The sequence below is a fragment of the Paenibacillus sp. FSL M7-0802 genome (assembly GCF_038004945.1).
Classification (GTDB): domain Bacteria; phylum Bacillota; class Bacilli; order Paenibacillales; family Paenibacillaceae; genus Paenibacillus; species Paenibacillus polymyxa_B.
In genome coordinates this window covers 1,038,087-1,095,757 of record NZ_JBBOSD010000001.1, presented here as the reverse complement: position 1 = coordinate 1,095,757, position 57,671 = coordinate 1,038,087, and the positions used below count along the sequence as shown (strand labels likewise).

At 45.0% G+C, this 57,671-nt stretch carries 53 protein-coding genes and 2 tRNA genes (2 of these 55 cut by a window edge); 40 read left to right on the top strand and 15 right to left on the bottom strand.

Annotated elements, in window-relative coordinates; translation table 11 throughout:
- Together MHB54_RS05550 and MHB54_RS05545 are read right to left on the bottom strand one after the other, a co-directional pair.
- Positions 1–284, bottom strand: partial view of a GIY-YIG nuclease family protein gene (locus MHB54_RS05550; RefSeq protein WP_023987736.1) — the 5' portion only. It extends 58 nt beyond the left edge of the window; only the first 284 of its 342 coding nucleotides appear in the window; its start codon is at positions 282–284; the stop codon falls past the left edge of the window.
- Positions 285–439: 155 nt separating this feature from the next.
- Positions 440–1,198 (bottom strand): DUF2087 domain-containing protein, encoded by a 759-nt coding sequence (locus tag MHB54_RS05545; protein WP_264454029.1) that lies wholly within the window; start codon positions 1,196–1,198, stop codon positions 440–442.
- Positions 1,199–1,406: 208 nt separating this feature from the next.
- On the opposite strand from MHB54_RS05545, the gene MHB54_RS05540 reads away from it, so the two are divergent.
- The 5 genes from MHB54_RS05540 (at position 1,407) to MHB54_RS05520 (ending at position 4,013) form a co-directional block, all read left to right on the top strand.
- Positions 1,407–1,895, top strand: coding sequence for a HEAT repeat domain-containing protein (locus MHB54_RS05540; RefSeq protein WP_264454028.1), 489 nt, complete (start codon positions 1,407–1,409; stop codon positions 1,893–1,895).
- Positions 1,896–1,921: 26 nt separating this feature from the next.
- The gene (locus MHB54_RS05535; RefSeq protein WP_264454027.1) at positions 1,922–2,569 is read left to right on the top strand and encodes a hypothetical protein; all 648 of its coding nucleotides are present in this window, start codon (positions 1,922–1,924) and stop codon (positions 2,567–2,569) included.
- 56 nt (positions 2,570–2,625) lie between these two features.
- Positions 2,626–3,426 (top strand): barstar family protein, encoded by an 801-nt coding sequence (locus MHB54_RS05530; protein WP_340981459.1) that lies wholly within the window; start codon positions 2,626–2,628, stop codon positions 3,424–3,426.
- Between the two features lie 29 nt (positions 3,427–3,455).
- Positions 3,456–3,614, top strand: a complete 159-nt coding sequence (locus MHB54_RS05525; protein WP_340981458.1) for a hypothetical protein — start codon at positions 3,456–3,458, stop codon at positions 3,612–3,614.
- Positions 3,615–3,716: 102 nt separating this feature from the next.
- Positions 3,717–4,013 (top strand): hypothetical protein, encoded by a 297-nt coding sequence (locus tag MHB54_RS05520; protein ID WP_264454024.1) that lies wholly within the window; start codon positions 3,717–3,719, stop codon positions 4,011–4,013.
- A gap of 100 nt (positions 4,014–4,113) precedes the next feature.
- Here the strand turns inward: MHB54_RS05520 and MHB54_RS05515 are convergent, their stop codons facing one another.
- Both MHB54_RS05515 and MHB54_RS05510 read right to left on the bottom strand, forming a co-directional pair.
- Positions 4,114–4,335: a helix-turn-helix domain-containing protein gene (locus MHB54_RS05515; protein ID WP_010349271.1), complete on the bottom strand. Its 222-nt coding sequence runs from the start codon at positions 4,333–4,335 to the stop codon at positions 4,114–4,116.
- A 210-nt stretch (positions 4,336–4,545) separates the two neighbouring features.
- Positions 4,546–4,758 carry a helix-turn-helix domain-containing protein gene (locus MHB54_RS05510; protein WP_023987741.1) on the bottom strand — a complete coding sequence of 71 codons (213 nt, stop codon included), beginning with the start codon at positions 4,756–4,758 and terminating at the stop codon, positions 4,546–4,548.
- A 284-nt stretch (positions 4,759–5,042) separates the two neighbouring features.
- On the opposite strand from MHB54_RS05510, the gene MHB54_RS05505 reads away from it, so the two are divergent.
- Positions 5,043–5,447, top strand: coding sequence for a hypothetical protein (locus MHB54_RS05505; protein ID WP_076158064.1), 405 nt, complete (start codon positions 5,043–5,045; stop codon positions 5,445–5,447).
- Positions 5,448–5,488: 41 nt separating this feature from the next.
- Here MHB54_RS05505 and MHB54_RS05500 read toward each other — a convergent pair whose 3' ends face one another.
- A complete protein-coding gene (locus MHB54_RS05500; RefSeq protein ID WP_023987743.1) occupies positions 5,489–5,794 on the bottom strand; it encodes a hypothetical protein in 306 nt (101 codons plus the stop codon).
- Between the two features lie 165 nt (positions 5,795–5,959).
- Here MHB54_RS05500 and MHB54_RS05495 point away from each other — a divergent pair.
- Positions 5,960–6,033, top strand: a tRNA-Pro gene (locus tag MHB54_RS05495).
- A 216-nt stretch (positions 6,034–6,249) separates the two neighbouring features.
- Here the strand turns inward: MHB54_RS05495 and MHB54_RS05490 are convergent.
- On the bottom strand, positions 6,250–7,521 hold the full coding sequence (locus MHB54_RS05490; RefSeq protein ID WP_264454023.1) for an MFS transporter: 1,272 nt from the start codon (positions 7,519–7,521) through the stop codon (positions 6,250–6,252).
- Positions 7,522–8,224: 703 nt separating this feature from the next.
- On the opposite strand from MHB54_RS05490, the gene MHB54_RS05485 reads away from it, so the two are divergent.
- From MHB54_RS05485 to MHB54_RS05475, 3 genes are all read left to right on the top strand, one after another.
- Positions 8,225–11,116, top strand: a complete 2,892-nt coding sequence (locus MHB54_RS05485; RefSeq protein WP_264454022.1) for a 2-oxoglutarate dehydrogenase E1 component — start codon at positions 8,225–8,227, stop codon at positions 11,114–11,116.
- Between the two features lie 5 nt (positions 11,117–11,121).
- Positions 11,122–12,420, top strand: a complete 1,299-nt coding sequence (gene odhB / locus MHB54_RS05480) for a 2-oxoglutarate dehydrogenase complex dihydrolipoyllysine-residue succinyltransferase (protein ID WP_028542972.1) — start codon at positions 11,122–11,124, stop codon at positions 12,418–12,420.
- A 136-nt stretch (positions 12,421–12,556) separates the two neighbouring features.
- The gene (locus tag MHB54_RS05475) at positions 12,557–13,087 is read left to right on the top strand and encodes a YfiT family bacillithiol transferase (RefSeq protein ID WP_053324956.1); all 531 of its coding nucleotides are present in this window, start codon (positions 12,557–12,559) and stop codon (positions 13,085–13,087) included.
- Between the two features lie 95 nt (positions 13,088–13,182).
- Here MHB54_RS05475 and MHB54_RS05470 read toward each other — a convergent pair whose 3' ends face one another.
- From MHB54_RS05470 to MHB54_RS05455, 4 genes are all read right to left on the bottom strand, one after another.
- Positions 13,183–14,190 carry an alpha/beta fold hydrolase gene (locus tag MHB54_RS05470; protein ID WP_053324957.1) on the bottom strand — a complete coding sequence of 336 codons (1,008 nt, stop codon included), beginning with the start codon at positions 14,188–14,190 and terminating at the stop codon, positions 13,183–13,185.
- 25 nt (positions 14,191–14,215) lie between these two features.
- Positions 14,216–15,190, bottom strand: a complete 975-nt coding sequence (locus tag MHB54_RS05465) for a type I phosphomannose isomerase catalytic subunit (RefSeq protein ID WP_264454021.1) — start codon at positions 15,188–15,190, stop codon at positions 14,216–14,218.
- Positions 15,191–15,359: 169 nt separating this feature from the next.
- A complete protein-coding gene (locus MHB54_RS05460; RefSeq protein WP_264454020.1) occupies positions 15,360–15,941 on the bottom strand; it encodes a class I SAM-dependent methyltransferase in 582 nt (193 codons plus the stop codon).
- Positions 15,942–16,895: a TIGR01212 family radical SAM protein gene (locus MHB54_RS05455; protein WP_340981456.1), complete on the bottom strand. Its 954-nt coding sequence runs from the start codon at positions 16,893–16,895 to the stop codon at positions 15,942–15,944.
- A gap of 306 nt (positions 16,896–17,201) precedes the next feature.
- Between MHB54_RS05455 and MHB54_RS05450 the strand changes: the two genes are divergently transcribed.
- Both MHB54_RS05450 and trmB read left to right on the top strand, forming a co-directional pair.
- On the top strand, positions 17,202–17,399 hold the full coding sequence (locus tag MHB54_RS05450) for a hypothetical protein (protein ID WP_013309373.1): 198 nt from the start codon (positions 17,202–17,204) through the stop codon (positions 17,397–17,399).
- A 104-nt stretch (positions 17,400–17,503) separates the two neighbouring features.
- Positions 17,504–18,217: a tRNA (guanosine(46)-N7)-methyltransferase TrmB gene (gene trmB / locus MHB54_RS05445; protein WP_023987752.1), complete on the top strand. Its 714-nt coding sequence runs from the start codon at positions 17,504–17,506 to the stop codon at positions 18,215–18,217.
- Between the two features lie 40 nt (positions 18,218–18,257).
- Here trmB and MHB54_RS05440 read toward each other — a convergent pair whose 3' ends face one another.
- Positions 18,258–19,391 carry an MGDG synthase family glycosyltransferase gene (locus MHB54_RS05440; RefSeq protein ID WP_023987753.1) on the bottom strand — a complete coding sequence of 378 codons (1,134 nt, stop codon included), beginning with the start codon at positions 19,389–19,391 and terminating at the stop codon, positions 18,258–18,260.
- Between the two features lie 51 nt (positions 19,392–19,442).
- Complete coding sequence (locus MHB54_RS05435; protein WP_013309376.1) at positions 19,443–19,970, bottom strand: phosphatase PAP2 family protein; 528 nt, start codon at positions 19,968–19,970, stop codon at positions 19,443–19,445.
- 610 nt (positions 19,971–20,580) lie between these two features.
- Here MHB54_RS05435 and MHB54_RS05430 point away from each other — a divergent pair.
- The 9 genes from MHB54_RS05430 (at position 20,581) to MHB54_RS05390 (ending at position 29,117) form a co-directional block, all read left to right on the top strand.
- Complete coding sequence (locus MHB54_RS05430) at positions 20,581–21,819, top strand: glycosyltransferase family 2 protein (protein WP_023987754.1); 1,239 nt, start codon at positions 20,581–20,583, stop codon at positions 21,817–21,819.
- A gap of 309 nt (positions 21,820–22,128) precedes the next feature.
- Positions 22,129–22,626 carry a translation initiation factor IF-3 gene (gene infC, locus MHB54_RS05425; protein WP_013309378.1) on the top strand — a complete coding sequence of 166 codons (498 nt, stop codon included), beginning with the start codon at positions 22,129–22,131 and terminating at the stop codon, positions 22,624–22,626.
- A 20-nt stretch (positions 22,627–22,646) separates the two neighbouring features.
- On the top strand, positions 22,647–22,847 hold the full coding sequence (rpmI, locus tag MHB54_RS05420) for a 50S ribosomal protein L35 (RefSeq protein WP_013309379.1): 201 nt from the start codon (positions 22,647–22,649) through the stop codon (positions 22,845–22,847).
- Between the two features lie 52 nt (positions 22,848–22,899).
- Positions 22,900–23,259: a 50S ribosomal protein L20 gene (rplT, locus tag MHB54_RS05415; RefSeq protein ID WP_007429517.1), complete on the top strand. Its 360-nt coding sequence runs from the start codon at positions 22,900–22,902 to the stop codon at positions 23,257–23,259.
- Positions 23,260–23,637: 378 nt separating this feature from the next.
- Entirely contained in the window at positions 23,638–24,675 is a 1,038-nt protein-coding gene (locus tag MHB54_RS05410; RefSeq protein ID WP_023987755.1) for a BMP family lipoprotein, read from the top strand.
- Between the two features lie 140 nt (positions 24,676–24,815).
- On the top strand, positions 24,816–26,354 hold the full coding sequence (locus MHB54_RS05405; protein WP_023987756.1) for an ABC transporter ATP-binding protein: 1,539 nt from the start codon (positions 24,816–24,818) through the stop codon (positions 26,352–26,354).
- On the top strand, positions 26,347–27,426 hold the full coding sequence (locus MHB54_RS05400; RefSeq protein WP_013309382.1) for an ABC transporter permease: 1,080 nt from the start codon (positions 26,347–26,349) through the stop codon (positions 27,424–27,426). Before MHB54_RS05405 ends, MHB54_RS05400 begins: the two co-directional genes overlap by 8 nt.
- Position 27,427: 1 nt before the next feature.
- The gene (locus tag MHB54_RS05395; protein WP_010349245.1) at positions 27,428–28,387 is read left to right on the top strand and encodes an ABC transporter permease; all 960 of its coding nucleotides are present in this window, start codon (positions 27,428–27,430) and stop codon (positions 28,385–28,387) included.
- A 382-nt stretch (positions 28,388–28,769) separates the two neighbouring features.
- Entirely contained in the window at positions 28,770–29,117 is a 348-nt protein-coding gene (locus MHB54_RS05390) for a hypothetical protein (RefSeq protein WP_023987757.1), read from the top strand.
- A 34-nt stretch (positions 29,118–29,151) separates the two neighbouring features.
- Here the strand turns inward: MHB54_RS05390 and MHB54_RS05385 are convergent, their stop codons facing one another.
- Positions 29,152–29,592, bottom strand: coding sequence for a GNAT family N-acetyltransferase (locus tag MHB54_RS05385; protein WP_068940002.1), 441 nt, complete (start codon positions 29,590–29,592; stop codon positions 29,152–29,154).
- 613 nt (positions 29,593–30,205) lie between these two features.
- Between MHB54_RS05385 and ilvB the strand changes: the two genes are divergently transcribed.
- From ilvB to zapA, 15 genes are all read left to right on the top strand, one after another.
- Positions 30,206–31,951 (top strand): biosynthetic-type acetolactate synthase large subunit, encoded by a 1,746-nt coding sequence (gene ilvB / locus MHB54_RS05380; RefSeq protein WP_023987759.1) that lies wholly within the window; start codon positions 30,206–30,208, stop codon positions 31,949–31,951.
- A gap of 1 nt (position 31,952) precedes the next feature.
- Positions 31,953–32,438: an acetolactate synthase small subunit gene (gene ilvN / locus MHB54_RS05375; RefSeq protein WP_023987760.1), complete on the top strand. Its 486-nt coding sequence runs from the start codon at positions 31,953–31,955 to the stop codon at positions 32,436–32,438.
- Between the two features lie 161 nt (positions 32,439–32,599).
- Positions 32,600–33,592 (top strand): ketol-acid reductoisomerase, encoded by a 993-nt coding sequence (gene ilvC, locus MHB54_RS05370; RefSeq protein ID WP_013309387.1) that lies wholly within the window; start codon positions 32,600–32,602, stop codon positions 33,590–33,592.
- A 123-nt stretch (positions 33,593–33,715) separates the two neighbouring features.
- Positions 33,716–35,257 (top strand): 2-isopropylmalate synthase, encoded by a 1,542-nt coding sequence (locus MHB54_RS05365; RefSeq protein ID WP_025724101.1) that lies wholly within the window; start codon positions 33,716–33,718, stop codon positions 35,255–35,257.
- 204 nt (positions 35,258–35,461) lie between these two features.
- A complete protein-coding gene (gene leuB / locus MHB54_RS05360; RefSeq protein WP_023987762.1) occupies positions 35,462–36,538 on the top strand; it encodes a 3-isopropylmalate dehydrogenase in 1,077 nt (358 codons plus the stop codon).
- Between the two features lie 322 nt (positions 36,539–36,860).
- Positions 36,861–37,400 (top strand): peroxiredoxin, encoded by a 540-nt coding sequence (locus tag MHB54_RS05355; RefSeq protein WP_023987763.1) that lies wholly within the window; start codon positions 36,861–36,863, stop codon positions 37,398–37,400.
- A gap of 260 nt (positions 37,401–37,660) precedes the next feature.
- Positions 37,661–38,077, top strand: coding sequence for a hypothetical protein (locus MHB54_RS05350; protein ID WP_013309391.1), 417 nt, complete (start codon positions 37,661–37,663; stop codon positions 38,075–38,077).
- 337 nt (positions 38,078–38,414) lie between these two features.
- Positions 38,415–39,518, top strand: coding sequence for an ATP-binding protein (locus MHB54_RS05345; protein ID WP_023987764.1), 1,104 nt, complete (start codon positions 38,415–38,417; stop codon positions 39,516–39,518).
- A gap of 341 nt (positions 39,519–39,859) precedes the next feature.
- Positions 39,860–42,001: a bifunctional diguanylate cyclase/phosphodiesterase gene (locus MHB54_RS05340; RefSeq protein ID WP_264454019.1), complete on the top strand. Its 2,142-nt coding sequence runs from the start codon at positions 39,860–39,862 to the stop codon at positions 41,999–42,001.
- A 107-nt stretch (positions 42,002–42,108) separates the two neighbouring features.
- Positions 42,109–42,179, top strand: a tRNA-Gly gene (locus tag MHB54_RS05335).
- Positions 42,180–42,489: 310 nt separating this feature from the next.
- Positions 42,490–43,491, top strand: a complete 1,002-nt coding sequence (locus MHB54_RS05330) for a polysaccharide lyase family 1 protein (protein WP_413630619.1) — start codon at positions 42,490–42,492, stop codon at positions 43,489–43,491.
- 367 nt (positions 43,492–43,858) lie between these two features.
- Complete coding sequence (gene abc-f, locus MHB54_RS05325) at positions 43,859–45,709, top strand: ribosomal protection-like ABC-F family protein (protein WP_264454017.1); 1,851 nt, start codon at positions 43,859–43,861, stop codon at positions 45,707–45,709.
- Between the two features lie 450 nt (positions 45,710–46,159).
- Positions 46,160–47,191, top strand: coding sequence for a phenylalanine--tRNA ligase subunit alpha (gene pheS, locus MHB54_RS05320; protein ID WP_319640886.1), 1,032 nt, complete (start codon positions 46,160–46,162; stop codon positions 47,189–47,191).
- Between the two features lie 28 nt (positions 47,192–47,219).
- Entirely contained in the window at positions 47,220–49,667 is a 2,448-nt protein-coding gene (gene pheT, locus MHB54_RS05315) for a phenylalanine--tRNA ligase subunit beta (protein WP_264454016.1), read from the top strand.
- Positions 49,668–49,876: 209 nt separating this feature from the next.
- Positions 49,877–51,901: a cell division protein ZapA gene (gene zapA / locus MHB54_RS05310; RefSeq protein WP_264454015.1), complete on the top strand. Its 2,025-nt coding sequence runs from the start codon at positions 49,877–49,879 to the stop codon at positions 51,899–51,901.
- A gap of 151 nt (positions 51,902–52,052) precedes the next feature.
- On the opposite strand, the gene MHB54_RS05305 is transcribed toward zapA, so the two are convergent.
- The gene (locus tag MHB54_RS05305) at positions 52,053–52,412 is read right to left on the bottom strand and encodes a phage holin family protein (protein WP_023987773.1); all 360 of its coding nucleotides are present in this window, start codon (positions 52,410–52,412) and stop codon (positions 52,053–52,055) included.
- Between the two features lie 152 nt (positions 52,413–52,564).
- Here MHB54_RS05305 and MHB54_RS05300 point away from each other — a divergent pair, with 152 nt between their 5' ends.
- The 4 genes from MHB54_RS05300 (at position 52,565) to MHB54_RS05285 (ending at position 57,538) form a co-directional block, all read left to right on the top strand.
- Entirely contained in the window at positions 52,565–54,934 is a 2,370-nt protein-coding gene (locus tag MHB54_RS05300) for an endonuclease MutS2 (RefSeq protein ID WP_023987774.1), read from the top strand.
- A 58-nt stretch (positions 54,935–54,992) separates the two neighbouring features.
- Positions 54,993–55,406: a DUF350 domain-containing protein gene (locus tag MHB54_RS05295; protein ID WP_013309402.1), complete on the top strand. Its 414-nt coding sequence runs from the start codon at positions 54,993–54,995 to the stop codon at positions 55,404–55,406.
- Between the two features lie 54 nt (positions 55,407–55,460).
- The gene (locus tag MHB54_RS05290; protein WP_264454014.1) at positions 55,461–56,168 is read left to right on the top strand and encodes a hypothetical protein; all 708 of its coding nucleotides are present in this window, start codon (positions 55,461–55,463) and stop codon (positions 56,166–56,168) included.
- Positions 56,169–56,284: 116 nt separating this feature from the next.
- Positions 56,285–57,538 (top strand): MFS transporter, encoded by a 1,254-nt coding sequence (locus tag MHB54_RS05285; RefSeq protein WP_023987777.1) that lies wholly within the window; start codon positions 56,285–56,287, stop codon positions 57,536–57,538.
- Between the two features lie 71 nt (positions 57,539–57,609).
- Here the strand turns inward: MHB54_RS05285 and MHB54_RS05280 are convergent, their stop codons facing one another.
- Positions 57,610–57,671, bottom strand: the 3' portion of a protein-coding gene (locus tag MHB54_RS05280; protein ID WP_264454013.1) for an NAD(P)/FAD-dependent oxidoreductase. The gene runs 1,177 nt beyond the window's last position; the window shows 62 of its 1,239 coding nt (coding positions 1,178–1,239); its start codon lies beyond the right edge, outside the window; the stop codon is at positions 57,610–57,612.

Sequence of the window (57,671 nt, the reverse complement as noted above, 5' to 3'; positions counted from 1 at the left end):
TTTGCTAGTGCATCTTTGACATCAAAGAACTCTGAGTCCTTTTTCTTCAAAACGTCCAGCACTTCAAATTCAAACGAAACTTCGCCATACTCATTCCATTCCTGTTGTAGTTGTTTATTCTTAAATCCACCCATGTTCAACTCAAAACGCCGTCCATTCAGCGACTTTAAATTCGGCGTGGAAGAGACGAAAATTTTCCCATTACGTGTATTGCGAATGCAATAGATTCCTGCCTCTGTCTTCATCTCCATGTACTGCTGCACCAATTCTTTTCTTCGATTCATTGTCGAATCCTCCTATTTGAGCATTTTGCATAAATCCCAAGAGCATTTTCAAATCAGCAATGTATAGATCGAAACGATTTAGTTCGTCTATATATTGTACCTACGAGCGTTGGGAATCGAATTATGCAAATTGCTGATTTCATAAACGTTGAGATTCAAGATTCCTTCAACCAATATTCACTGCCATCCGGCTTACGATCCAATAGATTGTATTCAATCATATATCTTCGCACCGTGACATAATCGTCATATACTTCCTGTAAAATCGCATTGATATCCTTCTCATGATATATTTGTCCCTTTACAAAACGGTCCGCAATTTCACGCAGCACAATCAGCTTGTGCTTTTCTTGCATTTTAAAGGTCTTTAGGCGTCCGTCTGTCCCATTCGGAAAATACTTCGTGAGTACCTTTTGCCGCTCGTTTTCCGTAATGTTGTAGCGTTCGTCCACCATCCGTGCTCCTATGGGTACTTCTACAATGGCGGGAGCGTGGCGGTCCTTCTCCTTTAGCAGCTCCATTAATGTGAGAAATACCTTGGCCTGCCGTTCTTTTTCTTTGAGACCAAAGCGATGATTACGTATGGTGGATGCGCTACCGATTCCAGTTTCCTTTTGAATATCCGCATCGCCCATGCCTTGATAGAATAACTGAAGCAACCGATTCTGATGATCTGTCAGTCCGGTTAACTTTTTGTCTAGGCCGATCAAATAGTCAAAGACTGAACCATACGTCCGCTCAATATGAAGGCGCATGTACCTCTCGGCATCATAAAATACCCCTTGATCCTGATATATAATGCCTTGCTCATATGGCTGTCCGTCCAACAGGCAAATTACCTGCTCTCCTTGACGAATATATCCACGCTTCAGTTCTTCGATACCAGCATTCCAGAATAGTTCGGAATGATCCATTTTAGCAAACACCTCAATTAAATGATGATTATTTTATAGACAATATAACATTTTGTTTATTTTAAATCAATGAGTGGATATCTCTTTAGGGTCTCGACAATGTTCGCTATATACAAAAGAGACATAGGATTGTTATCATATGTAAATTGTTGAATTGCATTAAGACTGGATAGTTGCTATATATTGTAATAAGGTGGGGTGGTAAACTATGAACAAAATGCGTTTAGAAGAAGTCATAGAAAGTGGAGATTTAAAGGAAGCGGTAAGGATTATAGAGGAGATAGGTGAAAAGCTTGATCATACATTCACTCCAATATTATTGAGATATTTAGCAACGACGGATAGTGTATTGCTAAGAAATGTAATCGCCATTACGTTATCTGATCTAGGAGACAGTGAAGCGGTGTTACCTCTTATCGACTTGTTAAGAAATCCAAAGACCAAGGGGAATAGGGGAACACTGTTATATGCTTTAGAATTTTTTGATGTATCTACTCATGTTGTGGAGCTGGTAGATTTACTGGATGATACCTTTGAAGCGAGTAGACAATCCTATCAATTGATAAGTAACGTGCAAGATAAAATCTCCGAGGCTCAAAAGGACATATGTAGACAAATCATAAGAAGAAAGCTAGCCGATTATAAAAACAAATATAAGCGTGAATTTTTGCTGGAATCTTTAGAACTTTTTACATGATTCTTTATTAGAGAGGTTTGGTTGGAGTGCTGAAAAAAGCTGTTTTATTCGTGATCATTATTGTAATTGCATATACAGTTGTATCAATTACAACAGGAAGTCCGATAGAAAGAGTCCAATTTCGGAGTAACGTCACTGACTACCTACATAAAACGTACACTATGAACTGGAAAATCGATTCAATAGATTATGATTTTAAGAATGATAAATTTATAGCTAATGTGATCTCTGACTCAGGGATTTCTTTTTTGGTGGATGAAGACTATTATGGGAAAATGATGGATAACTACGCCTCTTCTGTGTGGAGGGATGAGCTAAAAACAGCCGTGATCAAAACAGTAAAGGAAGTTACAGGATCAGATGCAGAAGTGATAGTAGATATATATAGTCTTGGAAGTCATACTATAATATACCGCAATGAAATTCCAAGCTATTCTACTGTTAGCCGAGCTTTCTCATCAAACGCTACAATTCTTATTAAAGGTAACTTTTCAGCCACTCATTATCTTCAAGAGATGTTGGAAATAAAGCAGTGGATTGTTGAAAAGAAGTATGATGCTTCGTTAACATTTAAGTCCGAGAAGGGAAAAATTTATTTTGCAATACCTGCAGAAGATCTAAAAAAGATAAGAAGTGTAGATGACTTTAAACCTTATTGGCTTCAAATTAATTGATTATTGCTCTATTCCGAAATGCTACATTCCTTAAATTTATTGTGAGGAGATATGATATGAAATATAGATTTGCTTTCATTGACGATGAAAGTGGGCTCACAGTTGGATATTGTAGAGATGTGGTTGGTTTAACGGGTGATATCATTGTCGAAACATATGAAAAGGTCATTTTTGAGCAATTTGTATTTAACGAAGAATTCATAGAAAGCATAACAAAGACAAAACAATCTGTATACAACTTGTACATTGCTATTTTAAATGATGAAAAAACAGTGATTGGAAGCTATCATTATCACCTACCTGAATCCTACATAATCCATAAACTAAACCACAATAAAGGAAACTTCAATCTGGAGTTAACAGGTATACTTGAAACGAAGCCCTCCCCTGTGGAATTAAGATTATGGGAGCTTTTAAAGGGAGCTCAGTCGCTTGAAAATAATATATGGCAAGGCTTTTCTAAAGAAGAACGGTCTGGGTGGCTAAACGTGACTAGAATACATTCTGCATCTAATCATTTTGCTAGACTGGATAAACGAGGAGAAGTCTACACTTTGGACGGCGAATACATATCTGATTTTACAACATTTTTCATAGCACTTGGTGAAGCGATTAATGGGCCCGGAGGGTACTATGGATTTAGCTTGGACAGTATATCGGACTGTCTCTGTGGAGGTTTTGGGACAGTAGGACCGTTCACGATCCATTGGAAAAACGTACATTATTTCTTGGAAAGATTCGAGGAAGAATGGGATCAAGAAGGGAGATGTTATAGATTTTCACCACAGCAATATTTTACGGATCTTCTAACGATCTTAGTATCAGGTGGTGTTACCGTGAATTTTTCTTCGAATTAAGATAGCAAAGCAAGAAGGGAATTTTTGAAATGAAATATAAATTAATGCAACCACCTTTTGTCATGAAAGAATACTCTGAAATGAGTAAAAACGAAGCTAAAGAACATTTTAATTGGTTTAAACAACAAATACCTTCGCGTTTAGAGCAACTTGGCGCATTTTCACTGATACATCTGGATTACAGTTAGCGTTCGCTAATAGATATTTGGGAATGGTATCTAGGGAGTGTACAGATTCAAAGTAAAAGTGCTTCAGAATTAGAAGAGGAGCATTCAGAGACTGAAAAATGGTTGAAGAGCTATATATATGAGAATAAACTCGACACAAAATCCCAAGCTTTTACACTGGATATTGCCATTTATCTAGGTGAGGTTGTAAAAAGTAGTCACAGTGGGTTGGATTGGGGAGTTGTTTTTAAACCCAAGTCGTATGTTAGCCTTAATCGCCCTGTTATCACTGGTTTGACTAAGCAAAAAGATATGGATGTGATCATGATTTTATCGAATAAAATGTTTGCAGTATTAAAGGGACAACGTAACCCTAATGCTTTATTTGACATTTATCATACATGGGAAGAGTTTATTTGAAATCGTCGATAGGAAGGGATTACGATGATCGAAATCAATTGAATGGGAAGATCGGTAAAAAATTTGAATATTGTATAAAAAACAGAGGGCCGTAAGCATGTTAACGGCTCTCTTCGTCGTCTTCTGGCAAGTATTCGATCAGTTCACCAGGGAGTACGCCAAGGGTTCTACAAAGTGTATTCAAGGTTGGAAAGTCAATTCGGGCGTTTGCATTGGAGGCCAAAGCTTTAACCGTATTCCTATTAATTCCCGTAATAGAAACAATATCTTTCTGTTCGAGTCCACGGTCCTTCATAATTTTATCAAGAGAAAATCTAATCACAACAATTCCTCCAAAAGTAATCAAGTAAACTAGTTGACAAGTGTAGGTTAGAGATATATATTTGTAAATAAGTAATCTAGTTAACAAGATTATAAGTAAACTAATTTAATGTCTTCATAGTATCAAAATGATTTAAAATTAGCAACAGTTACTATTTTGATAATTCTAAACAAATAAATGCGTGAGGAGGGGGAAATAAACGGAAGGGATCTAGTCTGTATCATCCTCTACATACTCGATAACATCTTGAACATGGCAGTCTAGAGCTTTACAGATTTTATCTAGCGTATCAAATTTCACACCGTCTGTTTCTTCGTTGTAAAGTTTGGTGATTCCGTTTCTATGTAATCCAGTCATGCGGGAAAGCTCAGCAATATTTATTCGTTTTTCGCCCATAATACGGGAAAGATGAATCTTTATCATATTTTCCTCCAGCTAAATGCATTCTATAGTGTTAAAAAGCAACATCAAAGTATTGACAATAAACACTGTTCGATGTATTCTGAAAACAACAAAAATAACACTGTAATGTGCATTTGGTTTATTGAAATGTTATTTGTGAACGTCGTAGTAATATGCTTATCGTACCAAAACGTTTTACAATTAGCAATTAATTATCGTTCAACCACCTAGTTTGAAAAACTACCTGTAGAAGAAAGTATATTGGCAAATAAGAAACTTTGAACAAAGGAATGGAGCGAGGATATATGACAGAATGGGTAATGGGATTGGAACGGGTATCCATGGTTCAGGGGCCATATGATTTACCTCATATGTATGAAATATGCGAAGGAATTCTGTATGACCATCAATACTTCTTTTACCTCGAAAATGGCATACTGTGTTTGCGTCATGTGAAGAAGGTGGAGCAATCATATCATACGCATCTTTACCTAGATGGAGAGAGCGGAGGATTGCAACTGGCAGAGGGTGTACAAGGGGAAGTTATGCAAGTTGTCACGGAGATCATCGAACGCTTACGCGCTAAGGATGGACTGACATTTTTATTCGATGAACTGCTGTGGCTACATGGTAGGGGACCCATTGAATTAAACCTTTTCAATAAGAAGGATGAAGTGACCCCAAGTGGCAGACAACTTGCTACGAAATAAATGATTTTTATGCTCTATATCATGGAACTTGTAGAAAAAAATTATGATTTCAGTGAATGTACCAGTTGTTGACTGATAAAAATGAGCGGATACCGAATCAATATGGTCAATTCCACCACAACAGCATCACCAGAGGGAGTAAATCCAAAATCACCTCCCAATAATATGTTTTGCTGCTGCTTTGATGAAGGAAATTCCGGTTCATCCAAGCCATAATGTTCTTTGAATCTCTCTTTCGTTTCATGATCTATGACAAGGTTATCCTGTGCAAAGGTATAGCACATAGGAACACTTAACTGTATTAAAAGAAGTAATGCAACGGGTATAAGCACTTTTTTGCTTTGCATGGTTAGCTCCTAAGATCTCTGTCTTTGACCTCTTAACTTTTGTATCTACCATAATGAAAACAACTTAAAAATGCAACGGAAGAACGAGAAAATAATCCCTTTACAGGATTTTATGACCAGAATATAATAGTAAATAACAGCATCGATCTACATACACTGGGTTATCGGGGTATAGCGCAGCTAGGTAGCGCGCACCCTTGGGGTGGGTGAGGTCGTGGGTTCGAATCCCGCTACTCCGATTTTTATCAAAATGTCCTGCTGATGCAGCTAATGCGTCTGCCGGGCGTTTTTTTTTGAATATTACATATCCTATCGGTCTATGTCTCTACTGGGTTGTGACGAGCTAGTCGTATGCAACGAATGTATGAAGCCACCTCTGCACTGGATTCGGAGGCAGAAGTGGCAACTCAACAATCCCTGGCGGAATGGTCTGCTGTTTGACTTTTTTAATTTGACTATAAAGATTCCTGAAGGGTCTTGGAAGAAGTGCTGTAATCAGCATAACGGGGAAGCACAATAGTGTAGTATATTCCTACAATAACGGTACAGACCCCAACTAATAAAAACAAGAGCTCAATTGGAATAAATGAAGGGAAGCTTACAGCAATGAAACCTAATGTAAGAGACTGGGACAGCATCATTAACGGATTAATCAAACCTTGCACTCGTCCCATCATTTGAGGATCTACAATACGAGGAAGCCATCCTCCTATACCAATGTTAATGAACGGAAGTATCAGTGCAATGACAAAGTTGATAATCAGAAAAGCATAGAGGTGGTTAACAAATCCAAGTGTGCACATACCCATTCCGGCTACCAGAACTCCCGCTGCAATCATTTGGTGTAGCTTTAGCTTGGCGGAGATGAGAGATGCGATTAGGGTACCAAGCAACACACCAGCTCCAAAAATAATACCTGTCCATACCATATACTGCTCATAGTTGTCTGGAGCTAGCTTATATTTAAGAATAAACATCGGTAAAACGCTAAAACCACCATTTAAAATACCAAACATGAAAAAGCCTGAAACCAACCAAAGCAATAGTCTGTTGCGTAATATGTAAAGAAACCCTTGTTTAAAATCGATCATGACAAGTTTGAATTTTAATTGTTTAAATTGATGTGCCCCGTTCGGAAGGCGTACTTCCTTTGGAATTTTGCAGGAACGAATAAACAATGCAGACACAATAAAAGAAACAGCATCAATTAGGATGGCTCCAGTAATTCCAAAGTGCCAGTAAACGACAGCCCCTAGAGTTCCTCCAAATAACATGAAAAGACTCCCCATCATTTGATTGAGGCCTGCGGCAATGGTGTAATCCTCTTCGTTTAATATCCCCTGTATAATGGCACTTTCGGCTGGAAAGAAAAATTTGGAGGCAGCACTACGGATGAAGAGGAGGGCAAATATCAAAGGAATCGAATCGACCCAAATAAAAATAAGCAAACATAAGGATAAAAAAGCGCTGATCCAGTCACAATTAACAGCAATTTTTTGTCGGTCCATCCGATCTGCTAGCACTCCAACCACGAGAAATACTACCAGCATCGGAAGCGAATACATTAACTCGGCAAGCGTTGCATAGTATGGCTGATTTGTAAACCGTTTCAACAAATAAAACATGAATGCAGTAACCCCGATAATTCCTCCCATTTGTGAGGCGAAGGTTGCCAGAAAAAACCTGACATAATTCTTGTTTCTGAGTACTTGTTTTAATCCAGTCACAGTTCCATCCCTTTCGCTTTCAAAGCGGTTTTTAGATGCCTAATTAAAATAATAGTGAAAAGTAGGAATATTGTACAGAAAAGTGACTTTAATGTCACTTTAAGTTTGAATTTGCATCGTATCGGACCCTCTACCTTTTAAATTCTGCTGTTAACGTAATCATATTGGGGTGGACTGGGAAGTTGTTTTCAAAATGGTTTGGCGTAGTATGAGAGCAACATAAACTTAAATAACCAGCCGTCGGTTGATATCTGACGGCTGGTTATTTAAGTTGCCAGGTGTTTGAGTCTGACTCACAAATGGGTGTCAGTCTTCAATCTTAATGAAGCTAAATCCTCGCCATTTGTAGTGATTACTTTTTTATACCAGTCAAAGCTTTTCTTCTTTTTGTGGAATGGCCTCTTTTAATTGTCCGATATGTTATCTGAAATAATCCATACGGTAATTGTCTATAATGGGAGGGAGAATTACAGAATAGCCCGATTCATCTCATTTACGCATGGATATGTTGAGAAAAAGGAAATGCTCATAGCTAGAAAACTTTATACAATGGAAGAGGAATAAGAATTGTGAAATTCGACTTTTGATGAAGGATTTCATATAATGTGAGCATATTGTGAACAACTTAAATTGAAGACTTAATAAAAAAATGAAAATGATTTCCGTCCAGCTATGAATTTCAAAATTTGACGGAGGGAACGAGATGACAATGGAAGAGAGCAGCAGACAGGTACCTTGGCAGGCGTATTACGGACCTAATCTAGGTTATGTGCAGGACCAGTATGAAAAGTATGTAGCGGACCCCGGAACAGTTGATCCGGCTTACCGCGAGCTGTTTGATCAATGGGGTGAGCCGCCACAATCCGAATACTCGGCTGCTTCCATGATAGACAACAAATTGCAAGGCCCCCCCACAAGTGCTTTGGGGCACCTTGATTCGAACACATTGCAGAAAGCGGTTACAGCGGGGAAAATGGTGTGGAATATCCGTGAATACGGACATTTAGCCGCCCAAATCGATCCGCTGGAACTGGATGCAGAGCAGGATACACGCCTGCTTAATCCAGCATCTTACGGTTTAACTGAACAAGACTTAAAGGCTTTTCCAGCCTCTTTAATATGGGATAACGCTCCTGCGGGAACACTTAACGGATGGGAAGCCATTCAACGGTTACGTGTAGCATACACGGGTCCGATTGCCTATGAATTTAGTCATATTCATAACGAGGAGGAACGCCGCTGGCTGAACAGCTATGCAGAATCCGGCTGGTCCTCCAAGCCACTCACAACACAGGAACGCAAGTCGTTGCTGGGCAGATTGGTAGAAGTAGAACAGTTCGAAGAGTTTTTGCATAAAACATTCGTCGGACAGAAACGTTTTTCGATTGAGGGTAATGATGTGCTTGTCCCTGTACTCGACGAGATTATTCGTCTAACCACAAATGCAGGAGCAAGTCATGTCCTGATGGGTATGGCGCATCGCGGCCGTTTGAATGTACTGGCTCATGTGCTGGGCAAGCCTTACAGTAAAATTTTCTCTGAATTTCATCATTCGCCGAATAAAGATTTGATCCCGTCGGAAGGTTCCACAGGAATTAACTACGGCTGGACTGGCGATGTGAAATATCATCTGGGTGCTGATCGTTTTGTAAAAGATGGGGGAGCGGTGCAGGCCCGTCTGACATTGGCGAATAACCCAAGTCACCTGGAATATGTGAATCCAGTGGTACAAGGATTTTCACGAGCTGCACAGGAAGACCGCAGTGAGGCTGGTTATCCGAAGCTGGATGTGAGCAAGGCAGCTACAATTATTATGCACGGTGATGCGGCTTTCCCAGGTGAAGGTATCGTGGCAGAATCACTTAATTTCACCAATTTGCGTGGCTTCCGTAATGGCGGCACGGTCCATATTATTGTGAATAATCGTCTGGGTTTTACAACGGAAAGTGTCGATTCCCGTTCGACCCGTTATGCCAGTGATCTGGCTAAAGGCTATGAAATTCCAATTGTGCATGTGAACGCGGATAATCCCGAAGCTTGTATTGCAGCTGCTCGTATGGCTGGCGAATACCGCAATCGTTTCAAGAAGGATTTTCTGATTGATCTGATTGGTTACCGTCGTTATGGTCACAATGAATCCGATGACCCGGAAACAACACAACCGCTGGTATATCGTAAGGTGAAGAATCATCCGACGGTGAGCAAGTTGTATGCTCAAAAGCTGATGAAGCAGGGGGTTGTGGATGAAGCGTTTAGTGCCGGCCTCATTGAAAAGGTCCAAACCAGACTGAAGGAAGCGCATGAGCATGTGAAGAATCAACCGGAACAAGAGCCGGAAATGACTCCTGTGAAGGCGAAAAAGAATCAGAGTTCTATGGTACGTACTGCAGTGGAATTGAAAAAGCTGCGCCAAATCAATGAAAACTTGCTCAAATGGCCACAGGCTTTTCATGTATATCCGAAGCTGGATCGAATTTTACAGCGTAGAAAAACCGCTCTGAACGAGGGAGAAAAGGTAGATTGGAGCTTGGCGGAGACGCTGGCTTTGGCCACCATTCTCGCAGACGGCAAGCCTATTCGTATGACAGGTCAGGATGCGGAGCGAGCTACATTTGCTCACCGTAACCTCGTGCTGCATGAGCCTGAAACAGGCCGTACACATTGCCCGTTGCATACTTTGCCGGAAGCACGTGCTTCGTTCAGTATTCATAACAGTCCATTGTCTGAGGCATCTGTCCTCGGCTTTGAATACGGCTATAACGTGTATTCTCCTGAAACGTTAGTGATTTGGGAAGCGCAATTCGGCGATTTTGCCAACTGTGCACAGGTTATTTTTGACCAATTCATTTCTGCGGGCCGTGCTAAATGGAGACAGAAATCGAGTCTGGTGATGCTGTTACCGCATGGTAGCGAAGGACAAGGACCAGAGCACACGAGCGCACGTCTGGAGCGTTTTCTCCAGTTGTCCGCACAAAATAACTGGACTGTCGCTAATTTGAGCAGTGCCTCTCAGTATTTCCATCTGCTGCGCCGTCAGGCTGCATTAAGCGAAAGTGAGGAAGCCCGTCCACTTGTGATGATGTCGCCGAAGAGCCTGATTCGTAATAATCGTGTCGCTTCGCCTGCTTCTGAATTCAGCGAAGGAGCGTTCCGTCCTGTGTTGGAACAGCCTGGTCTGGGTGCACGTCCGGATCGTGTAGAGCGCATTGTACTGTGCAGTGGCAAGATTGCCATTGATCTCGAAGAAGCATTGGAAAAGGATAAGAATGAGGCAGAAGAGCGTCTGCATATTATTCGTGTGGAGCAGCTATACCCTTTCCCGGAAGAGGAAATTCGGAATATTTTCGGCCGCTTCCCGCATGTTAAGGAGTTCGTATGGGCTCAGGAAGAACCTAAAAATATGGGGGCTTGGAGTTACATTGAACCTCGTCTGCGGAATGTAGTGCCACAGGGAGCGGAAATTCGTTACGCAGGCAGACCAGATCGTTCAAGCCCGGCCAGCGGTTATCAGCAAGTACACAGCCTAGAACAACAGCGAATTATTCAATCGGCGTTGAAGCAGGATTCCAAAAACAATATTACACTTGGGAGGTAGCGGCTGTGAGCGATATTATAGTGCCAGCAATGGGAGAATCCATCACGGAAGGAACAATCTCCAAATGGCTTGTGAAGGAAGGGGATTCCGTAGGACAGGGAGATGTTCTACTGGAGCTGGAAACCGATAAGGTCAATCTGGAAATTAGTGCGGAAGAAGCAGGTGTGGTCCAGAAAATCCTTCGTCAGGAGGGAGATACTGTGGTCATCGGTGAAGCTGTTGGCTTGATCGGAAGCGGCAGTGGTGATGCGGAATCAACCGGTGCTGGAGAAGTTGCAGCGACTCAAGCGCCTGAAGCACCGTCCGTAGCGACTTCACCGTCTTCCGTAGGAGGCGGCGTTAAAGCAGAAGAAAAGTCTGCACCGCCTATTTCATCGAATGGCGACGGGAATGGCCAGACGGCATCACCATCCGCCCGGAAGTTGGCGCGTGAGCGCGGGATTGATCTTGAACAGGTACAGGGAAAGGACCCGCTCGGACGTGTTTTCCAGGAGGACGTAAAAACGCATAACAGCGCTGAAGTGTCACGTGCAGCATCTGTACCTGCGTCTCCCGCTACTAGCAAGCCTGCGCCTCCGTCTCCAGCACAAACGGAGTACAGCAAGCCTGTGGAACGCCAGCGGATGTCTCGACGCAGAGCGACGATCGCTAAGCGTCTTGTTGAAGCACAGCAAACAGCTGCCATGCTCACCACTTTTAATGAAGTGGATATGACTGCCATTCTCGATGTGCGTAAACGCCGTAAAGATAAGTTTAAGGAAAAACATGATGTAGGTTTGGGCTTTATGTCCTTCTTTACAAAGGCAGTGGTTGGCGCACTCAAGCGCTTCCCTACCGTGAATGCAGAGATTAATGGCGATGATATCGTACTGAAAAAATACTATGATATCGGGATTGCTGTATCTGCCAAGGAAGGTTTGGTCGTGCCAGTTGTGCGGGATGCCGATCGTCTTGGCTTTGCTGAGATCGAGAAGAGCATTGCAGATTTGGCTGGCAAAGCACGCTCCAATTCGCTTTCTCTGGCCGACTTGCAAGGAGGAACGTTTACTATAACCAATGGAGGTATTTTCGGCTCCCTGCTGTCTACGCCAATTCTCAATACGCCGCAAGTGGGTATTTTGGGAATGCATAAAATCCAACTTCGCCCGATTGCCATCGACGAGGAACGCATGGAAAATCGTCCGATGATGTATATCGCGTTGTCTTACGATCACCGGATTATTGATGGTAGTGAGGCGGTTCGTTTCCTGGTAACGGTTAAAGAATTGCTGGAAGATCCAGAATCATTGTTACTGGAAGGATAAAATAAAGGTAAGTGGATCTTCTCTTTACGTGTATGACAAAAGCAGACTCTTGCGAGTCTGCTTTTTTTCCTGCATAGTTATAACATAAGGCAACTGATATGACAGGCAGTAGATGTAGAGAAGGGCGGGAACTGTTTTGGATAAAGACTTGCGCTATCCGATAGGATCATTCGTTGTTCCAGATACCATTACAGAAGAACAGCTTATCGCATGGATTCACGACATTGCTGAATTGCCTGCACAGCTGCGTCAGGCGGTCGAAGGATTGAATGAGCAGCAGCTAAATACGCCTTATCGCGAAGGGGGCTGGACGATTCGGCAGGTAGTTCATCATGTGGCAGACAGCCATATGAACAGCTATATCCGTTTTAAGCTGGCACTGACGGAGGATACACCTACGATCAAGCCATATGATGAGGGGCGTTGGGCCGAAATACCAGACGCCAGGGAGCTTCCACTGGAACCCTCGTTGCAATTGCTAGAAGGACTGCATGAACGGTGGGTGACCGTGTTGCGATCGTTGGGAGAAGATCAGCTACACCGATCGTTTATTCATCCTGAATCGGGCCAGACGATCCGCCTGGAACGAAACATCGGCATCTATGCCTGGCATGGCAAACATCATACAGCTCATATTACTTCCTTGAGAGAACGAAATGCATGGTGATTTTTAAAACTATACCCGAATGAAATATAAAGGAATAAAAAGAAACCTTCAATCCCACTTTAATCGTGGTTTTAAAGGTTTCTTTTCTTATTTCCTCACAAGGCTGATGACTTGGGCGAGTTTGATTGTTCAGGTGCCTCGGAGGCTCCAGACAATGCGGAAACAGAGGTCACCCCTGTGTTAACATGACGGTCGAGCCAGTCTACGATGTCACTCATCACCTCGTCGCGGTTTGTTTCATGCAGCATCTCATGGCGACCGTCAGGATAGAGGCGATACTCCATGTCCTGAAGCTCTAGGCTTCGATACATTTCCACTAGTGACAACACACCTTTACCGAACAAACCCACTGGATCACGATCCCCGGCAAAAATATAAACTGGTAGCTTGGGATTGATGTGTTTCAGCGAGGAAGGCCAGTGGATTTCTTGCAATAGCCTGAAAAAATCCAGAAAAAAGCCTGTCGTGCAAATAGCTCCACATAATGGGTCATGTACGAACTGATCTACTTCCTCAGGATCACGGGACAGCCAGTCAAACGCCGTACGCACTGGACGAAAGGCGCGGTTAAAGCCGCCAAAGACCATAGCGTTGAGCAGCATGCTGCGATGATCCATTCCTTGCAGCTTGGCTTGCAGTAGAGCAACTTGCTCTCCGAGCTTTAGGAGACCACGTCGTCCGTTGGTTCCCGATAAAATAAACCCGTGATACGTTTGCCTATCATCATACATAATTTTCTGGGTTAAAAAGGACCCCATGCTGTGACCCAGCAAAAAACGAGACTGATCAGGGAATTCCTTAGCCGCAATTTCGCCTAGCTCCAGCATGCCGTTTGCCATTCGATTAAACGCATTAGCTCCCGGCATACCCAGCTTATCAGGATCACCAGCCGTGCGCCCGTGACCGATATGATCGTTGGCATACACACCATAACCGCAACCAGTAAGCTTTTCGGCCAGTCGAATGTAGCGATAGGATGTCTCGCACATACCATGCGAAATTTGAACAATCCCCTTAATGGGCAAATTCTGATCAGGCAGCCAGCGGTAGGCAAAAAGCTCTGTTCCGTCATTTTCAGCGATGGTGAAGGTGTATTCCCGCATAATTAGACATCACATCCTTTAAGCTTTAAGGAAGATAAGATCTAAGTACGGTCATTCCGTCATTCAGCGTGTAACCGCTCAGGTTAGCAGGCAACAGGAAGCAATCTCCAGCTTTACAGGAATGAGACTCGGTATTATTGTTCCATGTTATGGTCCCACTGCCTTCACAAATCACGAGAATGGTGAAGCTGTCTTCCGTTGTAGAAAGTGCCCAACTTCCATCTACGATACCCTTTTCCACAACAAAATACTCACAGGCAGCCAGCTGGAGCCATTTTCCAGGCTGTAAGCCGTCCGTTTTCATCGTTGTTGCACCTGCACCCTCGTAGGAGGTTACATTGAGGGAATCCTCGATATGCAACTCACGAGGCTTGCCGTCTAGTCCGGGGCGATTGTAGTCATATAAGCGATAGGTAGTATCCGAATTTTGCTGGATTTCAGCAACGACAACGCCTGCACACAGTGCATGTACGGTTCCGGCGGGAATGAAGAACGTATCGCCTGCTTCGACTGGAACCTGGCGCAAACTGCCGAGGATGTCCCCACTTTCAAGAGCTGTGCGCAGACTCTCGCGAGTTACACCTTCGGTCAGACCATAAATAATCTTGGCATCTGGCTTGGCATCAAGCACGTACCACATTTCAGTTTTCCCTAATTCTCCGGCTGGAAGTCCTGCGTAATCATCTGTCGGATGCACCTGAACGGATAAGTCATCATTACAATCCAGTAGTTTAATCAAAAGTGGAAATCGTCCGCCTTTTTCCGATACACCCTTGGCCCCGAGCCAATCCTGCCCGTAGGTCTCGCGGATTTCATCCAGTCCTTTGCCTGCCAGCTCACCATTGATGACCGTTGTTGTTCCGTTTGGATGATCGGCAATCATCCATCCTTCCCCGATATGTCCTTCTGGTGGGGTTAGACCAAATTGCTCTAAGGCCCGTCCTCCCCAAACTCTCTCTTTGAACTCAGGTTGAAATTGCAGCGGGTATGGCTTTAGCATAATTTCTCTCCTCCATAATGAGTAATGAGTGCGACCTAACAGAATAGGGAAATCAATAACGTGCCGCTGGGGCAATAAACTGGGATGAATAGAGCCCAAACGAGCTTGAAAAATGATATATGTAAGGCGGCTAAAAAAGCCGCTCATAACCTGAGTTTAAAATCCGACATTATTTCTTCTCAACCGCCACTACGTAAGGCGAAGCGGCTCGTTGTAATTGACGATAAATAATGCTTTGACTGCTGGAGACCGGGAGAGCTGAAGCCCATTGAAGGACGGCTTCTGCTTCTTCGCTGCCTCCAGCATGCCCTGGATAGAGTACGGCAGTCAGAATGCCGCGTGGTCGCAGCAATTGTAAGGCAGCATCAAGTGCGACGAGCGTGCTGTCTGTATGGGTGATGACAGTCGGATCGGCGCCTTCGGATGGCAAGTAGCCGAGGTTAAACATGACAGCAGCGACTTTGCCATGCAGCATGCCTGGAACGGCCTCCCGCATTTGCTCGTGACCTTGTAGCAGTAGCGATACTTCTGCTAATGAAGGCGAAGCGTTTTCTTCCAGTCGACGACGGGCGCAATGCAGTGCTTCTTGCTGGATGTCGAAGCCATAGACACGGCCCCGTTTGCCAGCAGCTTTTGCCAGAAACAACGTATCTGCTCCTGTGCCGACGGTGGCATCTATAGCAATATCACCTGGCTGCACCCGCGCAGCCACCAATTGATGAGCGTAGCTTAGGACGGATAGGAACCCCATTTAAGGCTGCCTCCAGTATTTTCCCTGCCACGTTTCACGTGACTTCAGTTCATGATCGATGGCATTAAGCACTTCCCATTTTTTAAGCGACCACATGGGTCCCACTAGCAAATCGCGTGGGGCATCTCCGGTTAACCGATGAACGATCATTTCGGGAGGTAAAATCTCCAGCGTATCAACTATCAGCTTAACGTATTCGTCCTTTTCCAGAAAGCGTAGCAATCCCGCTTCATACTGCTTGACCATGGGCGTTTTGCGCATGAGATGCAGCAGGTGGATTTTGATGCCCTGCACATCCATAGCCGCTACTGCACGTCCCGTATCGAGCATCATTTCATGCGTCTCTTGGGGCAGACCATAAATAATGTGGGCGCACACGCGGATATTCCGCTTGCGCAGCTTTTCCACCGCATCCAGATAGCATTGAGTATCATGAGCACGGTTAATCAGCTCTGAGGTCGATTCATGGACAGTTTGCAGACCCATTTCAACCCACAGGTACGTGCGTTCGTTTAGCTCGGCAAGGTAATCCACTACATCGTCAGGCAGGCAATCAGGACGTGTAGCGATGGACAGACCGACAACGCCTGGCTGCTCCAGAATAACCTCAAAGTATTCTCGCAGTTCCTCAACGGGAGCATACGTATTAGTGTAGGCTTGGAAATAGCCAATATATTTGGCGTTTGGCCATTTTAGATGCTGCCGATCCCGAATCGTATTGAACTGGGTGACCAGATCATCACGACGACGCCCAGCAAAATCACCCGATCCGCGTGCGCTACAAAAGGTGCAACCCCCTTTAGCGATGGAACCATCGCGATTCGGACAGGTAAAACCCGCATCCAGCATGACTTTGAACACTTTATTTTGAAATTGCTCACGCATTTCGTAATTCCAAGTATGGAACCGTTTATCTCCCGACAGGAGAGGAGCAGGCAATAAATCTGTTTTCATGGGTGTACTCCTTTTTTTACGATCACCCTATTGTAACAAAAATCAGTCTTCATTGGGAATCATTTGACCGAACAAGTCAATAAAATGTGCGGATTTTATGGCGTTGCGGATTGAAAAAGGTTACACAATGTGTTATATTGTAAGCGGTACCAGACATACAATAAAAGGACTGTTTTCGATCCTGAAGATAAAAGTTATCCGTTGCTAATGATTATTCTTCAGGGAGGCAGCTATGCTGTTTCTATCGCCTGTTTTAGGGTAAGTGCACGTCGGTTCCATCACAAATAACCCGTGAGGTGATCTTTTATGAATGCGCAGGATAAGACGCGTATGGATAAAGTTACTGTTGAGTTAACCTTTGATGAGGCGTTGGCATTGACTGGTGTCCGTTTTGGGCAGGATCGTCAGATTGGAACGACCGCACGTCAAAAAATCAGAGCGGCTTGCCAAAAGACAATTGATTTTTCACCTGCTGATGGGGTAGACTATGAACAATTAAATTAGTTGGACCCCAATCCAAATATATTGAAAAAGGAATTTCATTTCCGTATCTTCAAGCGGGGGTGAAATTCCTTTTTCCTTGATAACAGAGTATATGGAGGAGTAACATGCGTTTACGCGGAAGAAAAGGAATACGGGAAAGTCTGGAAGAACAGCAGGATCTAGTCATCTTGGAGCCGGCACAGTATAAGGGGAAATGGCAGCAGGTTTTTGGTAATGATCGTCCCATTCATGTGGAATTCGGTATGGGTAAAGGGCAATTTATAAGCCAAATGAGCTTCCGGAATCCGGAGGTTAACTATATTGGCTTTGATATGTATGATGAGCTGGTTCGCCGTGCAACAGAAAAGTCTCGTCTGGCCTGGAGTAATTCAGAGGTTGATACGCCGCCTAATATCAAATTGGCACTGGCAAACATTGAACAGATCGAGAATGTTTTTGAACCAGGAGAGATTGAACGCATTTATCTGAATTTTAGTGATCCCTGGCCTAAAGCCAAGCATGCACGTCGTCGTTTGACGCATCCGCGTTTTTTGGACAAGTACCGTCAGCTTTTGAACAGCAAAGGACAAATTCATTTTAAGACCGATTCGGAGACACTGTTTGAGTTTTCTCTGAATTCGTTTGCCGATAGCGGTTTGCAGATGACGAATATTTCGTTAAACCTTCATCGTGAGGGGATCAACGAAGAGCATGTCATGACGGAATATGAACAAAAGTTCATGGGCAAAGGTATGAATATTCATCGAGTCGAGGTGCTGATCGGCAAAGATGCTTTGGAAGAGTACGGAAAAACACGTCTCGAAAAGTATGGGAAATAAAAACAGATCAAACGGATAAAATAAGACAGGGTGCTTCCTTTTAGGAAAGCACCCTGTTCGGTTCCAGTATATCCAGAATACTCTGTGCGCTCTGAAGAGGATAATATCGCGCTACATTATGGACGTGCTCCTGTCGCTTGCGGACGATTTCTGGAAAATCGTGTAGCAGTCGGTTCATCCATTTAACGACAACATCCAGCGAAGTAATCGGTTCTCCGAAGCCTTGAGCCGTAAAGTATTGACAATTTTCCTCCTCCTGTCCAGGGAGAGGTTTGTGAAACAGCATCGGAATCCCTTTGGCCAATCCCTCGGTGCATGTCATTCCGCCGGGTTTGGTGATGAGCAGATTCGATACCTCCATTAATTTGTCGATTTCCCGTGTAAATCCGAAGATATGAATATTTGGATGATTAAACCTAGGATCCAATTGCATTTTACGACGAATTTTATCATTATGCCCCAAACAAAAAATAAATTGAATGTTTTCTCTCCACTGAGTAAGCGAACGATGTATGACTTCGTCATTCATAAGGCCCCAGCCGCCACCCATAACGAGTACGGTCGGGATGGGTTTAAGTCCAAATTGTTCTCTAATTTCATCGTGCCCAGGATGTTCCCAAAAATTTGGATGAACGGGAATGCCGGTCACCTGGATTTTCGAGACGGGTACTCCGCGCGCGCGCAGCTTACGCATGACTTCAGGCGTAGATACAAAGTACCGGTCAACCTCAGGACTAATCCATGTTCCATGTGCATCGTAGTCTGTAATGACAGTACAAAGCGGAACATGTAAACCTAAGCGCTTCAAACGTGAAATTACCGCGCTTGGGATGGGGTGAGTACATACCACCAAATCGGGACGAAGCTGCCGGAGAATGTTTCGGGTCTGCGTGTAGAACAGACGGTGCAAAGCGAGCGTTGTAAGACGGTTTAATGATTTTTTGTACTGATGACGGTAAACCAATCCGACTAGGCGAGGCTGCGATACAACAGTCTTCTTGTATGCTGTAATAATAAGCGGGGCCATTCTTGGATTCAAAAAACTCCCCAGCTCCAGCACTCTTGTCTGCACATTCGGAGAAAGCTTCCGCAAACTGCTTGAGAGCGCGTAGGCAGCTTGAGTATGTCCGGCACCGAAACCTTCCGATAATAATAACACTCGTTTTTTAGCCACTCTCATTTCACCTGTTCCTGCTGGGATGTTCTCAATCATACCATATCGGCTTTAAGGCCAGAATGCAACCGTTCCTATTGCTGCAGACGTTCCGATGACCGCTCCTGCGAGTACATCCGTTGGGTAGTGGAGACCCAGATAAATCCGAGAAAAACCTACAATTGTCGCTACAGGCAACAGCAACAGTGTTAGCATCGGTGACTGTAGCATAAAAGGCACGGTAGCTGAAAAAATAGCGGTCGTGTGCCCTGAGGGAAAAGAATGGTCCGACAAGGGGTTGCGGAATGTATTTGTACCTGGTAGCGCCAAATACGGGCGAATCCGCGGATACAGCCTTTTAACGATAGCTACCGGGATGTGACTGACCCCGAGAGCGATGGCTCCCTTCATACCGGAATCTTTCCACGGATTCGGAGCGAGCCACCAAATAAGGAGTGTGGAGGCTATAGTAAAGGTAGCCCCACCTAAATGTGTGAGATAATAAAGCCAGAAGTTCAAAAAACGGTTGTGTAAGCGTCCGTTGATCCATTTGAACAACTGCTGCTCCAGATTTACAAGTTTTACGACTAGACGTTGCATTTGGTTTCCTCCGGTTGCCGGTTCAGGTCAGTCGGCAAATATTTTGAGTCATTTTGACATAATCAGACCATAAGTAATTATTCTCTTGCTCTCATCATATTTTTAAACGCTGTTCATTTCAAGAATCACTAAAGATTCATAAATTACTTGGTTCAATTCTACACAAAAATGTTAATGGAATATAAGCCGAATTGTATAACTTTCTTTGCGTTCATCCGTCTAATAAGATAGAGTGTTTAGAAGTGGTTGCTAATTGGCCCACAAAAAGGAGGGACCAAAGAAATAAAAAGTTAGCAAATGGATGAAAATAAGACCTAAGCGTCATGAATGAGAAGCCCAGCGCCGCATTCCCGGTTCAAACGGGAGTTTGTTGTGTTTTTTTGCTGCTGAGACCAGTTTAAGGGCTTTGACAAAAGATTGAAAACCAACGAAAATCGTAATGGCATTCCTGTGTCAGCCAAAAGGGGGCTGCGCACAGCCAATGAAGAAAGCAAGGGTCGGGTCAAAAACTACAGAAAAGGCGCGCAAAGCGCCGCAACTTGCGCTACACAGATAGAAAACAAACAAACGCAAGATTTTAAGGGGTATAAAAAGGGGGTAACAAGAGATCATGTTAGACGCTATTTTCGTGACGCTCCAGATCATACTGGCGGTGATCGCAGTCTATCAGTTTGCATTCTCCTTGTTCGGATTGGTTCGCAAGAAAAGGAAAGAGCACGCGGCTCCAGAAAAATCATTTGCCATTTTAGTCGCTGCCCACAATGAAGAACAGGTTGTCGGAGCATTGATGGAAAATTTGAAGCAACTTGATTATCCGAAGGAACTTTACGATGTGTTCGTAATCTGTGATAACTGTACAGATAAGACTGCGGACATCGTTCGCGCTCACGGCATGAATGCTTGTGAACGTACGAATCCGAATCTGCGTGGTAAAGGCTACGCTATTGAGTGGATGCTCAAGGAATTATGGGCTATGCCGCGCCAATATGATGCTATTGTCATGTTTGATGCTGATAATTTGGCGCATACCAATTTCTTGAGTGAAATGAACAATGATCTGTGTACAGGTGCCCGTGTTATTCAGGGGTACATTGATACTAAGAATCCTGAGGATTCTTGGATTACAGCGGCATACGGGGTATCTTATTGGTACATCAACCGTTTGTGGCAGCTGTCACGTCACAATCTGAACATGGCTAACTTCCTCGGTGGTACAGGCATGTGCTTTGAAACAAATCTGCTTAAGGAAATGGGCTGGGGTGCGACAAGTCTGGTAGAGGATTTGGAATTCACCATGCGCTGCACACAGTGCAACGTATATCCAAGATTTAATTACGATGCCAAGGTATATGATGAAAAGCCGTTGACATTCAAGGCCTCGTCAAGACAGCGTCTGCGCTGGATGCAAGGTCACTTCACTGTTGCTCGTCGTTATTTCTTCCCGTTGCTGTGGCAAAGTATCAAGCATAGAAGCCTGATTAAATTCGATATGGCTCTTTATGGTCTGAACGTGTATATCGTACTGCTCACCTTCTTGATGACAGTAGCGATGTGGATAGATATCGCCTTCTTTGGAGGACCTAATATCGAGAACATCTATGTACAGTTACCAGCTTGGACTGGTGTTATAGCTATTGGTCTGAATGTTGCTACTTTTGTGATCGCAATGATTTTGGAAAAGGTCACATTCAAAAAAGTATATCTGTACTTATTGCTGTTCCCGATCTATGCGATTTCGTGGTATCCGATTACGGTCTATGCGTTCTTTACACAGAACAATAAGCAATGGAGCCATACCCAGCATACGCGTGTCGTTCGCTTGGAAGAGGTTCAAAGTAAGCAAGGTTAATTGGACGGTGAAATAGGACTGAAGATCGGTGTCATTCATTTTTCATTAAAGGGTTGACACCACGATTGCACCGTGATAAGATATTCGAGTATGTTAATTGAAAAGATGGATTAACAAGTAGAAGGTCCGACTTCTCACCTGCCCGGTATTGCCGGCTGGTCATGATCCAATGATTTGTGAATTGAACTTTCATGATGAATTGAGTATCAGACAGGGATGTCGGCTGTGTAGTCGTCATCCCTTTTTTGTGCTTAAACACAATACAACAATAACAGGTTCTGGAGGTGGAGGGTTATTAGTAAGGAACATATGATCAATGATGAGATTCGGGTGAGAGAAGTACGTCTAGTTGGTGCGAATGGGGAACAAATCGGGATTACACCGACGCGTGAAGCTTTGCAAATGGCGATTGACGCAAACTTGGATCTCGTGAACGTGGCGCCTCAAGCGAAGCCGCCCGTGTGTCGGATTATGGATTACGGAAAATTCCGCTATGAGCAACAGAAGAAAGAAAAGGAAGCCCGTAAAAACCAGAAGATCGTTGACATCAAAGAGGTATGGTTCCGTTCCAACATCGAGGAACATGACTACCAAACCAAGTTTCGCAATGTGGTGAAGTTCCTGAATGAAGGGGACAAGGTGAAATGCTCCGTTCGTTTCCGCGGTCGTGAAATTACTCATGCTAATGTGGGTCAAAAAATTCTCGAACGTGTGAAATTGGAAGTTGCTGATCTTTGTACCGTGGAGCGCCAACCCAAGCTCGAAGGACGCAGCATGATTATGATATTGGCTCCAAAGAGTCAATGACAAATTAAGGAGGAAGTTCAATGCCTAAAATGAAAACACATAGCAGCCTTAAAGGCCGCTTCAAAATTACCGGTACTGGTAAAGTAATGCGTTACAAAGCTTACAAAAACCATTTGCTTTCCCACAAATCCAAACGTGCAAAACGCGTTCTGGGTACTAACCCTGAGATGGCACCTGGGGACGTTAAACGTCTGAAACAAGGTCTTGCTAACCTGAAATAGCACTAGCACTGCAATGAATGAAGTATAAACATTATTTGGGAGGTCTATTGATATGGCAAGAGTAAAGGGCGGATTCGTCGTTCGTCGTCGTCATAAAAAAGTATTGAAGCTTGCTAAAGGTTATTTTGGTTCCAAACACCGCATTTTTAAAACAGCTAACGAGCAGGTAATGAAATCGCTTGTTTACGCATACCGTGACCGTCGTCAGACGAAACGTAACTTCCGCAGACTGTGGATCGTGCGTATCAACGCAGCAGCTCGTTTGAACGGTTTGTCTTACAGCAAATTGATGCACGGCCTGAAATTGGCTGGTGTGGACATTAACCGCAAAATCTTGGCTGATCTTGCAGTCAATGATATTAATGCATTCAACTCTTTGGCAACTGTTGCTAAAGGCAAAATCAACGCTTAATTATTAATAATGAAGCGTGGAAACCGCGAAAGTGGTAAAAAGGTATCCCAAGCAGTACGCTGTGTAGGGATGCCTTTTTTTGTACATACTCAATGTTACGGTAAAGACTTCGTTTTCTCCAAAATACGAATAAATATGACGTGAGATGGAAGAATGTATGTTTTTTTTTAACTTTGTAGCGCTTACATTGATGGAACTTTAAAAAAAATTGACCCAAGGTTATTAATTGTCTAGATTTTAGCCGATCATAATTGTATAATCTCTAAAGTAAGTCTTCTGTACGATCTGTCTCGTCAGTAAATGACATGCATGAGCATGTACATGTTCAAAGAAAAGAGACAGTCCAGGGATCTAACACTAAGGGGGAACAGTATCAGCATGAAGAAAATGTTCAGTATGTCTTTGGTTATGCTGCTGGCGATCTCGGTCATTCTCGCAGGCTGCGGTAACAAAAATCAAGGTGCGTCCAACGCAAATGGTGGAGACACAGGTGGTTCTGCCAAAACATCGAATGTCCAAATTGGCATGGTTACAGATGTGGGTGGAGTAAACGACAAATCGTTTAACCAATCTGCTTGGGAGGCACTACAAGCCACTGAGAAAGAATCAGGCGCTAAAGTTAAATACCTGCAAAGTAAATCCGATCAAGATTATATTCCTAACCTGAACCAATTTGTTAAGGGTGATTTTAACTTGACTTGGGGAATCGGTTTTAATCTGGCGAATGCGATTGGACAAGTAGCGAAAGACAACCCAAGCAAAAACTTGGCGATCATTGACAGTGTCGTGGATGCGCCTAACGTGAAATCGGTTGTTTTTGCTGAAAATGAAGGTTCCTTCTTGGTGGGGGTTGTAGCTGGTAAACTTACCAAAACAAACAAAATTGGTTTTGTGGGTGGACAAGACAGCCCGTTGATCAAACGTTTTGAAAAAGGATTCGAAGCAGGAATTAAAGCTGTAAATCCAAATGCAAAATTGGAAGTTAACTACACAGGTGCATTTGATAAGCCGGACCTGGGTAAAGCAGCAGCTGCGACGATCTATAACAGCGGTGCGGATATTATTTTCCATGCAGCTGGCGGATCTGGTACAGGTGTATTTAACGAAGCACTCGCACGTAAGCAACAAGGGCAGCAAGTATGGGTTATTGGCGTAGATAAAGACCAATCGCTTGAGTTTGGTGACGACGTAACATTGACTTCGATGGTAAAACGTGTAGATGAAGCTGTAAAACGCGTATCTAAAGAAGTGATTGACGGTAAATTTAAGGGCGGTGTCGAGACACTGGCTCTGAAGGATAATGGTATTGGTTTGGCAGACACATCAACGAAAAACGTACCTAAAGACGTGCTTGATCTTGTAGAACAATACAAGCAAAAAATCATTAAGGGCGAAATTACAGTTCCTTCGAAATAAGTTTGGCTTGAAGAACATATAGGTGGCGACAAGGCTGGTTCATAAGACTAGCCTTGTTCTTACGTCTGGAGTTATATGGATTATAACGGGCAAAATCAGCTCATTGGAGCACATACTATAAAGTGTATAAGGGTGATCTCATGGATGCAGCGACCCCCGTCGTTGAGTTAAAGCAAATTACAAAACGATTCCCCGGCATCGTTGCCAACGACTCCATCAGCATCAAGCTGCATAAGGGAGAAATTCATGCCCTTTTGGGTGAGAATGGCGCGGGTAAATCTACGCTTATGAATATTCTTTTCGGACTGTATCAGCCGGATGAAGGGACAATTGAAATCGGAGGTAAACCCGTACAGATTGATAGTCCAAATAAGGCAATTGATCTGGGGATTGGCATGGTGCATCAGCATTTTAAACTCGTACAGCCGTTTACTGTGACCGAAAATATTGTCCTGGGCTCGGAGCCACGTAAGGGTCTGAAAATCAATTATAAAAAGGCTGCCGCAGAAGTACAGCGGTTGTCTGAGCAGTACGGCCTTCAGGTAAATCCGAATGCCAAAATTGAGGATATATCTGTTGGTATGCAGCAACGTGTAGAAATTATCAAAACGCTCTATCGCGGTGCAGATATTCTGATTTTCGATGAGCCTACAGCTGTACTGACACCGCAGGAGATCACTGAGTTGCTGGACATTATGAAACGCTTGGTCGCTGAAGGCAAATCAATTATTCTTATTACTCATAAACTTAAAGAAATTATGCAAATTGCAGATACGGTTACGATCATTCGCAGAGGTCAGGTTATTGATACGGTCAAGACGTCTGAAACAACACCCAATGAGCTGGCTGAAAAAATGGTGGGCCGTCGTGTGTCCTTTAAAGTGGACAAGCAGCTTGCGCAACCAGGACAGACGGTACTGGAAATGAACAATGTAATTTCTAAAAACAAGGATGGCATTAATGTTCTAAATGAGTTGAACCTGCAGGTTAAGGCGGGCGAGATTTTGGGGATTGCCGGAGTAGATGGTAATGGACAGAGTGAGCTGATCGAAGCTTTGACAGGCTTACGCAAGGTGGATGGTGGGAGCATTCGTTTGCTCGGACAAGAGGTGGCCAATCAGCCACCACGCAAAATTTCAGAGGCAGGCGTTTCACATATACCGGAGGACCGTCATAAGCATGGGTTGGTGCTCGATTTTTCTATGAGTGAAAATATGGTGCTGGAGACGTATTACCAGGCGCCTTACAGTAAAAATGGCTTCTTGAACAAAGATGCTATAGAGAAACAGGCCAAAAGTCTTATCGAAAAGTTTGATGTAAGAACACCGGATATTCACACGAAGGCAAGAGCATTATCTGGTGGGAACCAGCAGAAGGCTATCATTGCGCGTGAAATTGATAAAAATCCAGACCTTCTCATTGCAGCACAGCCTACACGCGGTCTGGATGTCGGAGCTATTGAATTTGTCCAGAAACAACTGATTGCCCAACGGGACCAAGGTAAAGCTGTATTGCTCATATCTTTTGAACTGGACGAGATTATGAATGTATCCGACCGAATTGCTGTCATCTATGAGGGCAAGATTGTCGGGGAAGTGCTGCCAGAAGAAACGAATGACCAGGAACTGGGACTGATGATGGCAGGAAGTGCAGTGAAGAAAGGAGTAGAGAATGGCTAATCTATTGAAAATATTCACAAAAGACTCCTTTGTACTGGCGCTGGTCTCTATTATTTTGGGTCTCCTTCTGGGTGCTATTGTGATGCTGATTGGCGGGTATGACCCTATTGTGGCCTATTCTGCTTTGTTTAGCCGTGTATACGGAGATTCCTACAACTTTGGAGAGGCTATCCGTGAGATGACTCCGCTGATTTTAACGGGGTTGGCATTTGCTTTTGCGGCCCGCGCCGGTTTGTTTAATATCGGCGGCGAAGGTCAGTTTCTGGTAGGTATGACAGCTGCTTCGATTGTGGGCATTAAACTTCATGGGTTGCCAGCTATCATTCATGCACCGCTAGCTGTAATTGCAGGTGCAGTTTTCGGAGGTCTGTGGGCTGCGATTGCTGGCTATTTGAAGGCCAAACGAGGCGTTAATGAAGTTATTACATGTATTATGATGAACTGGATCGGTCTGTATTTGGCTAATTTGGTGATCAATCAGTTCGCACTTATGGATGGTGAAAATCGTTCTGTGGATATTCAGCCTTCTGCTTCAATTTCCATCGAATGGCTGTCCCAGATGATGGGGAATGCTCGGGTACATTGGGGCACAGTTATTGCTGTGCTGGCAGCAGTCTTTTTCTACATTTTCATGTGGAAAACAAAGCAGGGCTATGAGCTTCGGGCTGTCGGATTTAATCAGGATGCATCCCGTTATGCAGGTATGAATGTAAATCGTAATATCATAAAAGCGATGTTTATTAGTGGGGTTTTTGCCGGATTGGCAGGCGCCTTTGAAGTGCTGGGAGTATTCCATTATCAATCTGTCATGGCAGGATCACCGGGAACGGGTTTTGATGGTATCGCTGTAGCTCTGATTGGGATGAATAACCCATTCGGTGTGCTGCTCGGTTCTGTTTTGTTCGGAACGCTTACGTATGGTTCTGCGGGGATGAGCTTTAGCGCAGATGTACCGCCCGAGATTATCCGGGTTGTCATTGGCTCGATTATTTTCTTCATTGCGGCCCAAGGTATTGTACGTTGGGTTGTGAAGCCGCTCTACTCCAAGCGTAAGAAAGAGAAGGTGTTGTAAAATGAGTTGGTTAACACTTGGTGAATTAATCCATACAACGCTCGTTTTTGCGACGGCGATTATTTTTGCGTCTCTCGGCGGAGTTTTTTCAGAAAAATCCGGTGTAACGAACCTCGGGTTGGAAGGACTTATGGTATTTGGAGCGTTTGCAGCGGGTGTTGGCGGATTTTATGCCGAGCAAGCTGGACTAGGAGGCACCTCTGCGGCTTGGGTAGGTGTGCTGTCAGCTGCCGTGTTCGGTATTTTGGTTTCGCTAATTCATGCTGTAGCCTCTATTACGTTTAAAGCCGATCAGGTTATAAGCGGTATAGTTATTAACTTTCTGGCAGCAGGTAGTACACTGTACATGGTTAAGCTTTTATTTGAGGGAGATGGTGACACCGGTCGGATTCAGGGTTTTAACGAAATATCGATCCCTTACCTTGTGGATATCCCGATTGCAGGAAAAGCCTTTTTCCAAGCTTACCCAACGACATATTTAGCCATTCTATTAGTTATTATTGGCTATTTTACTTTGTATAAAACACCGTTTGGCTTGCGTTTGCGTTCCGTTGGGGAGCATCCAGGAGCGGCCGATACAGTGGGTATTAAAGTAAATCGTCTTCGTTATATTGGCGTTATGATCAGTGGGGCGTTGGCTGGGATTGGTGGAGCTACAATTACTCTGACTACAACCAACATGTTCTCGCACAATACAGTTTCGGGGCAGGGATATATTGCTATTGCCGCTATGATTTTCGGTAAATGGAATCCGCTCGGCGCTTTTGGCGCAGCAGTGTTTTTTGGTTTTTCACAAGCCATTCGCAACTATGTGCAGCTGTTCGCATGGTCGCAAAGTATTCCCCAGGAAATTATTTTTATGTTGCCGTATCTCCTGACGATTATTGTACTGGTAGCGGCTGTCGGACGTTCACGCGCTCCGGCCGCTTTAGGTCAACTTTATGATCCAAGCAAGCGTTAAAACTTATAGACAGCTAATGTGCATGTTTTGAAAAATGTACATTGGTGTGAGGATTTTGCAAAAATCCCATAAGCGACTTCCAGTGAACAAGATATAGATCGAAATGGTTTAGTTCGTCTATATCTTGCTTCGGAGCGACTGGAATCGAATTTCGCAAAATCCTGGTGTATAAAAAATCTGGTATCTGCATGTGCAGGTACCAGATTTTTTTATATTGTGCAGGCATTTAAACATACGCTACTGGCATGAATGGAATAGACTGTGCTATGCAGATTGGACGGGACGCTCGGCCCCTGTCAGCTCCGGTCTATTTTGTGGTGGTGATGAGCTATCAAGGAGCCGTTCAATCTGTCCATCCGTTGAGAAAGAAGGAGGAAATACGATGAAACAGGCAGTAACCAGAAAGCAGGTGGAGAAGCTTGTCGGCAAAGTCATCTTTGCTACTCGTAAGGATGGTTCCCAGGTCAGCGGCAAGCTGATTCGCATTTCGGGTAACCGACTGGTTCTTCAACCAAACCGCAAGAAAAAGGTAAACACGAAGGCGATTATTCCTCTGGTGCTGTTTGACTTGCTTGCCATCGGCACAGCTCCATACATTGGTGCCTATGGTGGGGGATATGGAGGCTACGGTCCAGGTTATGGAGGACCAGGATATGGTCCGCAGCCAGGCCCGTATACAGACGGGGGATACCCCGGAGTAGGATATCCGTATTACCCTAATTTATTTTAGTCATACAAAATTTTGAGCCCGAAAAAGATACTTTTTACAGTGACTTTTCGAGTTCATGGCATCGGCTCAGAGCTACGTATCGCAGTATTTGATATTGATGACGCAGATAAAAATGGATCCCCCTGATATTGTCTTCGTCCACCATAACTTTAGCCCGCTTGCAGCGACGTAGTCGTCCGTAGTGTTCGGCATGCTCCAGCAGTTTTTTTCCGTATCGCATACCTTGATGAGCCGAAGAGATTGCGATCAAATCAATGTATAATAGTTCGCCATGCAGCATAACATGAATGAAGCCAACAACCTGTGCATTATCCGGTCTGCAAGCTACAAAAGTGATGCCCCGGTTTAAGCGCCGGGGTAATTCTTTGCGTATTTGTTCCATTTCTTGGGCACTTAAATGCGATAGGGGGACAAGCTCTTGCTCGATTAGGCGAAAGATGATGGTGTCATCTTGAGAGCTGCGTTTTCGAATCATAAACGGGCCTCCTTTTCTACCCTTTTAACAAGATAAGACGTGGCTTTGGAGGAGTACACTGTCTCACCGTGTGGTCTTTTTTATAATATGCGGGTACCTCTTACAAGCGTGCGACTCTGAGGTGCTTCAGAAAAGAAACATAAATTTTTATGAAATATGGGTATTGACTATCCCAGATGAGAGACATATAATGTGTCTAAACATTTGAAAGAATGACATGAACTCAACGGCAATGAAGAGGACGAAGTGATTAGGGCTCTTTTGTTCAGAGAGTGAGGCATTAGCTGCAAGCTTCACCAAAATCCCTTTTTAACGAGCTCACCTTGGAGCTGTTTTCCTGAAAAGTATTTGGGCCCGATGATATTAACGGTGCGCTGAATCACCTATTAGGGAAAATCGTACGGTCTACGTTACAGACGCCAGATATGGAGATCCTTTGCGATTTCTGTACCTGCCAAGGTTCGATATTGCGAAATATCGGGCAAACACGGGTGGTACCACGGAAGCTACAGCCTTTCGTCCCTCAGTAACAGCAAGTCTGTTCTAGGGATGAAAGGTTTTTTTGTTTTTACAAATGTCAGATGTATGTAAATTTTGTAAAGGAGGATGACCAATGAGTGCACAAATTCCTGAAGTTAGGTCAACCAATGAATTACGTGAAAAGTGGATGAAGCCTGAAGTGATTACAGGTTCGGAAATTTTACTCCGTAGCCTGTTGCTGGAGGGAGTAGATTGTGTCTTCGGATATCCAGGTGGTGCAGTGCTTTATATCTATGATGCCATGTATGGCTTTAAGGATTTCAAGCATGTCCTCACTCGTCACGAGCAAGGAGCTATTCATGCGGCAGATGGTTATGCACGGGCGAGCGGTAAAGTGGGCGTATGTATCGCGACTTCTGGACCTGGAGCGACAAACCTGGTAACTGGTATTGCGACAGCTTTTATGGATTCGGTGCCGTTGGTGGTCATCACGGGTAACGTTATATCTTCCCTGATCGGTACGGATGCTTTCCAGGAAGCCGATATCACGGGAATTACAATGCCGATTACGAAGCACAGCTATCTGGTAAGAGATGTAGAGGATCTGCCGCGAATCATCCATGAGGCATTTCATATTGCCAACACAGGGCGGAAGGGACCGGTGCTGATTGATATTCCGAAGGATATTTCCGCAGCCCAGACGTTGTTCGTTCCACAAACGGGACCAGTGACCATGCGGGGTTATAACCCGAAAGTGCTGCCCAACAAAATTCAACTAGACAAGCTAACTCAAGCTATTTCCGAAGCAGAACGTCCATTCATTCTGGCAGGTGGAGGAGTTGTATACTCCGGTGGACATGAAGCACTTTACGAGTTTGTTCGTAAAACGGAAATTCCTATTACGACAACATTGCTCGGATTGGGTGGTTTCCCAAGTGGACATGAACTGTGGACGGGGATGCCGGGGATGCATGGAACATACACCTCCAATCAGGCGATTCAACAGTCAGATCTGTTGATCTGTATCGGAGCCCGCTTCGATGATCGGGTAACAGGCAAGTTGGATGGGTTTGCTCCTCAAGCTAAAATCGTCCACATTGATATCGACCCTGCTGAAATTGGAAAAAATGTTGCAGCAGATATTCCTATCGTGGGTGACGTGAAGGCAGTGCTGGAATTGCTGAATCAGGATGTGAAACGCGCGGATCGAGCTGATGCATGGAGAGCACAAATTCAGCATTGGAAGAATGAGAAACCTTATTCTTATAAGGATTCTGAAACGGTGCTTAAACCACAATGGGTTGTTGAGTTGTTGGATGAAACGACCAAGGGCGGCGCAATCGTAACGACGGACGTGGGACAGCATCAAATGTGGGCAGCGCAGTATTACAAATTCAATCAGCCACGCTCATGGGTCACCTCTGGTGGACTCGGTACGATGGGATTTGGTTTCCCTTCTGCAATCGGTGCTCAGATGGCCAATCCCGACAGATTAGTAATATCGATTAACGGGGACGGCGGTATGCAGATGTGTTCGCAGGAATTAGCCATCTGTGCAATCAATAACATTCCGGTTAAAATCGTTATTATCAACAACCAGGTGCTTGGAATGGTTCGCCAATGGCAGGAATTGATCTATGACAATCGGTACAGTCACATTGACCTGGCTGGAAGTCCGGATTTTGTGAAACTTGCCGAAGCATACGGTGTCAAAGGGCTGCGTGCTACGAATAAGGAAGAGGCACGTCGGGCTTGGCAGGAGGCGCTTGATACACCCGGACCGGTCGTTGTCGAGTTTGTAGTCAGCAAGGAAGAGAATGTATATCCGATGGTGACGCAAGGTTCGACAATTGATCAAATGCTGATGGGGGACGAGTAAAATGACAACAAAAAATACCATTGCTGTACTGGTAAATGATCAACCCGGCGTTTTGCAACGTGTGTCCGGCCTGTTCGGTCGCCGAGGCTTTAACATTGAGAGCATAACTGTGGGACAATCGGAAGAAGTTGGATTATCCCGTATGGTCATTGTGACTGTAGGGGATGAGAACAACCTGGAGCAGATTGAAAAGCAGCTTTACAAGCTGGTTGATGTGATCAAGGTCATTGATCTCAGTTCCAAGCCGATGGTAGCTCGGGAATTGGCGATGATAAAGGTGAAGGCAGAACCGCCTCAGCGGCCAGAGATCATGGGCGTGGTAGAAACATTCAGAGCAGCTGTAATTGATGTTGGAACGACGAGCTTGATCGTACAGGTCATTGGCGATACAGAAAAAATTGATGCCATGATCGAGTTGTTGAAGCCTTACGGTATTCGGGAGTTGACTCGAACCGGGGTTACAGCTATGATACGTGGCAATGCTTAATATGGAGCTTTAACGAATTACCGCTTATAGCGCATTACATCAATAAAGAACCGCCCGCATAAGAGCGGGGGCTCGAAGAGATTTTTAGATACTAATCACGAGGGAGTCTCTTGGAGTACCCGCTCATTATGAAGGGTCCAATTAAAAGGAGGAAATTAACCATGGCAGTTACAACGTACTACGAAAAAGATGCAGAACTCAGCGTATTGAAAGGAAAGACAGTGGCCGTTATCGGTTACGGTAGCCAAGGACATGCTCAGGCACAAAACTTGCGTGACAGTGGTGTGAATGTTGTTATTGGTTTGCGTGAAGGCAAATCAGCTGATGTCGCAAGAAACGACGGTTTCGAAGTTCTGAACGTAGCTGATGCAACAAGCCGTGCAGATGTGGTTCAAATTTTGTTACCTGATGAAACTCAAGCTTCTGTGTACAAAAATGAAATTGAACCTAACCTGAAAAAAGGCGCAGCTCTTTTGTTCTCCCATGGTTTCAACGTTCATTTTGGACAAATCGTAGCTCCTAAAGATAGCGATGTATTGCTGGTTGCTCCAAAATCCCCAGGACATATGGTACGTCGTACCTATGTAGAAGGGTTTGGGGTACCGGGGTTGATCGCAATTGAGCAGGATGCAACGGGTCAAGCCAAAGAAATCGGTCTTGCTTACGCAAAAGGCATTGGCTGTACACGTGCGGGCGTAATTGAAACCTCCTTCCGTGAAGAAACGGAGACGGATCTGTTCGGTGAGCAGGCGGTATTGTGTGGCGGCGTGAGCGCACTTGTAAAAGCGGGCTTTGAAACATTGACTGAAGCAGGTTATGCTCCTGAGATGGCATACTTTGAATGCTTGCATGAGCTTAAGCTGATCGTTGACCTGATGTATGAAGGTGGATTGGCAACGATGCGTGATTCCATCAGTAATACAGCGGAATATGGCGATTATGTAACTGGACCACGCGTGGTAACGGAAGATACGAAGAAAGCCATGAAGGATGTATTGACTGACATTCAACAAGGTAAATTTGCTCGTGACTTCATCCTTGAAAATCAATCTGGACGTGCATTCCTGACGGCTACTCGTCGTAATGAAGCTAACCATCCGATTGAAGTGGTGGGCGGACAATTGCGTGAAATGATGCATTGGATCAAAAAGTAATAATCTTTTGTACTATGAACTCGACAACATGAATTATTTATAAATATTAATTACAATGCGGCCCTGCTTATTGCGTGAGCCGCATTGTAATTTAAGGGTCCTATCCTGAGGAGGTGCGTTAGGTTGCGCAAAATATATATATTTGACACAACGTTGAGAGACGGAGAACAGTCACCTGGCGTGAACTTGAATACTCGTGAGAAAGTGGAGATCGCTCATCAGTTGGAGAAGCTGGGAATCGATCGTATGGAGGCTGGGTTCCCGGCTGCTTCTCCGGGTGATCTGGCGGCTGTTAATGCAGTAGCAAAAGCTGTAAAAAATTCGACGGTTATTGGCCTTTCACGTGCAAGGGAACAGGATATTGATGCGGTTCGCGAGGCACTCAAGGGAGCTCAGGACCCGTGTATCCATATCTTTTTGGCAACTTCTCCTATTCACCGTCAGCACAAGCTGCGGATGGAGAAGGCACAGGTATTGGAAACCGCTCGTGCTGCCATACGCTATGGGTTGAAATATTTGCCTAAAGTGGAGTTTTCTTTGGAGGATGCAGGTCGTACAGAGCTTGATTTTGTGGTTGAAATGGTCACTATGGCTGTACAAGAAGGGGCTTCTGTCGTCAATATTCCAGATACGGTAGGTTACTTGACACCCTACGAGTATGGAAATATATTCAAACACATTAAGGAAAATGTGGTCGATGTGGAGAAGATTCAATTGAGTGCACATTGCCACAATGACCTGGGAATGGCTACCGCTAATACACTTGCTGCCATTCTGAACGGTGCGGATCAGATTGAGGGAACCATTAACGGTATCGGTGAACGCGCTGGGAACACGGCTATTGAGGAAATCGCTATGGCACTGGAGACGAGACAGGAATTTTTTCAGGCCAAAACGTCTCTGCAATTGTCTGAAATTGCGCGCACGAGCCGTTTGGTTAGCCGTTTGACGGGGATGGTAGTGCCGGGCAACAAGGCGATTGTTGGAGCCAATGCTTTTGCGCACGAATCAGGTATTCATCAAGACGGTATGCTGAAAGAGAAAACGACCTATGAAATCATGACACCAGAAAGTATCGGTCTGAAAGAAAGCAAACTGGTACTCGGTAAGCACTCAGGTCGTCATGCTTTCCGTGAGCGTTTGATCGAGTTGGGCTACGAATTGAACGAAGAAGATCTGAATCGCGCTTTTGGGCAGTTCAAGGATTTGGCTGATAAGAAGAAGGAAGTTTCGGACGATGATATTTTGGCATTGCTGGAAGAAAAATTGGCCGATGCACCTGAAGTTTTCAAGCTGGAAACCATCTTTGTTACCTATGGGAACAAGGCTACGCCTTCCGCACAAGTGCGTCTGGTTAACGATGAAGGTCAGGTTATCGAGACAGAAGCTGAAGGAAATGGTTCAGTCGATGCGATCTATAATGCGATTGACCAAGCCAGCAGCGAGAGCGTTGTACTTTCAGATTACTCCATCAAGTCTGTTACCCATGGTAAGGACGCTCTGGGTGAAGTCCATGTAGTACTGACGCAAAACGGACTGTCTGTACAGGGACGCGGGGTAAGCACCGATATTCTGGAAGCAAGTGCTCGGGCTTACGTGGATGCGCTGAATGGTTTGATCGACAAGCGTAAAAACTACAGTAATCGCGTAGATTATAAATCTTAATTTTATGTAGACTTAAGAGTTGGATATATACAGGATCGGGTGTTTCCGGTCCTGTTTTCTTTTTCTCTGATGAAAAAACAAGCTTATAGGCTGTGCCTATTGAATTGATAGATTCTATATCTTGGTCAAAGCCCTGCCATGTATGTTACAAAGAAGGTATGAAAAATACAGTTGTATAGCTGTATAACAAGAGGAGTGTACGTGATGGCAGACGTTAAAAAGATTGCGGTAATAGCGGGAGATGGAATTGGACCGGAAGTGGTCGCAGAGGCAGAAAAAATTTTGAAACGTACGGAAGAAGTGTTCGGCCTTTCATTTGAAACGGAGCATGCGCTGTTCGGCGGGATTGCGATTGATAAGAAGGGCACACCATTGCCAGAAGAAACACTGGCAGTATGTCAAACTGCAGATGCCGTTCTGCTGGGAGCGGTAGGAGGACCACAATGGGACAACAATCCAAAGGAACTTCGTCCTGAAACCGGACTGCTGGGCATACGCAAAGAGCTCGGTCTATTTTCGAATCTTCGTCCTGCTGTCGTCTTCGACTGCCTCAAGGACGCGTCTACATTGAAACCGGAAGTGTTGGAAGGAACGGACCTGATCGTGGTGCGCGAACTGACGGGCGGCATTTATTTCGGCGAGAAGTTCAGACGAGAAAGTCCTCAAGGTGAGGAAGCAGTTGATACTTGTGCATATAATGTAACGGAAGTAGAGCGTATTGTGCGCCAATCTTTCGAAATTGCACAAAAACGTCGCAAAAAACTTGCATCGGTGGATAAGGCTAATGTACTGGAAACCTCCCGTTTATGGCGTGAAGTAGTTAACCGGGTTGCTGTAGACTACCCGGATGTCGAGTTGGAGCATGTATTGGTCGATAACTGTGCCATGCAATTGCTGCGTCGTCCATCTAGCTTTGACGTCATCGTGACGGAAAATATGTTTGGTGACATTCTCAGTGATGAAGCGGCTATGCTGACCGGATCCATCGGCATGCTCTCCTCCGCATCACTTGGACAAGGCAGCTTCGGCCTATACGAGCCGGTACATGGATCGGCGCCTGACATTGCAGGTCAAGGACTGGCGAATCCCATTGCAACGATTTTGTCCGTTGCTTTGATGTTCCGTCTCACCTTCGGGTACGAGAAGGCAGCTGATGCCATTGAGAAAGCGGTAGCTGAGGTACTGGATGCAGGGCACCGTACGGCGGATATTGCGGTGGATAAATCTCAAGCGATCTCGACAACTCAAATGGGCGATCTGATCGCAGCAGCTATTCGTTAAAAGCTTTGTAAATGTACCCGTTCTGAAAAAAAAGCTTCCTATTATATAGTAAGGTTATACAGTACAGCCTTTTCTGCAGATGTTTAGCACAGTAGCTCCTGAGCAATCAGGAGCTACTTGTATATTCGAAAGTTCAAAATGTGAATAAGTTGTGAATTTTCAAGCTAGTTTAAAATAATTATAAAAAAGTAATGGTTACAATATTGACTTTGATTTCAGCGAATGATAACATTTATCAAGTAAGTTGTTCATTACAATACAGATGATTGAGGAAAGCACATTCGGTGTTTTTCTTACATATTTTAAAGGAGGATTTCATATTATGGCAGAAAGATTGGTAGGAAGACCCGCCCCTGATTTTGCATTGGAAACAGTGACTGGAGACGGTCAAGAATTTGGTTCGGTGAAGCTTTCCGATTACCGTGGCAAGTGGCTCGTATTTTTCTTCTATCCACTGGATTTCACTTTTGTGTGCCCTACGGAAATTACAGCATTGAGCGATGCTGCTGACCAATTCAAAGAGCTGGATACTGAAATTCTGGGTATCAGTGTAGACTCCGTGCACAGCCACAAAGCATGGATTAACACAGCTAAAGAAAACAACGGTCTGGGCAAACTGAACTTCCCATTGGCTTCTGACATCACGAAAAAAACAGCAAGCGATTATGGCGTTCTGATCGAAGAAGAAGGCGTTGCATTGCGCGGCTTGTTCATCATTGATCCAGAAGGCGAATTGAAATATCAAGTGGTTAACCACAACGACGTAGGCCGCAGTGTGGAAGAAACTTTGCGTGTACTGCAAGCTTTGCAATCCGGTGGCTTGTGCCCAATGAACTGGAAACCAGGCGATCAAAATCTGTAATATAAGCTTCACAAGTTGAAATTAAACAAGCAAGCCCCCAACTAGCGGTTACTCTGCCGTTATTGGGGGCTTGCTTGCCTGCTCTGTGCAGCGGAAGATGTGAGGATAGCCTGTTTGAATGAGACAATACAGAGTGAAGTAACAAATAATTATGGAAATGTTGTTGTGTTCTGGAGGAATTTTGCCTGATGAAAGCGAATAAGGTATTGTAGAAGATAAACAAGGCAGAACAGGTTTTGTTCAGAGGAGGCTGAGCCCGGATGAGTTATTGCTGTGGAGCAAGCATGGTAGGAACCAAGGGAACGCTGAAGCATTACCGCACCCAAGTTCATAATGTTCCTTTGCTGTTTTGCCCGGTATGTCGTCGCATTGAAGTTCATTATAAAGTCGAAAATGAGTATGAAATTTTGGCTGAATATGCACATGGAGATGGGGCAACCGAGATTGATTTTCAGGATTATGTCATGGAAGACGATGATACGATATTTGAAAATTGTGTGAATCGTGAAAGTGAAGATGCGTTTGAAATTGTGAAGCGTCAAATTGACATATCCCTGGATTTATTGATGGTAGCCAAACAGATGAATGATGAAAAATGGCAGGGAGAGCTTAAGAGAAGACTGGCCGTTATGAGCCAAAGACGATCCCGGCTTCAACATAATAAGAGCGGCAGTTGACATCCTACACACCAAAGAAGCTCTCAATTCTGGAGAGCTTCTTTGGTGTGTAGGGCGCTTGTTCCTAACGTAATCTTTCATTTTGGTAATGTTGCGCAGATATTATGACGAAAGAAAACAGGATAAAAATGTGGATTCGACACTTTTTCCGATTGACTGCGATCCTTAATCTTGTCTATCATAAAATAAGACTCGAATTGGAAACAGATGGTCGGATTTCTGTGAAACTGTTTTCTACACCATTGAAGGGTAGTCGATAGATGCCTTTCTCTTCTTCAAGATTATTACGCGTCCGATACGGCCAGTTTGTCATTCCGAAACAAGGGGGAAGCCTGGCATGATCAGTGAATTCCAAGAAGCCTTGCTTGATACCGTGGGAGCTTGTCCTTCCACACAGATCGCCAATAACAAGTATGAAAATGTGCTGGAGAACCTGGATAGTGGTATCATGCTGTTTGACAGTGACGGGGTACTGACCTTTATTAACGTGCAAATGGCGAAATTGCTGGAGCTACCACGGAGTTCGCTAGCAGGTCGCAATTTGATGCAAATTTTGCATCATCCTGAGTTAAGTCGGTTTAAGAAGAAGAAAATCATGCGGATTTATAAAGAAACTATCTTTCATAGAAAGCGCTATCATGAGTTGATTGATGAGTATGGTCGGCATTGGTTGATAACAGTGACCTACGGTGATCAGATGGATGGCGATTTTTTGTTTAGCGTCAAGGATGTGTCGGATTATAAGCAGATTGAGCAGACGGCGTATCAAAACGATAAGCTGGCGATGCTGGGACGCATCTCTGCCTCTATCGCCCATGAAATCCGTAACCCGCTTACCGCAATCCGGGGCTTTATTCAATTGCTTCGACCGCATTTGGTGGAGTTGGGCAGGGATGAGTATGCTCGGATTATATTAACAGAGATTGATCGTGCGAACGACATTATTTATGAGTTCTTAAATTCGTCCAAGCCTTCGGCTCCGCAAAAAACGGCTGTATCTGTGATGGGGCTACTGAAAGAGGTAGTGATGCTGACAGAAAGCGAAGCATTGATGAAGGGTTGCCAGATTGCATTGGATGAAAATGATGAGCTCATGAAGGTTTCCATTGACGTGAAGCAGATTAAGCAGGTTATCCTCAATATGATTAAAAATGCGATGGATGCCATTGAAAGCATCGGTGGGGAACGAGAGGGCTGCATCGATATCCATACAGTGCTTGAGGGCAATTATGTTCACATTTGTATTGAAGATAACGGATTAGGTATGGATCACAATACATTGGCGCGTTTATTTGATCCTTTTTTTACAACAAAAGAAAGTGGAACCGGATTGGGACTGGCTGTGAGCTATCGAATTATCAAAAATCACGGAGGCTTCATACATGTAGACAGTAAACATGGAAGTGGCACACAATTTAAAATTACGCTTCCTGTAGTTTAATATGGGGAGGTTTTCGCAGAGGGGTCCTGTACATACTATTTCTTTTATGTTGTGCAGCGTTGGGGTATAGGTATCACCTTTTTGGAAAAGGTTGTCTGAAGCGCATAATCTGACAAGATGATGCGCTTTTTTGGTGCTGTAAGCTCGGTTATTTGCGTAAATGCGAAAATGAATTCACGAATTTAAGACAAAAAAATGATTCACCTTTCACAGATTAAATGCTATTATATACCAGAATACAACATTATTTTTGATACTATAGACTTAAACAACGGCTTCCAAAGCTGTCAAACGTCTTAGATGATCGGAATCTCCGATATGCAGGGGGCTGAAGAGGCTGAATGAGTATACGGCTGGAAGTAAAAAAAACGATAGGTATCGGCATTGCTTCGATAGTTTTGTTTGTCTTGGTTCAGTTATTTCACGTAACTTTGAATAAGATATACTCCCATAATGTTTTTTTCTTGTTATATCCGATTGTAGGATTTGCCTGTGCTGCGATTTGTTTTTCTATTTTTTATCAATCCTGGTCCGTTTTACTGGAACAGTTATCTTTGCAGAGGCTTCTTATTGCCCCGACGTTTTTGGTGGCTGGTCTGCTTTACCTTGTTCATATTGTTTCGTTTAGTTTCGTAAGCCTGACGGACTTTGCTTTGTCTCCGGGCATTTCGTTATGGCTGCTATTTGTAAATCGTGCCTTTACCGCTGTCTTGCTCTTATGTGTTTGTTTCCTCCCGTTTAGCAAGACGAAGTCTGAATACAAAACAGTGGCTTTGTGGGCGGGGATAGGCTGCACTTTGCTGATTCTAGGAGTTATTAAGACATTTGGTGCAGGCTTACCGGATCTACGTATACGATACGAAATAGGCAACCTGGGCTGGACGTTAAATCTGGCTGTGATGTTACTGCTTGTACTCACTTTTATTTTCGGGGTGAGAAAATATCGGAAAGCCCGCCCGGCAGAGTTGGGCATGTTGCTTATTATTCGTGGGATTGGGCTGTGTGTTGTGAGTCAGTTGTTCTATTTATTTGCTGAGCAAATGAGCGATATTAATCACCTTCTGGGACTTTTGACCAACGCGATAGCATTTTATAATATGTTGAGCGGGCTGGTTCGGTTGATGGTTCTGGTTCCTTATCGTGAAAAGCAGGCAGCAGAATCTGAGTTTAATCACATTGCTTATAATGATGATATAACAGGACTCCCCAATCGTCGTCGCCTTTCCCAACGCTTAGATAAAATATTGCGCAAATCATTAAAATCGGATGAGACAGTAGCGCTTTTAGTGCTAAATATTGATCGTTTCAAGGCGATTAATGATTCGCTTGGACATATGGCAGGGAATTATTTGCTGTATGCAGTAGGCGAACGCTTGGGGCATTTTAGCCATGAAGGGGAAGCTGTCTTTAGCATGGGCGGAGATGAATTTGCCTTTCTTCTAACGGGATACGACGATACAGATGCTATGAGAAATCGTATTGATGAAATGGTGAAGCTGTTCGATCAGCCTTTCGATATTGATGGAGAGTCTTATCATGTGACGGTGAGCGTTGGTATAGCTTTATACCCGTTGGATGCGAATCAGAGTGAACAGCTTATTCAGCAGGCGGATACGGCTGTCCATAGTGCCAAAGAGCAGGGAGTGAATTTTCAGCGGTATGCCAGCGCGATGCAGATGCGAGCGCATGAAAGACTCCAGCTGGAAAATGATCTGCGGCGAGCACTTGAAAATGAGGAATTTTCATTGGTGTATCAACCACGTGTCCACCTGCAAAGTGGTGAGCTCACGAGTTTGGAGGCGCTGGTGCGCTGGAATCATCCTCATCGTGGGATGGTGATGCCGGGCGATTTTATTCCGGTGGCTGAAGAAAGTGGTTTAATTGTGCCCTTGGGAGAATGGGTGTTACGGGAGGCTTGTCTGCAAAATAAGCAGTGGCAGGAGCTCGGGTACCCACCAATCCCGATTTCGGTCAATTTATCCATGCGCCAATTTCAGCAAAAAAAGCTGGTGGATGTAATTCGGGGCATTTTGACCTATACGGAACTTGAAGCACGCTATCTAGAGCTGGAGATTACCGAAAGTATGACCTTTGATAAGGATCGGGCCTTTGAACAGTTGAAAAAAATAAAGGCTATTGGTGTCGCAATCAGTATTGATGATTTTGGAACTGGCTATAGCTCATTGCATTATTTGAAGAATCTCCCGATAGATCGTCTAAAAATTGACCGTTCCTTTGTAAATGAGGTACTGGTCGACAGCAAAAATGCGGCAATTGTATCTACTATTGCCTCCATGGCTCACCATTTGAAGCTGAAGGTTACGGCTGAAGGGGTGGAAAATGAGGAGCAACTTCATTTTTTGCAGGCACAGGATTGTCATGAGGGTCAGGGATATTACTTTAGTCGCCCCATTCCGGCAGAAGTCTTTGAAAAATTGTTTTTACGTAAACCTATGAATTGGCTGGCTCAGGATAGTATGTAGTATGCTTGCATTTTGCTGAAAGGTAAGTTATACTAAATAACATCCTGATTCAGCTGGTTGACGATAGGTTAAGCGTGTCATACATAAGAATCGCGATGTTATAAAATGCGGGTGTAGTTCAATGGTAGAACTTCAGCCTTCCAAGCTGATAGCGTGGGTTCGATTCCCATCACCCGCTTACTGTTTTAAGAAGTTCGGAACCCTTGTGACGCAAGGGCTTTTGTTTTATTTGGAGCTAGATAAATACATTATAGCCGGGATGCCAACGGGGTATCACGGCTTTTTTGCGTTCTTACGAACTATTTTTACATTGCTGCACAAAATAAAATATAAAATATTTATCTTATATGCTATAAATAAACAGATAAAAAGAACTATTTACCAATTACTAAAAAATAAGTATAGTCGCATTGTTAGGATTTAACTAAAAAAAGGATGGTGTAGCTGCAATGAGGAAATTTACTTTTCTGTTTTTAGCATTAACTTTGATGCTGTTTAATTTTCCAGCAAGTTCTACGTTCGCCGCTGCTGATTTTCCAAATACGTCGACGAATGGAATGACTGGTTTTGCCGGACAGGCTAAAAGTGAAAATGGAGCTGCGAAGTCTGCCACAACGGGGGGAAAAGGTGGTCAGGTCATCTATATCAATAATCTAAACGATTTGAAAAACCAGTTAGGGGATTCAACCCCTAAAATTCTGGTAATCGAAAAAAATATTTCTGCCTCCTCTAAAACCGTGGTCAACATTGGTTCCAACAAATCACTCATTGGTTCTTACGCGCAAAACAAGCTGGTTAACATTCATTTGAAAACAACAAATAATTCGGGAAATGTGATCTTTCAAAATTTAACTTTTGAGCACAGTGCCAACATTAACGGTAACGATGACATCCAACTTTATCTCACGGCAGGTACAAATTATTGGATTGATCATGTTACATTTGCAGGTCACAATTATAATGCGAATGGCTCGGATTTGGACAAACTTTTGTACATAGGTCAATCGGCTGATTATGTAACCATTAGTAACTCCAAATTTGCCAATCACAAATATGGTCTCATTTTGGGATACCCTGATGATGGCAATAAAAATTATGATGGCATGCCCCATATCACGATCGCCAATAATTACTTTGAAAACTTGCTTGTACGTGGCCCAGGACTTATGAGATATGGATATTTCCATGTTAAAAATAATTATATTAATAATTTCCAGCTTGCTTACACCATTGCTACGAATGCAAGAATCTATTCTGAGTACAACTACTTTGGAAAAGGTAGTGAAAAGGGCGGTATTCTTGATGATAAAGCCAATGGCGAGTTTAAAGATGTGGGGAGTTTACCCGCCATCAACAACCAAAAATCGCGTGTAACCAACTGGAACCCAAGCAAAAACTATAGCTATCAGGTACAGACTCCTGAATATACTAAAGAGTTTGTAACGAAATATGCAGGTTCGTCCAATACAACTTTGGTATTCGGAAAATAACGCGGGTTATTTGCAAATGTGTTGTGATCTGCTATACTGACTGCAAGTAAGTATCCCATGAAAAGGAAGGTAACCATACGTCCGATGAAGTAAGCACACTGATTTTCCCACTTAACTGCACAGTTACTGGCAGGCGGCTGTAAGCTGCAACGGGAGAAGTGTGTCTGAAAATGAATGTAGGGACGTATGCGTTTATTCCGGAACGGGATTTGGTTTATTCGTTTGCGGTGTTATTTTTCATAAGCGTATGTTCTGAAACGATTCATAACAGTCATTCTATATTCCTTGTATGCAAGCCGCAGCCTTCTGCGGCTTTTTTTATTGCTTCCGGGATCAAAAAACCGGACTGGGAAAGGATGATCGTGGTATGAGAACAATTTTGCGTATTCGCAATGTAGTAAAGGATTGGAACGGGACATCTTTATTTGAGAATGTGTCGCTGGATGTGATGGAAGGAGAACGGCTTGCACTGTTTGGAAGAAATGGAGCAGGTAAAACGACGCTATTGCGAATATTGCTGGGAGATGAAGCACCAACCTCTGGTCAAGTAGAGCATGATTTGCCACTGGAAGAGCGGGGCTGGCTGAAGCAGCAGGATACGGTGGCTTGGTCTCGAACCGCACTCGAGGCCGCACAGCAGGCCAGCCCTCGGCATTGGCGTCTCAAGCAAGCGTTGGGACAGCTGGAAGCTGACCTAGCCGATGCTGGGAAGGATATGGAGCATCATCTGGAGCGTTACGGCGAGCTAATGGATGAATACGAACGCCTGCAAGGCTTTGCCTGGGAGTCTGAGGTGGAAAAGGCGCTCACTCGAATGGGAATGCCTGTCCAGACGTGGTCCATTGCTTATGGTGACCTGAGTGGCGGCCAGAAGACGAGAGTGCGATTGGCCGGACTCATGGTCAGGCAGCCGAAGCTGCTGGTGTTGGATGAGCCGACCAACCATTTGGATGCCGAAAGCTTGCTTTGGCTGGAGCAGTGGCTGTCTACGTATCCGGGAACGCTGCTGTTTGTATCGCATGACAGAGCCTTTTTGGATCGGGTGGCTACGAGTATAGTTGAGCTCACATCGACAGGTATTGGGCGCTATAAAGGCGGCTATAAGGAATATAAAGCGCAAAAGGAGCGGGAACTGCGAGAGCAGGAAGCCAGCTATCGAAAGCAGGAGCTGGCGAAACAGGCGCTGGAGGAAACGATTCGAAATTACAGGGAATGGTTTCATCAGGCGCATCGTGGCGCATCCAAGGTTGAGATGGCCGTTACTCAGAGCTTTTATAAGGCCAAGGCTAAAAAAAATATTTCCCGTTATCATGCGAAGGAGAAGGAACTAGAGCGACTGGAGGCCAATAGAGTAGAGCAACCGCGTGAGGCTGCGTCTTTGCACATGAAATTAAGTGACAGCGGGTTTCAGGCAAAATATTTGCTGCGTGCTGAGCAGGTTGACTTTAGCTACGACGACCGTATCATTGTGAAAAATCTAAATCTGATCGTTGCACGTGGAGACCGTCTGGCTGTTTGGGGGCCCAATGGAATTGGTAAAACCACGCTGCTTCGGTTATTAACAGGTCAACTGGAGCCGCAGACGGGAAAAATCACAGCCAACCCACAGTTGAACATCGGATATTTTTCACAGGAGCTGGAGCAGCTTCCGGAGGATCAAACGTTGCTGGACAGTCTGCTTGCGCTCCCGACGATGACCCAAACAGAAGCGAGAACGGTATTAGGCTGCTTTCTTTTTGCGAAAGAGGACGTGTTTAAAAGGATCGGGACACTTAGTATGGGAGAAAAATGCAGGGTAGCTTTTCTGCGTCTGTACTTTAGTGGAGCCAATCTGCTGGTGCTGGATGAACCGACGAATTATTTTGACATTGAAACCCGTGAAATTGTAGAGGATTCTTTGCGTAACTATGATGGAGCACTGGTGCTCGTCTCACATGATCGGGAGCTGGTGAGGTACACGGCAACTCGGTTACTCGATATGAAGCCGGGGGGCGGATATGAAATCTATGAGGGGACAGCCGACGAAAAGCAAGAAGATGAGCGGAGCCGTCAACGGGAGCCAGAAGACCAGGAGCGGCGTGAGGAACGTCTTCGATTACAATTGCGTCTTACAGAGTTGATGGGAATGACGGGCACGAATGACGAAAATGAGAAGTTGTTGAGCGAAATCAGGCGCATTCGTGCAAATCTGGAACGGTTGGATGATCTCGATATCTAAAGAAATGAAACGTATGCCCTGCTTGCCAAAGCGCGGTAGTTTGCATATAATAATGAACAATAGTTCGAATTTTTGAAAATGTCTTGATGGAGAAGAGTAGACAGTGTCCGATTGAACAGGGAGGAAGCGCCGTAGGATTGAGAGCGTTTCTGCAAATACTGGGCTGTTGAAGTTCGCTCCGGAGCAGTTCCTTGAACCTCAGGCGCCATGTGAATGGCGAATGTGCAAGTAGGGGATACCGGTTCACGACCGTTACAACGTGCAGAGCGAGACGATGATGCATAGCATGAACAATCACCTGTAACTAGTTGCCGTAAGGCAGAACGCCGGGTGAGCTGAGCTTATTGTCTAACGAGGGTGGTACCACGGTCTTTTCGTCCCTTACCGGGAGAAAAGACCTTTTTTTGTTGTCTGAAAAGCTGGATATGAAGAAAGGGGACTGAACAGGCGATGAGCGAAACCATCCAAATGAAGGAACATTTGCTGGCCTTGAAGGAAGAAGCACTGGAAGTATTGGAGAAGGTGGCAACACCCAAGGAGCTGGCTGATTTACGGGTCAAATATTCGGGGAAAAAGGGCGCACTGACTGAAATCTTGCGCGGTATGGGCAAGCTGACCGCGGAAGAGCGTCCGGTTGTTGGACAGGTAGCCAATGAGGTGCGCGAGGCGATTGAAGAAGTCGTTAACCGTAAGCAGGATGAGTTCACGAAAGCAGAAACTAATGAGCGTCTGCAAGCGGAAAAGATCGACGTTACGCTGCCTGGACGCGCGTTGCCGCAAGGTGGACTGCACCCGCTCAACAAAGTGATTGAGCAAATCGAGGATATTTTTACAGGTATGGGCTATCGAGTGGCTGAAGGCCCACAGGCAGAGACGGATTATTATAACTTCGAAGCATTGAACCTGCCTAAAAATCACCCAGCACGGGATATGCAGGATTCATTTTACCTGACCGAGGATCTGTTGATGCGTACCCATACGTCACCGGTTCAGATTCGTGCGATGGAAGCGATGAAGGGCGAAACGCCTATTAAGGTTATCTGTCCGGGTACAGTTTTCCGACGTGATGATGACGATGCAACGCATTCTTTTCAATTCCACCAAATTGAAGGGCTTGTCATTGGAAAAGACATTCGTATGAGTGATTTGAAAGGAACCTTACTTCAATTTGCACGCGAAATGTTTGGAGAATCGACCGAAATCCGTTTGCGACCAAGCTTCTTTCCGTTCACAGAGCCGAGTGCTGAAGTAGACGTGACTTTTGTGAAGAAAAATGGCGAACGTGTATGGATCGAAATTTTGGGCTGTGGCATGGTCCATCCGAAAGTGCTGGAGATGGGCGGTTTTGATCCCGAGGTGTACAGCGGCTTTGCATTCGGTATGGGTGTAGAGCGGATTGCTATATTGAAATACGGTATCGACGATATTCGTCATTTTTATAACAGTGACCTGTCGTTCCTGAAACAGTTTGCGCGTCAATAAACAACTATATCAAGGGAAGTGAACCCATATGAAAGTATCATTCGAGTGGCTGTCCGAGTATGTATCGCTGGACCAGGTAAGCGCGGAGGATCTAGCAGAGAAAATCACCCGTTCGGGTATAGAAATTGATGAGGTCGAGCAGCGCAATCAAGGGATTACTGGCGTCGTTGTCGGCTATGTTAAAAGCAAGGAAAAGCATCCAGATGCTGATAAGCTGAATGTATGTATTGTCGATGCAGGTCAAGAGGAAGATCTGCAAATCGTGTGTGGTGCCAAAAACGTGGATGCAGGTCAAAAGGTTCCTGTTGCAGTTGTAGGGGCAAAGTTGCCGGGAGATTTCCACATTAAAAAAGCCAAGCTACGCGGTGTTGTATCTATGGGCATGATCTGCTCGGCCAAAGAACTGGGCATGAATGACAAGCTGCTTCCAAAGGAATTGCAAGAAGGAATTTTGGTGCTGCCTGAGGATGCTGAAATTGGTATGCCAATTACGAAGCTGCTGGCGCTGGATGATCAGGTACTGGATTTTGATCTGACACCCAACCGTTCGGATTGCCTGAGCATGCACGGAGCAGCATATGAAGTGAGTGCGATTCTGGGACGTGACATTTCGCTGGCTGATCCGGCTAAGGATCTGGTGGAAATTAGCGATGCAGCAGCAGATCATCTGTCCGTGAAGGTAGATACTCCTGAACTGTGTACGCACTATGCGGCCCGTTATATCACAGGTGTAAAAGTGGGGGCTTCTCCGTTATGGATTCAAAACCGTCTGATGGCGGCAGGTGTTCGTCCGATCAACAACATCGTAGATATTACGAACTACGTCATGCTGGAATACGGTCAGCCGTTGCATGCTTTTGATGCGGATAAGCTAGAAAATGGAAATATTGAAGTTCGACTCGCTCGTGCCGGCGAAACATTGATTACACTTGACGATCAGGAGCGTAAGCTGGAGCCGCATATGCTGCTGATTACAGACGGTGTGAAACCAATTGCATTGGCAGGCGTGATGGGTGGAGCCAACTCCGAGGTTACGGATGCGACGGTCAGCATTGCGCTGGAATCTGCGAAGTTTGACGGCGGTACAGTTCGCAAAACATCCCGTCAACTTGGACTGCGTTCGGAAGCAAGTCTGCGTTTTGAAAAAGAGGTTGATCCAGGATCTGTTGTGCCTGCTGTGAATCGTGCAGCTGCGCTGATTCAGCGTTATGCGGGAGGCACTGTACACCAGGGCATCGTAGAATCTGCGTCTGCAAAAGCTGAAAACCGCATTATCAAGCTGTCGCTAGATAAAATAAACCGATATTTGGGAACCGAACTGTCTTTGCTTGAGGTGAAAACGATTTTCGGTAGACTTCATTTCGGGTGTGGCGACGCAGAGCAAGGGGTACTGGAAGTTGAAGTACCTACACGCCGTGGAGATATTACCATTGACGTGGACTTAATCGAAGAGGTAGCTCGTCTGTATGGTTACGACAATATCCCGACCACGCCGATTGAAGGTCCGACAACTCCGGGAGCTTTGACAGCATCGCAATCATTGCGCCGCTCCCTGCGCAGATTGCTGGCTCATGGTGGTTGGCAGGAGACGATCAGCTACTCTTTTGTACATCCGCAGAGTACGAGGTTATTTAATGCCCTGACAGAAGGTAGCCATCCGGTACGTTTGGCTATGCCTATGAGCGAAGACCGTAGTGTTTTGCGTACGAGTATCATTCCACAGATGCTGGATACAGCAGTGTACAACATGAATCGCAAGCAAGACAATCTGGCGATTTTTGAGATGGGAACGGTATTTTATACAGAGGAACAAACATTAACCCGTCAGCCGCAGGAAATTCAAGTGCTTAGTCTACTGCTGACTGGGGTACGCCGTGAAAAACAATGGAATATTGGTGCTGAAAAGGTTGATTTCTTTGATATTAAAGGCGCGCTTGAAACGGTGTTTGAGTATTTCGGGTTGAGTGCCAGCATTCGTTATGTGGCTGACCAACCGCAAAGCTACCATCCGGGCCGTTCCGCTTCGGTATGGCTGGATGTGAATGGGAACTCTCAACGGATCGGTACCATTGGGCAGATTCATCCGGAGCTGCAACAATCTTATGGGCTGAATGATACGTATGTAGCGGAAATTGCGTTGCAACAGGTCGTTGAACACGCAAACTCTCATATTCAGTTCAGAGAGCTGGCTCGCTTCCCATCCGTGGAACGTGACATTGCCCTCGTGGTAAATAAAGACGTTGAGGCAGGTGAACTGCTTCGTGTTATTCACGCTGCAGGCGGAGAGCTATTGCAGGATGCGCGAGTGTTTGATGTATTTACAGGCAGTAAGCTTGGTGAAGATAAGAAGAGCGTAGCTATCTCTCTTACCTATCGTCATTGGGAGCATACGTTGACGGATGAAGAGATCAATGCGGCGCATACTCCTGTCGTTACGTCTCTGGAACAAACTTTTGGAGCGGAATTGAGAAAGTAGCAGGAAATGCGGGAAGCTGTATCGAATCTTAGTGACAGAGGTTCGATACGGCTTTTTGGCCTATCATCATAGGAGCTCTCTTACTCTGATATTTACCCGCTGCGGGGAAGCCGGACTAATAAGGTTGAACGCTTCACGGAAGGCGGGTTACCATAGTACCGGACACACCTTAGAATCAACATACAGTAGTATTGAAGGAGGGCATAATTGTGACTACACCAGATCGTACTCGCGTCACTGTAGAGATCTACGGTACTTCTTATAAACTCGTCGGCAGCAATACCGATTATATGAAGCAGGTTGCCAATTACGTGGATGAGCGTATGCACAGCATTTCTCAAGCTCATTCGCGTCTGGATATGCCCCGAATTGCCGTGCTGGCTGCGGTTCATATGGCAGAAGAAGCTGTACAAATCCAGGAAATTCAGAGTCATATGAACCGCTTAGCAGCGGAACGAGCAGAGCTCCGGGGGGATCTGGCGCAACTCCAGACGGCTCTAGGGGAACAGCAGCAAAAAAATACAGATATGCATCAATCTCTTATTCAACTAAAGGAAGAAAAGGAAGCAACGCAGAAGAAGCTGATGGAAACCGAATCTGTATCAGCCAAGGAGATTGCCCAATTGAAGGCAAAGCTGGAACAGCAGGAGAAAAAAACGGCTGAACTTGAAAATGGACAAAAACAAGCTAAACGTGAATTGGAGGAGTCTCGTCAAGAAGCTTCTCGCAAGCTGAAAGAGCAGCAGGAGGCGGCCAATGCCCGTATCCGGCAGATAGAAGAGCAGATGAAGAAGGAAGTATCCGAAGCGGCTAAACAGGCTGAAGCCAGGCTGTCAACTGCAGAGAAGACACATCAGGAGCAAAAGCGTACAGAACTGGACAAGCTGCGATCTGCTTTGCAGCAAGAGCATAGTAAGAAGGTAAGCGAATGGCAGACCAAGTGCTCCGGGCTGAATGAGCAGCTGGAGCAGGAACGTAAACAGGCTGAATTGGCGTTGAATGAAGAAAAGCTACAGCATCAGGAAGCGCAGAAACGAGCTGATGAAGCTGCACTGGAGCAGGAGATTCGGGTCGAGGAGCTTCAGGAACAATTAGAACAAGTACAGGCAGGCAGTACAGAGCTTTCTTCTCGTCTGGGAGAGGCTCAAGAGCAAGCAAGAGTACTGAAGCAACAACAGTCCGAGCTGGAGTCTGTACTGGAAACACAGCGACAGGTTGCGATAGAGCGAGAGCAGGCAGATACGCTTGCACGTGAAGAACTGCAAGGCCGATATGATCAATTAGAAGCTGAAGCCAAGGCTACGCAGCAGCAGACGGCTAAGCTGGAGGAAGAACAGCGGCGGATGCAGAAGCTGCTGGAGCAAGCTCACGTATCTTCTCGCAAGCTGCAAAGTGAGCTGGCTACGCTAGCTGAAAGCGAGAAGTCATGGAAGAAACTTGCAGAAGAACGCCAGTTGGCAGTTGATGAGCTGGAGCTCTCCCTGCTGGAAGCACGTGAACAGAAGGAAGCAATACAGGAGCAATTACAGCACGCAGCGGCTGAGCTCGAAGCTATTAATGATAAATTTGCTTCACAACAGCAACGGCTAGTTCAACTCGAAGCGAGAATCAAGGAGCTTTCACCTGAGCTGATTCGCGTTCAGGATGAGCTTGAGAAAGCCAAAGTCCGAGAGCAAGAGGGAGCTAAGGCGTATCAATCGCTTCAGGAGCAATATGGAAGCATGAAGAGCCGAGCTGGACAGCTGGAGCAAAATATCAAGCAGCTTCAACAGGAAGATCACGAACGGCGGAGTAAACTGGAACGTGCTGAGGAAGAATCTCTGGAGTGGCAACTTAAATACGATCAGTTGAAGGCAGAAGCGGAACGTCTGGAAGCTGAAGATGCTGCCCGTAAGGAAGAATTTGCATCTTGGGAACGGGAAATAGCGGTAACAGTTGAACAAAAGGAACAGCTTCAGGAGGAGACTCGTTTGGCGGTTGAAGCTGCCAAAACGGCGAAAGCTGAACAGCAGTCCATAGAGCAGGAACGAATGGCCTTGCAGTCTGAATTGGACGAAGTGGGTCAAAAATATGAAATGGCGGCGCATCAGCTTCGTCTGTTACAAGTACAACAGGACGTAGATCGGGAAAATACGGAGAAGATTTCTACAGAATTACGTCAATTACAGGAAGAGTACACTAAGCTTCAAACGGAGTACAATGAATGGATTGAACTTATCGAACAGGATCAGTAGATACGGATTATAAATGTATGGCAATCCCCGGCTGCTCATCGCCGGGGATTGTTTGCTTATTGTATCCACTCAGAAGTGTTTATGACAAAAAGCTGTCCTTTGGCAGACGAAATCTGCTTCGGGACAGCTTTGCCGGGAGGGTCTACTGAAATTATTTCCCGTCTTTGCGACCGGCTTCAAACGGTGTCGATACCGGAATGAACAGGTCGATAATCCCGATAACCAATGCAGCGAGCAATGCGCCCAGAACGGAAACACTGACATTGGTCACCACATACTGAGCGATCCAGATAACCAGAGCGCTCACTAGAAAACCTACGATACCGCGTCCAAATGGAGAAACGCGTCGGCCGAACACTGCCTCGATGATGTAACCAACCAAGGCAATGACAATGGCAAGAATCAGCGCGCTCCAAAAGCCGCCTACACTAAATCCGGGAACGATCCAGCTTACGACCATCAGCACCAGAGCGGCAACGATGAAACGTACAATGTGCCCGAGAATGCTCACGGAATAACCTCCTTTGTTTTTTGAATTTACAGGGTTAGACAAAGGTTAGTGTGTGGCATGAAGAGCTTTCTTATGTGTAAAACAGAGTTGGCAAATAGCGTAAGTTTGCTGCTTTCGGTATAATATAGATATAAGTGAAAGGAGTAGTGAAGTTGGACTCTAAAATTTTCAAAACCCTTGAATATCAAAAAATTCTAAATAAACTAAGTCACTATGCCCAAACGGCAACGGGACAACAGACAGCCCTTCGACTACAGCCCAGCGATGATTTGGAGCATATCAAGAAAATGCTGAAAGGCACGGATGAGGCTTATGCTGCTGATCGCCTCAAAGGAGTGCCTTCATTTAACGGAGTAGTAGATATCACTCCGGCGGTGAAGCGTGCCCGTATTGGTGGAACGTTAAGCCCGCAGGAGTTGCTCGGCATTCGGACAACAGTTCAGGCCGCACGCCGTATACAGGTATACGTGACAAGTTTGCATGAGGAAAATCCTGTCGAAACATTGCTGTATTGGAGTGAGCAGCTTTCGGAGCAGAGAGGTTTGGAAAACTCCATTAAAGGCTGTATTGACGAGAATGCAGAGGTGCTGGATTCTGCCAGCACAGAGCTTTCTCAAATCCGTCGGGAGCTGCGCTCGGGAGAAGTGCGTATTCGTGAAAAGCTGGATTCCATGATTCGTTCCTCAACTGTCTCCAAAATGCTTCAAGATCAGTTGATTACGATTCGCGGAGATCGGTTTGTGATCCCGGTTAAGGCCGAATACCGTTCTTATTTTGGCGGAATTGTTCATGATCAATCCGGGTCTGGTGCAACATTGTTTATCGAGCCTGAATCCATCGTAGCCATGAACAATAAGCTGAGGGAAACAAGGCTGAGAGAAGAGCGTGAAATTGAAGTCATTTTACAAAAGCTGACCGCACTCGTCGCAGAACAAGCAGATATGTTGCTGTATGATGTGGACATTTTGGGCAATCTTGATTTTATTTTTGCAAAAGCGCGTCTCGCCCGTGAAATGAAGGCAACCTTACCTTTAATGAATGACCGCGGATATTTGAAGCTGAAAAAGGGCAGACATCCTCTAATTCCGTTGGAGCAGGTTGTTCCCATTGATGTGGAGTTAGGCAATTCATACACCTCTATTATCGTTACCGGACCGAACACAGGGGGGAAAACCGTTACCCTGAAAACCATTGGCCTACTTAGCTTGATGGCGATGTCTGGACTGTTTGTACCTGTTGAGGATGAAAGCCAGCTGTGTGTATTTGATGCAATCTATGCCGATATTGGTGACGAGCAGAGCATTGAGCAAAACTTGAGTACATTTTCCAGTCACATGACCAATATCATTAGCATCCTGAAAAATATGACGCCAAAAAGTCTTGTATTGCTTGACGAAGTGGGGGCAGGAACGGACCCCGCAGAAGGTTCGGCTCTGGCTGTATCTATTTTGGAGCATATACATGCCATGGGTTGCCGCATGGTTGCGACGACTCACTATAGTGAATTGAAGGCGTATGCCTATGAGCGCAAAGGAATTATTAATGCAAGCATGGAGTTTGATGTCGCTACATTAAGCCCGACTTACCGCCTTCTGGTCGGTGTACCCGGACGAAGTAATGCATTTGCCATTGCCGAGCGATTGGGATTGCCAGGGCGTATTTTAGACTATGCCCGTGGTGAGGTAACGGAAGAAGACCAGCGCGTTGAGCACATGATCGCGTCACTGGAGCAGAACCGTTTGACAGCTGAGCAAGAACGGGAAAAAGCGGAGCAGCTACGTAAGGAAATGGAAGCATTGCGTAGCCGTCATCAGATGGAGCTGGATAAGCTGGAGTCCCAACGGGACCGTATGCTGGAAAAAGCTGAGGACGAAGCAAGGGTTCTCGTGGATAAGGCTCGTAGTGAAGCAGAGAAAATCATTACTGATTTGCGTAAATTGGCTCAGGAAGAAGGGGCCTCGGTTAAGGAGCATAAGCTGATTGCAGCTCGCAGAGAACTGGATGAGGCTGAACCGAAACAACGCAAAAAAAGTACCGTCAAACGCCCGGCTGCTACGCGTACTCGTTCTATCATGGCTGGCGATGAAGTATCCGTCCACAGTCTAAATAAAAAAGGCCACGTGGTTGAACTGTCCGGTACCAAGGAAGCTGTGATTCAACTGGGAATCATGAAGATGAAGGTCAGTCTGGATGATCTGGAACTACTGCAACCTGCACAAACAACGACTCCAAGAGTTCAAAAACCAGTGACTGGCGTTAAGCGGACACGGGATGATAACGTACGAAGTGAACTTGATCTTCGGGGGGCGAACGTGGAGGAAGCCTTGATGGAAGTGGACCGCTTCATGGATGAAGCGTTTCTGGCCAATCTGGGTCAGGTACACATTATTCATGGTAAAGGTACGGGTGTCCTGAGAACCGGTATTCAGGAGTACCTCCGCAAGCATAAGCATGTGAAAAGCTACCGTATCGGTAATTACAATGAAGGCGGCACAGGCGTAACAGTTGCTGAATTGGAATAGCTAGGGGTTGCCGGCTTTGCCCGGGAATGCTTGGTAGAACGGGAGGGACGAAGTGAAGATGGCGATTGATGAATTGCTGTCACATCCGTTGGGGATGATGCTGGGTTATTTCTCGGTGGCGGTGCTGGAGCTAATTGTATTTTTGTCGTGTTTTGAGCTGGTAACCCGCTATAAATGCTGGGAAGAGATCAAGCGCGGTAATGTTTCGGTAGCCATGGCTACGGGAGGGAAAATGTTCGGTATTTGCAACGTACTCCGCTTTGCAATGGAAGCCAAATCCAGTGTGTATGATACGATGATTTGGTCGTTCGTTGGCTTTTTACTGCTTCTTGCGGCGTACTTTCTTTTTGAGTTTCTGACACCAGTATTTTCTATCGATCAACAGATTAAAGAGGATAATCGTGCTGTCGGCTTGTTCTCCATGATTATTTCCATATCTTTATCTTATGTGATCGGTGCCAGTGTAACTTGACACATCTTGTATACTAGAGCTTGGTATACGCTTGGAACGGAAGGATGATAAAGCTTGGAAATGACTATTTGTCCATGGTGTAACATGGAAATTATTTGGGATGAAGAATTAGGACCTGAGGAAGAGTGTCCTTATTGCCATAATGATCTAGAAGGGTACTCTGACATCACCGATGATGAAGATGAGTCTGTTTCTCCACCTGTTCATAGACATGCCGGTGAGCATGGACATGAAGAGACGAAACATGATCATGTGGCTTCTGTAACCCCGGCGCCCCACTCTCATGGAAAAGAAGACCTGAAGGGTTATCGGACATTGAGTATTCAGCTCGGTGATGATGAGGAGCAGGATATTTTATATGAGGCAGAGGATGAAATCGTAGTTGAAAAACCGGTTGATGCACCGTTGTTGCAGGATAATGAGCTTCATAAGTTGCCCGTGCTGCATACTTTGCAAAAATTTGAAGAAAGCGGTGCGGATCTGATGGCTTATGAACAAGGCGCTGAACAAATACTCGACAGACAAGATGAGGTTCTTGAATGTTCTCAATGTGGGGAGTACATGCTGCATGCAGGTTCGCAAACCGTAACCAGAGAAGGTTTTGAACCGTCGATGTCTCCAGCGCTTGGCAAGCCCGTTCTGGATTTGCCGTTCGTCTTGAATGTTTATGTGTGCCCTAGCTGCTTCCATGTCCAGCAGACACTGTCAGAGAATGACCGACTGCGGATGCTGGAGAAGCTCAGCGGTATTTCCAACAATTAAATAGCAATTCCCCGGATAGGCCCAAGCTCAATACGGGCATCTTAAATCGAAGAAATCTTTGAACAAGCTGGCTTGAAATAAGCTGATTGGTGATTTTTCGGTTAGGGGGAACTGCATTGAAATCAAACCTGAACGGACAATCCATTCTGCTATTAAGCTTGAATGGATTGTTTGTGTTTGCAGCAGCATTGTCAGGCACATTTCTTAACGTGTATTTGTGGAAAAGCAGGCAGGATTACGCGATGATCGGCTGGTTTAATGTCAGTCAACAAATTGCACTGGGAATTATGGTCTGGGTGGCTGGAAAGTGGGTCAAGGAACATAACAAAATGAATGCCCTACGCGTGGGGACCGCATTATCAGGCCTATTTTATCTGATCGTGTTATATACGGGACCGCAGGCTGTGAACTACATATGGCCGCTCGGGATGCTGCTGGGTGCAGCATTAGGTTTATTCTGGCTGGCGTTTAATGTGATTTTTTTCGAAGTCACGGATCAGGCAAGCCGTGATCATTTTAACGGATGGGTGGGTCTGCTGGGCTCGTTTTCTGGTATAGTGGGTCCTTGGCTGTCCGGTTGGATTATTGCCCGTATGGAGGATGACGCAGGTTATCGCGTGATATTCAGTATTTCCTTGGCCTTTTATGTCGTAGGAGTGGTGCTTAGTTTCTTTCTTCGCAAACGTAAGCCGACAGGAAATTACAATTGGAAAGAGCCCAAGCAACGATTGTCACAAAAAGGGAGTATGTGGCGTCCGTTGTCGTTATCGCTTATTGCCCAGGGCATCCGTGAAGGGGTGTTTGCCTTCCTGATTACGCTGCTCGTATATGTAGCTACCCAACAGGAATGGAAGCTGGCACAGTTTTCACTTATCACCTCGGCGGTATCATTTTTCAGCTTTTGGGCTGTCGGAAAATGGCTCAAGCCACACTATCGTTCGGCGGGTATGCTGTTGGGTGCCGTGTTGTTGGTGATCGCGCTATTACCGTTATTGTGGCGTATGGAGTATAGCACACTACTGATTATGGGGATCGGCACCGCTTTATTTATGCCTTTATATTTAATTCCCATGATTTCTGCGAGCTTTGATTTAATGGGGACGAGTAAAGGAGATGCCAATCAGAGAGTGGAACTGGTTGTACTGCGCGAACTATGCTTAATGGTAGGCCGATTGACCGGAACACTCATTTTCTTGGGTGTCCTAAGTATCAGCAAGGCTCCTACGGCGATGATCTGGTTGTTGATTGGCCTTGCATTGATGCCAGTGCTCGGATGGTTTTTTATGCGAAGTGTGCTGAAAATGGAACAAAAGACGAAGCAGAGCAAATCTCATTCCCATGCACAACGCTGGCACAAGCAAACCGAATAGTTTGAAAATACATTAAAAAAGACCTCCAGACCCAATTAGTAGGGGAAAGAGGTTCTTTTTGTATTCATATGTTAAACCATCGGTTCCGTTGTTTCAGGCGAGGGCTTGGTAGTACGGTTTAGAGAATAAAGCT

What these genes read in the sequence shown, in the direction of transcription:
- infC (WP_013309378.1), top strand. Translation starts at nt 22,129, where the DNA reads ATGATCAATGATGAGATTCGGGTGAGAGAAGTACGTCTAGTTGGTGCG.
- MHB54_RS05430 (WP_023987754.1), top strand. Translation starts at nt 20,581, where the DNA reads ATGTTAGACGCTATTTTCGTGACGCTCCAGATCATACTGGCGGTGATC.
- MHB54_RS05435 (WP_013309376.1), bottom strand. Translation starts at nt 19,970, where the DNA reads ATGCAACGTCTAGTCGTAAAACTTGTAAATCTGGAGCAGCAGTTGTTC.
- MHB54_RS05505 (WP_076158064.1), top strand. Translation starts at nt 5,043, where the DNA reads ATGACAGAATGGGTAATGGGATTGGAACGGGTATCCATGGTTCAGGGG.
- MHB54_RS05460 (WP_264454020.1), bottom strand. Translation starts at nt 15,941, where the DNA reads ATGGGGTTCCTATCCGTCCTAAGCTACGCTCATCAATTGGTGGCTGCG.
- MHB54_RS05525 (WP_340981458.1), top strand. Translation starts at nt 3,456, where the DNA reads ATGAAATATAAATTAATGCAACCACCTTTTGTCATGAAAGAATACTCT.
- MHB54_RS05390 (WP_023987757.1), top strand. Translation starts at nt 28,770, where the DNA reads ATGAAACAGGCAGTAACCAGAAAGCAGGTGGAGAAGCTTGTCGGCAAA.
- MHB54_RS05545 (WP_264454029.1), bottom strand. Translation starts at nt 1,198, where the DNA reads ATGGATCATTCCGAACTATTCTGGAATGCTGGTATCGAAGAACTGAAG.
- MHB54_RS05345 (WP_023987764.1), top strand. Translation starts at nt 38,415, where the DNA reads ATGATCAGTGAATTCCAAGAAGCCTTGCTTGATACCGTGGGAGCTTGT.
- MHB54_RS05530 (WP_340981459.1), top strand. Translation starts at nt 2,626, where the DNA reads ATGAAATATAGATTTGCTTTCATTGACGATGAAAGTGGGCTCACAGTT.
- ilvB (WP_023987759.1), top strand. Translation starts at nt 30,206, where the DNA reads ATGAGTGCACAAATTCCTGAAGTTAGGTCAACCAATGAATTACGTGAA.
- MHB54_RS05395 (WP_010349245.1), top strand. Translation starts at nt 27,428, where the DNA reads ATGAGTTGGTTAACACTTGGTGAATTAATCCATACAACGCTCGTTTTT.
- MHB54_RS05500 (WP_023987743.1), bottom strand. Translation starts at nt 5,794, where the DNA reads ATGCAAAGCAAAAAAGTGCTTATACCCGTTGCATTACTTCTTTTAATA.
- MHB54_RS05385 (WP_068940002.1), bottom strand. Translation starts at nt 29,592, where the DNA reads ATGATTCGAAAACGCAGCTCTCAAGATGACACCATCATCTTTCGCCTA.
- rplT (WP_007429517.1), top strand. Translation starts at nt 22,900, where the DNA reads ATGGCAAGAGTAAAGGGCGGATTCGTCGTTCGTCGTCGTCATAAAAAA.
- MHB54_RS05540 (WP_264454028.1), top strand. Translation starts at nt 1,407, where the DNA reads ATGAACAAAATGCGTTTAGAAGAAGTCATAGAAAGTGGAGATTTAAAG.
- pheT (WP_264454016.1), top strand. Translation starts at nt 47,220, where the DNA reads ATGAAAGTATCATTCGAGTGGCTGTCCGAGTATGTATCGCTGGACCAG.
- leuB (WP_023987762.1), top strand. Translation starts at nt 35,462, where the DNA reads ATGGCAGACGTTAAAAAGATTGCGGTAATAGCGGGAGATGGAATTGGA.
- MHB54_RS05295 (WP_013309402.1), top strand. Translation starts at nt 54,993, where the DNA reads ATGGCGATTGATGAATTGCTGTCACATCCGTTGGGGATGATGCTGGGT.
- MHB54_RS05355 (WP_023987763.1), top strand. Translation starts at nt 36,861, where the DNA reads ATGGCAGAAAGATTGGTAGGAAGACCCGCCCCTGATTTTGCATTGGAA.
- MHB54_RS05455 (WP_340981456.1), bottom strand. Translation starts at nt 16,895, where the DNA reads ATGAAAACAGATTTATTGCCTGCTCCTCTCCTGTCGGGAGATAAACGG.
- MHB54_RS05485 (WP_264454022.1), top strand. Translation starts at nt 8,225, where the DNA reads ATGACAATGGAAGAGAGCAGCAGACAGGTACCTTGGCAGGCGTATTAC.
- MHB54_RS05400 (WP_013309382.1), top strand. Translation starts at nt 26,347, where the DNA reads ATGGCTAATCTATTGAAAATATTCACAAAAGACTCCTTTGTACTGGCG.
- MHB54_RS05330 (WP_413630619.1), top strand. Translation starts at nt 42,490, where the DNA reads ATGCTGTTTAATTTTCCAGCAAGTTCTACGTTCGCCGCTGCTGATTTT.
- MHB54_RS05410 (WP_023987755.1), top strand. Translation starts at nt 23,638, where the DNA reads ATGAAGAAAATGTTCAGTATGTCTTTGGTTATGCTGCTGGCGATCTCG.
- abc-f (WP_264454017.1), top strand. Translation starts at nt 43,859, where the DNA reads ATGAGAACAATTTTGCGTATTCGCAATGTAGTAAAGGATTGGAACGGG.
- MHB54_RS05350 (WP_013309391.1), top strand. Translation starts at nt 37,661, where the DNA reads ATGAGTTATTGCTGTGGAGCAAGCATGGTAGGAACCAAGGGAACGCTG.
- ilvN (WP_023987760.1), top strand. Translation starts at nt 31,953, where the DNA reads ATGACAACAAAAAATACCATTGCTGTACTGGTAAATGATCAACCCGGC.
- MHB54_RS05465 (WP_264454021.1), bottom strand. Translation starts at nt 15,190, where the DNA reads ATGCTAAAGCCATACCCGCTGCAATTTCAACCTGAGTTCAAAGAGAGA.
- ilvC (WP_013309387.1), top strand. Translation starts at nt 32,600, where the DNA reads ATGGCAGTTACAACGTACTACGAAAAAGATGCAGAACTCAGCGTATTG.
- trmB (WP_023987752.1), top strand. Translation starts at nt 17,504, where the DNA reads ATGCGTTTACGCGGAAGAAAAGGAATACGGGAAAGTCTGGAAGAACAG.
- rpmI (WP_013309379.1), top strand. Translation starts at nt 22,647, where the DNA reads ATGCCTAAAATGAAAACACATAGCAGCCTTAAAGGCCGCTTCAAAATT.
- pheS (WP_319640886.1), top strand. Translation starts at nt 46,160, where the DNA reads ATGAGCGAAACCATCCAAATGAAGGAACATTTGCTGGCCTTGAAGGAA.
- MHB54_RS05510 (WP_023987741.1), bottom strand. Translation starts at nt 4,758, where the DNA reads ATGATAAAGATTCATCTTTCCCGTATTATGGGCGAAAAACGAATAAAT.
- MHB54_RS05450 (WP_013309373.1), top strand. Translation starts at nt 17,202, where the DNA reads ATGAATGCGCAGGATAAGACGCGTATGGATAAAGTTACTGTTGAGTTA.
- MHB54_RS05470 (WP_053324957.1), bottom strand. Translation starts at nt 14,190, where the DNA reads ATGCGGGAATACACCTTCACCATCGCTGAAAATGACGGAACAGAGCTT.
- MHB54_RS05340 (WP_264454019.1), top strand. Translation starts at nt 39,860, where the DNA reads ATGAGTATACGGCTGGAAGTAAAAAAAACGATAGGTATCGGCATTGCT.
- MHB54_RS05405 (WP_023987756.1), top strand. Translation starts at nt 24,816, where the DNA reads ATGGATGCAGCGACCCCCGTCGTTGAGTTAAAGCAAATTACAAAACGA.